58 protein-coding genes (1 of these 58 running past the window's edge) are annotated in these 55802 nt (G+C 62.0%); 28 read left to right on the top strand and 30 right to left on the bottom strand.

The window, feature by feature from the left end:
• Positions 1-71, top strand: the end of a protein-coding gene (locus ADU59_RS16510) for a septation protein A (RefSeq protein WP_068955247.1). It extends 562 nt beyond the left edge of the window; 71 of the gene's 633 nt are visible here — the last part of the coding sequence; the start codon falls outside the window, past its left edge; the stop codon is at positions 69-71.
• 5 nt (positions 72-76) lie between these two features.
• Positions 77-658, top strand: coding sequence for a DUF2585 domain-containing protein (locus ADU59_RS16505; protein ID WP_099050852.1), 582 nt, complete (start codon positions 77-79; stop codon positions 656-658).
• 152 nt (positions 659-810) lie between these two features.
• Here the strand turns inward: ADU59_RS16505 and ADU59_RS16500 are convergent, their stop codons facing one another.
• The 5 genes from ADU59_RS16500 to ccmA all read right to left on the bottom strand — a co-directional run bounded on the left by ADU59_RS16500 (position 811) and on the right by ccmA (position 3916).
• Positions 811-1422 carry a DsbE family thiol:disulfide interchange protein gene (locus ADU59_RS16500; RefSeq protein WP_068955245.1) on the bottom strand — a complete coding sequence of 204 codons (612 nt, stop codon included), beginning with the start codon at positions 1420-1422 and terminating at the stop codon, positions 811-813.
• Positions 1419-1589, bottom strand: coding sequence for a heme exporter protein CcmD (ccmD, locus tag ADU59_RS16495; RefSeq protein ID WP_193427087.1), 171 nt, complete (start codon positions 1587-1589; stop codon positions 1419-1421). Before ccmD ends, ADU59_RS16500 begins: the two co-directional genes overlap by 4 nt.
• A gap of 4 nt (positions 1590-1593) precedes the next feature.
• Positions 1594-2355, bottom strand: coding sequence for a heme ABC transporter permease (locus ADU59_RS16490; protein WP_068955243.1), 762 nt, complete (start codon positions 2353-2355; stop codon positions 1594-1596).
• A 60-nt stretch (positions 2356-2415) separates the two neighbouring features.
• Entirely contained in the window at positions 2416-3075 is a 660-nt protein-coding gene (gene ccmB / locus ADU59_RS16485; RefSeq protein WP_068955242.1) for a heme exporter protein CcmB, read from the bottom strand.
• Between the two features lie 211 nt (positions 3076-3286).
• Positions 3287-3916 (bottom strand): heme ABC exporter ATP-binding protein CcmA, encoded by a 630-nt coding sequence (gene ccmA / locus ADU59_RS16480; RefSeq protein ID WP_068955416.1) that lies wholly within the window; start codon positions 3914-3916, stop codon positions 3287-3289.
• 269 nt (positions 3917-4185) lie between these two features.
• Between ccmA and acnA the strand changes: the two genes are divergently transcribed.
• From acnA to ADU59_RS16465, 3 genes are all read left to right on the top strand, one after another.
• Positions 4186-6876 (top strand): aconitate hydratase AcnA, encoded by a 2691-nt coding sequence (gene acnA, locus ADU59_RS16475; RefSeq protein ID WP_068955241.1) that lies wholly within the window; start codon positions 4186-4188, stop codon positions 6874-6876.
• 203 nt (positions 6877-7079) lie between these two features.
• On the top strand, positions 7080-7799 hold the full coding sequence (locus ADU59_RS16470; RefSeq protein WP_099050851.1) for a DUF1223 domain-containing protein: 720 nt from the start codon (positions 7080-7082) through the stop codon (positions 7797-7799).
• 395 nt (positions 7800-8194) lie between these two features.
• Positions 8195-8602: a DUF2794 domain-containing protein gene (locus ADU59_RS16465; RefSeq protein ID WP_068955240.1), complete on the top strand. Its 408-nt coding sequence runs from the start codon at positions 8195-8197 to the stop codon at positions 8600-8602.
• Between the two features lies 1 nt (position 8603).
• Here the strand turns inward: ADU59_RS16465 and ADU59_RS16460 are convergent, their stop codons facing one another.
• From ADU59_RS16460 to ADU59_RS16445, 4 genes are all read right to left on the bottom strand, one after another.
• Positions 8604-9161, bottom strand: coding sequence for a GNAT family N-acetyltransferase (locus ADU59_RS16460; protein WP_068955239.1), 558 nt, complete (start codon positions 9159-9161; stop codon positions 8604-8606).
• Positions 9162-9300: 139 nt separating this feature from the next.
• Entirely contained in the window at positions 9301-10044 is a 744-nt protein-coding gene (locus tag ADU59_RS16455; RefSeq protein ID WP_068955238.1) for a Bax inhibitor-1/YccA family protein, read from the bottom strand.
• 224 nt (positions 10045-10268) lie between these two features.
• Entirely contained in the window at positions 10269-12821 is a 2553-nt protein-coding gene (locus ADU59_RS16450; RefSeq protein ID WP_068955237.1) for an ABC transporter permease, read from the bottom strand.
• Positions 12818-13543 (bottom strand): ABC transporter ATP-binding protein, encoded by a 726-nt coding sequence (locus ADU59_RS16445; RefSeq protein ID WP_068955236.1) that lies wholly within the window; start codon positions 13541-13543, stop codon positions 12818-12820. Before ADU59_RS16445 ends, ADU59_RS16450 begins: the two co-directional genes overlap by 4 nt.
• 126 nt (positions 13544-13669) lie before the next feature.
• On the opposite strand from ADU59_RS16445, the gene ADU59_RS16440 reads away from it, so the two are divergent.
• Together ADU59_RS16440 and thpR are read left to right on the top strand one after the other, a co-directional pair.
• Positions 13670-14257: an arylesterase gene (locus tag ADU59_RS16440; protein WP_244506451.1), complete on the top strand. Its 588-nt coding sequence runs from the start codon at positions 13670-13672 to the stop codon at positions 14255-14257.
• A 142-nt stretch (positions 14258-14399) separates the two neighbouring features.
• Positions 14400-14987, top strand: coding sequence for an RNA 2',3'-cyclic phosphodiesterase (thpR, locus tag ADU59_RS16435; protein WP_068955235.1), 588 nt, complete (start codon positions 14400-14402; stop codon positions 14985-14987).
• On the opposite strand, the gene ADU59_RS16430 is transcribed toward thpR, so the two are convergent.
• The gene (locus tag ADU59_RS16430) at positions 14927-15388 is read right to left on the bottom strand and encodes a low molecular weight protein-tyrosine-phosphatase (RefSeq protein ID WP_068955234.1); all 462 of its coding nucleotides are present in this window, start codon (positions 15386-15388) and stop codon (positions 14927-14929) included. The two genes, thpR and ADU59_RS16430, sit on opposite strands and share 61 nt — an antisense overlap.
• A gap of 118 nt (positions 15389-15506) precedes the next feature.
• Between ADU59_RS16430 and ADU59_RS16425 the strand changes: the two genes are divergently transcribed.
• Both ADU59_RS16425 and ADU59_RS16420 read left to right on the top strand, forming a co-directional pair.
• Positions 15507-15824 carry a 4a-hydroxytetrahydrobiopterin dehydratase gene (locus tag ADU59_RS16425; protein WP_068955413.1) on the top strand — a complete coding sequence of 106 codons (318 nt, stop codon included), beginning with the start codon at positions 15507-15509 and terminating at the stop codon, positions 15822-15824.
• Between the two features lie 62 nt (positions 15825-15886).
• Positions 15887-16273, top strand: coding sequence for a YkvA family protein (locus ADU59_RS16420; protein ID WP_068955412.1), 387 nt, complete (start codon positions 15887-15889; stop codon positions 16271-16273).
• Here the strand turns inward: ADU59_RS16420 and ADU59_RS16415 are convergent.
• Positions 16270-16842, bottom strand: a complete 573-nt coding sequence (locus ADU59_RS16415) for a sigma-70 family RNA polymerase sigma factor (RefSeq protein ID WP_068955233.1) — start codon at positions 16840-16842, stop codon at positions 16270-16272. The genes ADU59_RS16420 and ADU59_RS16415 overlap by 4 nt on opposite strands.
• A gap of 439 nt (positions 16843-17281) precedes the next feature.
• Between ADU59_RS16415 and ADU59_RS16410 the strand changes: the two genes are divergently transcribed.
• From ADU59_RS16410 to ADU59_RS16385, 6 genes are all read left to right on the top strand, one after another.
• The gene (locus ADU59_RS16410; protein ID WP_068955232.1) at positions 17282-17785 is read left to right on the top strand and encodes an invasion associated locus B family protein; all 504 of its coding nucleotides are present in this window, start codon (positions 17282-17284) and stop codon (positions 17783-17785) included.
• 328 nt (positions 17786-18113) lie between these two features.
• The gene (rlmN, locus tag ADU59_RS16405; protein WP_244506454.1) at positions 18114-19286 is read left to right on the top strand and encodes a dual-specificity RNA methyltransferase RlmN; all 1173 of its coding nucleotides are present in this window, start codon (positions 18114-18116) and stop codon (positions 19284-19286) included.
• A gap of 94 nt (positions 19287-19380) precedes the next feature.
• A complete protein-coding gene (locus tag ADU59_RS16400) occupies positions 19381-20334 on the top strand; it encodes an ABC transporter substrate-binding protein (RefSeq protein WP_068955230.1) in 954 nt (317 codons plus the stop codon).
• Between the two features lie 136 nt (positions 20335-20470).
• Positions 20471-21349 (top strand): ABC transporter permease, encoded by an 879-nt coding sequence (locus ADU59_RS16395; protein ID WP_068955229.1) that lies wholly within the window; start codon positions 20471-20473, stop codon positions 21347-21349.
• Entirely contained in the window at positions 21346-22140 is a 795-nt protein-coding gene (locus tag ADU59_RS16390; RefSeq protein WP_068955228.1) for an ABC transporter ATP-binding protein, read from the top strand. The genes ADU59_RS16395 and ADU59_RS16390 overlap by 4 nt, the downstream gene beginning before the upstream one ends.
• A gap of 70 nt (positions 22141-22210) precedes the next feature.
• Positions 22211-22837, top strand: a complete 627-nt coding sequence (locus ADU59_RS16385; protein ID WP_083198305.1) for a DUF1287 domain-containing protein — start codon at positions 22211-22213, stop codon at positions 22835-22837.
• Between the two features lie 6 nt (positions 22838-22843).
• On the opposite strand, the gene ADU59_RS16380 is transcribed toward ADU59_RS16385, so the two are convergent.
• A complete protein-coding gene (locus ADU59_RS16380; RefSeq protein ID WP_068955227.1) occupies positions 22844-23485 on the bottom strand; it encodes a LysE family translocator in 642 nt (213 codons plus the stop codon).
• A gap of 193 nt (positions 23486-23678) precedes the next feature.
• Between ADU59_RS16380 and ADU59_RS16375 the strand changes: the two genes are divergently transcribed.
• The 3 genes from ADU59_RS16375 (at position 23679) to gfa (ending at position 26386) form a co-directional block, all read left to right on the top strand.
• Positions 23679-24131: a BA14K family protein gene (locus tag ADU59_RS16375; protein ID WP_068955226.1), complete on the top strand. Its 453-nt coding sequence runs from the start codon at positions 23679-23681 to the stop codon at positions 24129-24131.
• 244 nt (positions 24132-24375) lie between these two features.
• The gene (locus ADU59_RS16370; protein WP_068955225.1) at positions 24376-25593 is read left to right on the top strand and encodes an argininosuccinate synthase; all 1218 of its coding nucleotides are present in this window, start codon (positions 24376-24378) and stop codon (positions 25591-25593) included.
• A gap of 217 nt (positions 25594-25810) precedes the next feature.
• Entirely contained in the window at positions 25811-26386 is a 576-nt protein-coding gene (gene gfa / locus ADU59_RS16365) for an S-(hydroxymethyl)glutathione synthase (RefSeq protein ID WP_068955224.1), read from the top strand.
• A gap of 78 nt (positions 26387-26464) precedes the next feature.
• Here gfa and typA read toward each other — a convergent pair whose 3' ends face one another.
• A complete protein-coding gene (typA, locus tag ADU59_RS16360; protein ID WP_068955223.1) occupies positions 26465-28294 on the bottom strand; it encodes a translational GTPase TypA in 1830 nt (609 codons plus the stop codon).
• Between the two features lie 137 nt (positions 28295-28431).
• Entirely contained in the window at positions 28432-29994 is a 1563-nt protein-coding gene (locus ADU59_RS16355) for an alkaline phosphatase D family protein (RefSeq protein ID WP_068955222.1), read from the bottom strand.
• A 198-nt stretch (positions 29995-30192) separates the two neighbouring features.
• Here ADU59_RS16355 and ADU59_RS16350 point away from each other — a divergent pair, with 198 nt between their 5' ends.
• Both ADU59_RS16350 and ADU59_RS16345 read left to right on the top strand, forming a co-directional pair.
• Positions 30193-30444: a ribbon-helix-helix domain-containing protein gene (locus ADU59_RS16350; RefSeq protein ID WP_068955221.1), complete on the top strand. Its 252-nt coding sequence runs from the start codon at positions 30193-30195 to the stop codon at positions 30442-30444.
• A gap of 1 nt (position 30445) precedes the next feature.
• Positions 30446-30802: a type II toxin-antitoxin system RelE/ParE family toxin gene (locus ADU59_RS16345; RefSeq protein WP_068955220.1), complete on the top strand. Its 357-nt coding sequence runs from the start codon at positions 30446-30448 to the stop codon at positions 30800-30802.
• A gap of 1 nt (position 30803) precedes the next feature.
• Here ADU59_RS16345 and ADU59_RS16340 read toward each other — a convergent pair whose 3' ends face one another.
• Together ADU59_RS16340 and ADU59_RS16335 are read right to left on the bottom strand one after the other, a co-directional pair.
• Positions 30804-32894 (bottom strand): M3 family metallopeptidase, encoded by a 2091-nt coding sequence (locus ADU59_RS16340; RefSeq protein ID WP_068955219.1) that lies wholly within the window; start codon positions 32892-32894, stop codon positions 30804-30806.
• Positions 32895-33007: 113 nt separating this feature from the next.
• Positions 33008-33649, bottom strand: coding sequence for a LysE family translocator (locus tag ADU59_RS16335; protein ID WP_068955218.1), 642 nt, complete (start codon positions 33647-33649; stop codon positions 33008-33010).
• 221 nt (positions 33650-33870) lie between these two features.
• Between ADU59_RS16335 and ADU59_RS16330 the strand changes: the two genes are divergently transcribed.
• Positions 33871-34350 carry a MarR family winged helix-turn-helix transcriptional regulator gene (locus ADU59_RS16330; RefSeq protein ID WP_068955217.1) on the top strand — a complete coding sequence of 160 codons (480 nt, stop codon included), beginning with the start codon at positions 33871-33873 and terminating at the stop codon, positions 34348-34350.
• Positions 34351-34358: 8 nt separating this feature from the next.
• Complete coding sequence (locus ADU59_RS16325) at positions 34359-35564, top strand: multidrug effflux MFS transporter (RefSeq protein ID WP_083198324.1); 1206 nt, start codon at positions 34359-34361, stop codon at positions 35562-35564.
• A gap of 59 nt (positions 35565-35623) precedes the next feature.
• Here ADU59_RS16325 and ADU59_RS16320 read toward each other — a convergent pair whose 3' ends face one another.
• From ADU59_RS16320 to ADU59_RS16295, 6 genes are all read right to left on the bottom strand, one after another.
• A complete protein-coding gene (locus tag ADU59_RS16320) occupies positions 35624-36193 on the bottom strand; it encodes a CarD family transcriptional regulator (RefSeq protein ID WP_068955215.1) in 570 nt (189 codons plus the stop codon).
• Positions 36194-36608: 415 nt separating this feature from the next.
• The gene (gene fdxA / locus ADU59_RS16315) at positions 36609-36947 is read right to left on the bottom strand and encodes a ferredoxin FdxA (RefSeq protein WP_068955214.1); all 339 of its coding nucleotides are present in this window, start codon (positions 36945-36947) and stop codon (positions 36609-36611) included.
• Between the two features lie 215 nt (positions 36948-37162).
• Positions 37163-37576: an RNA-binding S4 domain-containing protein gene (locus ADU59_RS16310; RefSeq protein ID WP_068955213.1), complete on the bottom strand. Its 414-nt coding sequence runs from the start codon at positions 37574-37576 to the stop codon at positions 37163-37165.
• A gap of 17 nt (positions 37577-37593) precedes the next feature.
• The gene (locus ADU59_RS16305; RefSeq protein ID WP_068955212.1) at positions 37594-40707 is read right to left on the bottom strand and encodes a helicase-related protein; all 3114 of its coding nucleotides are present in this window, start codon (positions 40705-40707) and stop codon (positions 37594-37596) included.
• Positions 40708-41622: 915 nt separating this feature from the next.
• The gene (gene phbB / locus ADU59_RS16300; protein WP_068955211.1) at positions 41623-42348 is read right to left on the bottom strand and encodes a beta-ketoacyl-ACP reductase; all 726 of its coding nucleotides are present in this window, start codon (positions 42346-42348) and stop codon (positions 41623-41625) included.
• A gap of 126 nt (positions 42349-42474) precedes the next feature.
• Positions 42475-43656: an acetyl-CoA C-acetyltransferase gene (locus ADU59_RS16295; RefSeq protein ID WP_068955210.1), complete on the bottom strand. Its 1182-nt coding sequence runs from the start codon at positions 43654-43656 to the stop codon at positions 42475-42477.
• A 224-nt stretch (positions 43657-43880) separates the two neighbouring features.
• Here ADU59_RS16295 and phaR point away from each other — a divergent pair, with 224 nt between their 5' ends.
• Positions 43881-44462 carry a polyhydroxyalkanoate synthesis repressor PhaR gene (gene phaR, locus ADU59_RS16290; RefSeq protein ID WP_068955209.1) on the top strand — a complete coding sequence of 194 codons (582 nt, stop codon included), beginning with the start codon at positions 43881-43883 and terminating at the stop codon, positions 44460-44462.
• An 84-nt stretch (positions 44463-44546) separates the two neighbouring features.
• Here phaR and ADU59_RS16285 read toward each other — a convergent pair whose 3' ends face one another.
• From ADU59_RS16285 to mtgA, 4 genes are all read right to left on the bottom strand, one after another.
• A complete protein-coding gene (locus ADU59_RS16285; protein ID WP_068955208.1) occupies positions 44547-44954 on the bottom strand; it encodes a hypothetical protein in 408 nt (135 codons plus the stop codon).
• Between the two features lie 194 nt (positions 44955-45148).
• Complete coding sequence (gene rpmF, locus ADU59_RS16280) at positions 45149-45334, bottom strand: 50S ribosomal protein L32 (protein WP_037097119.1); 186 nt, start codon at positions 45332-45334, stop codon at positions 45149-45151.
• A 159-nt stretch (positions 45335-45493) separates the two neighbouring features.
• The gene (locus ADU59_RS16275) at positions 45494-46141 is read right to left on the bottom strand and encodes a glutathione S-transferase family protein (RefSeq protein ID WP_068955207.1); all 648 of its coding nucleotides are present in this window, start codon (positions 46139-46141) and stop codon (positions 45494-45496) included.
• Positions 46142-46220: 79 nt separating this feature from the next.
• On the bottom strand, positions 46221-46904 hold the full coding sequence (gene mtgA, locus ADU59_RS16270) for a monofunctional biosynthetic peptidoglycan transglycosylase (RefSeq protein WP_068955410.1): 684 nt from the start codon (positions 46902-46904) through the stop codon (positions 46221-46223).
• Between the two features lie 222 nt (positions 46905-47126).
• Between mtgA and ADU59_RS16265 the strand changes: the two genes are divergently transcribed.
• Entirely contained in the window at positions 47127-48041 is a 915-nt protein-coding gene (locus tag ADU59_RS16265; RefSeq protein WP_068955206.1) for a polyprenyl synthetase family protein, read from the top strand.
• A gap of 158 nt (positions 48042-48199) precedes the next feature.
• Positions 48200-48838: a LysE family translocator gene (locus tag ADU59_RS16260; RefSeq protein ID WP_068955205.1), complete on the top strand. Its 639-nt coding sequence runs from the start codon at positions 48200-48202 to the stop codon at positions 48836-48838.
• Between the two features lies 1 nt (position 48839).
• Here ADU59_RS16260 and ispG read toward each other — a convergent pair whose 3' ends face one another.
• The 4 genes from ispG to ADU59_RS16240 form a co-directional block, all read right to left on the bottom strand.
• On the bottom strand, positions 48840-50093 hold the full coding sequence (ispG, locus tag ADU59_RS16255; protein ID WP_068955204.1) for a flavodoxin-dependent (E)-4-hydroxy-3-methylbut-2-enyl-diphosphate synthase: 1254 nt from the start codon (positions 50091-50093) through the stop codon (positions 48840-48842).
• Between the two features lie 276 nt (positions 50094-50369).
• Complete coding sequence (locus ADU59_RS16250; RefSeq protein WP_068955203.1) at positions 50370-51563, bottom strand: MFS transporter; 1194 nt, start codon at positions 51561-51563, stop codon at positions 50370-50372.
• Positions 51564-51594: 31 nt separating this feature from the next.
• Entirely contained in the window at positions 51595-51978 is a 384-nt protein-coding gene (locus ADU59_RS16245; RefSeq protein ID WP_068955202.1) for a VOC family protein, read from the bottom strand.
• Positions 51975-52757 (bottom strand): DeoR/GlpR family DNA-binding transcription regulator, encoded by a 783-nt coding sequence (locus ADU59_RS16240; RefSeq protein WP_068955201.1) that lies wholly within the window; start codon positions 52755-52757, stop codon positions 51975-51977. Before ADU59_RS16240 ends, ADU59_RS16245 begins: the two co-directional genes overlap by 4 nt.
• Before the next feature lie 294 nt (positions 52758-53051).
• Here ADU59_RS16240 and ADU59_RS16235 point away from each other — a divergent pair, with 294 nt between their 5' ends.
• The 3 genes from ADU59_RS16235 (at position 53052) to ADU59_RS16225 (ending at position 55583) form a co-directional block, all read left to right on the top strand.
• On the top strand, positions 53052-53828 hold the full coding sequence (locus ADU59_RS16235; protein WP_068955200.1) for an amino acid ABC transporter substrate-binding protein: 777 nt from the start codon (positions 53052-53054) through the stop codon (positions 53826-53828).
• Between the two features lie 316 nt (positions 53829-54144).
• A complete protein-coding gene (locus tag ADU59_RS16230) occupies positions 54145-54825 on the top strand; it encodes an amino acid ABC transporter permease (protein WP_068955199.1) in 681 nt (226 codons plus the stop codon).
• Positions 54822-55583, top strand: coding sequence for an amino acid ABC transporter ATP-binding protein (locus ADU59_RS16225; RefSeq protein ID WP_068955198.1), 762 nt, complete (start codon positions 54822-54824; stop codon positions 55581-55583). The genes ADU59_RS16230 and ADU59_RS16225 overlap by 4 nt, the downstream gene beginning before the upstream one ends.
• Positions 55584-55802 lie beyond the last annotated feature (219 nt).

Raw genomic sequence — 55802 nt, 5'->3', positions numbered from 1 at the left:
CTGTGCTGTTCACCCTCTCGCAGATGCCGATCATTATGAAACATTCGCTGGAACAGGATAACCCGAAGTGACGGCACTGGTCCCGGCCGAAAACCGTTCGCCGCAGACCGCCCTCTGGCTTGCCGCCTGCGCCGGCGTCCTCATTCTCCAGATCCTTATCGAATACGGGATGGGCCGCACGCCGATCTGCGAATGTGGATATATCAAGCTGTTCGAGCCCGTTGCCAACGGCCCCGGCAATTCGCAGCACATGGCCGACTGGTACACACCGTCGCACATCATCCACGGCTTCCTGTTCTACGGGCTTGCCCATCTCGTGCTGCGCCGCAAGCCGCTGGCCGCCAAACTGCTGCTGGCGCTGGTCATCGAATCCGGCTGGGAAATCCTCGAAAACTCACCCATCATCATCGACCGCTACCGCGCCGCGACCATCTCGCTCGATTATTACGGCGACAGCATCCTGAACTCCGTGATGGACACGATCTTCATGGCGCTCGGTTTCCTGCTTGCCTGGCGTGCGCCTGTCGCCGTCACGGTCGCCATAGCCATCGCCTTCGAGCTTTTCACCGGCTGGCTGATCCGTGATAACCTGACGCTCAACGTGCTGATGCTGGTCTACCCGCTGGAGGCGGTGAAGGCGTGGCAGGGTGGTCTTTAACATGTTCGTGAAAACTGAGGCGGACAACACACTCAAGCCATCCTCGGCCTTGAGCCGAGGATCCATACCGCCGCATTCGGATCCGGCCCCGTTGGCGAATGGATGCTCGGGTCAAGCCCGAGCATAACGGAGCCTGGAGGGCAAAGCCCTCCTCACATCTTCCCGGCCACAGCCTTTTCGATCGCCGGATAAAGCCCGTCCTTCAGGCTGCGTGCGTCGAACGGCCCGACCCGCTTGTAAACGATGGTTCCCGAAGCATCGACAAGATAGGTCTCGGGGATGCCGTAGACGCCCCAGTCGATCGCCGCCTTGCCGCGCGGATCGACGCCGACGGCGGCGAAGGGATTGCCGAGCTCGCCGAGAAACCGCAGCGCATTGTCGGTCTGGTCCTTGTAGTTGATGCCCACCACCGTCAGCCGCGGGTCCTTGGCCAGTTCGAGGATGATCGGGTTTTCCTCGCGGCAGGGAACGCACCACGACGCCCAGACATTGACCAGCGTCAGCTTGCCCGTGATGGCCGCGTCGGTCAGCGCCGGCATGGCGGCGCCCTTGAACGTCGCACCTTCCAGCGGCGGCATGGCGAGCGACGGCGCCTTGGTGCCGATCAGGGCGGACGGAATTTCGCTGATATCACGGCCCGAATCGAGCTGGCTCCAGAAGATCGCAGCCAGACCGGCGAAAATCGCCAGCGGCAGAACCGCAAAGACGATGCGCATCTTGCCCGGCCGGCTGTTGTCGGGCCCGACAGGTGTCTCAATGCTCATTGTGCGTCCCCGGCCGGCGCCGAGCGGCGGCGGATGCCGGCCTTGTCCAGCGCCTGCAGTTCGCGACGACGGGCGCGTCCATCGGCCCAGACCCAGAGAATGAGGGCGACGACGGTCAGTGCGGCGATACCGTAGCTGGCGACGACATAGGCGGTGTGGCTCATCATCGTCTCACACCTCCCGGCCAGCGCTGCGGGCGGCCTGACGGCGCATCGAGGTCACCCGGCGGCGCCAGATCTCGTTGCGCATCGCAGCGATATGCAGGGTGAAGAACAACAACGTAAAGGCAACCGCCATCACCAAGAGCGGCCGCAGAAACTCCGGATCGATCGCCGAGCCGCCGAGCCGGAGCACGCTTGCCGGCTGATGCAGCGTGTTCCACCATTCGACCGAGAACTTGATGATCGGGATATTGACGAAGCCGACGAGGATCAGAACGGCGGAAACCTTGGCCGCCTTGCCCGGCTCGTCCATCGCCCGGTTGAGCGCGATCAGCCCGAGATACATCAGGAACAGCACGAAGACCGAGGTCAGCCGCGCATCCCAGACCCACCACGTGCCCCACATCGGCTTGCCCCAGAGCGAACCGGTGACCAGCGCCAGAAAGGTGAAGCTGGCGCCGATGGGTGCCGCCGCCCGGGCGGCCACATCGGCCAGCGGATGGCGCCAGACCAGCGTGCCGAGCGCTGCGACCGCCATCACCGTGTAGCACATCATCGACAGCCAGGCTGATGGCACATGCACATACATGATGCGCACCGTTTCGCCCTGCTGATAATCGCCCTCGGTGGTGAAACAGAGGGTGAGCCCGATGGCAAACAGCAATGCCGTCAGCCCGGCAAGCCACGGCAGGACACGTTCCGCAAGGCCCAGGAACCGGGTGGGATTGGCAAGGTCGCTGATTTTGCGGATGGCCAGGCTGTTTTCGCTCATGATGGTTCTTTAACGCCGAAGGGCTTTCTCTTCAATGAGGGTGGTTCGATCACTTTTGTGTCAGTCAGACGTGGACCGCAGCGCCAATGCTGCCGCCAGCGGCCCGATGACCGCGAAGAACAGCGTGATCGCCACCAGGATCAGCAAGGGCGGCAAAAACGGTGCGGGGTCCTCGACCGCCGCATAGGCCGCGCTCACCCCGAAGATCAGCACCGGAATGGCCAGCGGCAGAACCAGGATCGACACCAGCAGCCCTCCGCGCGGCAGGGTCACGGCAACGGCGGCGCCGACCGCACCGATCAGGGTAATCGCCGGCGTCCCGACCAGCAGCGTCAGCATGGTCGCACCGATGGCGACCTCGCTCATGTTCATGAACAGCCCCAAAAGCGGCGACGCGATCACCAGCGGCAGTCCCGTCGCTGTCCAGTGCGCCAGGCACTTGACCAGCACGGTAAGCACCAGCGGCGTCTCCTGCATCAGCATCAGGTCCAGCGATCCATCCTCCCGCTCCGCCTGGAACAGCCGGTCGAGCCCGAGAAGGCAGGCGAGCAACGCCCCGATCCACAGGATCGCCGGGCCGATGCGCGACAGCAGATTGAGGTCGGGACCGACGGCAAACGGCACGACGGCAATCACCGTCATGAAGAACAGCACGCCGATCAGGGCGCCGCCCCCGGCACGCATGGACAGTTTGAGGTCGCGCAGGAAGAGGGAGATCATCGTGTGGCCTGCACAAACGGTGGACGGAAGAAAGACCCCTCCCCAACCCCTCCCCACAAGGGGGAGGGACTAATCCGAAGCAACGACCTCGCCAAATAACAACCTACGCTGATCGCATGAACCCAGAAATCTGAGCGAGAGGTTTCGGCGCGGAAGCCCCTCCCCCTTGTGGGGAGGGGTTGGGGAGGGGTCTTCATCAGGCAAAGCATATTCAAACCATCTCCCCCGCAAACCCCGTCATCCGCAATTCCCGTGCATCCACCCCCAGCGGCTGATGCGTTGCCGCAACGACAATGCCACCGGCGCCGAGGTGCCGCTCGACCAGCCCGGCAAACAGCCGGTCGGCACTGGCATCGAGTGCCGCCGTCGGCTCGTCGAGAATCCAGACCGGCCGGTGAGCGACCAGAAGCTTGGCCATCGCCATCCGCCGCTGCTGCCCGGCCGACAGATAGCCGAACGGCAGATGCGAAATGCCCCCGAGCCCGAGCGCTTCGGTGGCGGCCTCCACATCGATCCCGGATCCACCCGCCGAATCACCCATGAAGGATTTCCAGAAGGACAGGTTTTCCATGACCGTCAATTCGCGCTTCATCGCATTGCGGTGACCGAGATAGTGGCAAAGTTCGCGCGGATGACCGATATCCGGCGATGCGCCCTCCACCCGGACGCTGCCGGATTCGGCCACCAGAAGCCCTGCCAGAACGCGCAGCAATGTCGACTTTCCAGAACCGTTCGGCCCCGTCACCACAAGGGCTTCGCCCGCATCGAGAACGACGGAAATACCGTGGAAAATCAGGTCCTCACCGCGCTTTGCACTGAGGCCTTCGACACGCAGGCGGATCGGCATTCACATTCCTTTTACGACGTTCGTCGCAGCGCAAAAAAATTGTCTCAAATTGAGGACGGATGGTCTGGCACGTTCCGGAGAAATTATCTATAACCGCCCCAACACGCCAGCGGTCGGCGTGAATTTCATCCTAGCGCCGAACTTGGAATGACATTCCACGTACGGACAGCGGAAATGGCCGTACCCGCATCCCATATCGCGCTTTAAATGCGTTCGGGCGTTCGTACGTCAGGTTTTGGCGATCAAACGGAACGGGGTATCCAGTGTCCAAGTCCCTTGACAGTTTCAATTGTCGTTCGACGCTTTCGGTGAATGGCGTAGACTATGTCTATTACAGCCTGCCGAAGGCCGAAGAAAACGGCCTCACCGGCGTTTCTAAGCTGCCCTATTCGATGAAGGTGCTGCTTGAGAACCTGCTGCGCTTCGAAGATGGCCGCTCGGTGACCAAGGAAAACATCCTTGCCGTCGCCGAATGGCTCAACAACAAGGGCCGTGAAGAAAACGAGATCGCCTATCGCCCGGCGCGCGTGCTGATGCAGGACTTCACCGGCGTTCCCGCCGTCGTCGATCTGGCCGCGATGCGCGACGCGATGGTGTCGCTCGGTGGCGATCCGGAAAAGATCAACCCGCTGGTTCCCGTCGACCTCGTCATCGACCACTCGGTCATTGTCGACGAATTCGGCACCCCGACCGCCTTTGCCCGCAATGTCGAGCTCGAATACGAGCGCAACGGCGAGCGCTACCGCTTCCTGAAATGGGGCCAGCAGGCCTTCAAGAATTTCCGCGTCGTTCCTCCGGGCACCGGCATCTGTCACCAGGTCAATCTGGAATATCTTGGCCAGACCGTCTGGACCAAGGAAGAAGACGGCGAGATCACCGCCTATCCGGACACCTGCGTCGGCACCGACAGCCACACGACCATGATCAACGGTCTGGGCGTTCTCGGCTGGGGCGTCGGCGGCATCGAGGCGGAAGCGGCCATGCTCGGCCAGCCCGTCTCCATGCTCCTGCCGGAAGTCATCGGCTTCAAGCTGACCGGCAAGCTCAAGGAAGGCGTCACCGCCACCGACCTCGTGCTGATGGTCGTCCAGATGCTGCGCAAGAAGGGCGTCGTCTCCAAGTTCGTCGAATTCTTCGGTTCCGGTCTCGACAACATGACGCTGGCCGACCGCGCGACGATCGGCAACATGGGCCCGGAATATGGCGCGACCTGCGGCTTCTTCCCGGTCGACAGCGAAACCATCAACTACCTCACCATGTCCGGCCGCGAAGAACAGCGCATCGCGCTGGTCGAAGCCTATTCCAAGGCTCAAGGCATGTGGCGCGACAATGACGGCGCAGACCTCGTCTTCACCGACACGCTGGAACTCGATCTGGGTCAGGTTGTCCCCGCCATGGCCGGTCCGAAGCGTCCGGAAGGCCGCATCCCGCTGGAAAACATCGCCACCGGCTTCGCAGGCTCGCTTGAAAACGACTACAAGAAGCCGGGCCAGATCGACCTGCGCTATCCGGTCGAAGGCACGGATTACGACATCGGCCATGGCGACGTGGCGATTGCCGCCATCACCTCCTGCACCAACACGTCCAACCCCTCGGTTCTCATCGCTGCCGGCCTTCTCGCCCGCAACGCCGTTGCCAAGGGCCTGAAATCGGCTCCGTGGGTCAAGACCTCGCTGGCACCGGGATCCCAGGTTGTCGCTGAATATCTCGAGAAGTCCGGCCTGCAGGTCGATCTCGACAAGCTCGGTTTCAACCTCGTCGGCTTCGGCTGCACGACCTGCATCGGCAATTCCGGTCCACTGCAGGCGCCGATTTCCAAGACCATCAACGAGAAGGGCCTGATCATGTCCGGCGTTCTCTCGGGCAACCGCAACTTCGAAGGCCGCATCTCGCCGGACGTTCAGGCAAACTATCTCGCCTCGCCGCCGCTGGTCGTGGCCTATGCGTTGGCCGGCACCGTCCAGAAAGACCTGACCACCGAGCCGCTCGGTATCGGTAGCGATGGCCAGCCGGTGTTCCTCAAGGACATCTGGCCGACCTCGCAGGAAATTCAGGAATACATCCTGAAATACGTCACCCGCGCGCTCTATGCATCGAAATATGCCGACGTGTTCAAGGGCGATGCCAACTGGCAGGCGGTTCAGGTTCCGGCCGGCCAGACCTATGCCTGGGACGACAATTCGACCTATGTCCAGAACCCGCCCTACTTCGTCGGCATGGGCAAGACCGGCTCGGGCATTTCCGACATCAAGGGCGCCCGCGTGCTTGGCCTGTTCGGCGACAAGATCACCACCGACCACATTTCGCCGGCCGGCTCGATCAAGGCGGCGTCTCCGGCCGGTGCCTATCTCATCGGCCATGGCGTCGGCGTTGCCGACTTCAACCAGTACGGCACGCGCCGCGGCAACCATGAAGTGATGATGCGCGGCACCTTCGCCAATATCCGCATCCGCAACCACATGATGGGACCGAACGGCAAGGAAGGCGGCTACACGATCCACTATCCTTCGAAGGAAGAGATGTCGATCTATGACGCTGCCATGCAGTACAAGGCCGAAGGCGTTCCGCTGGTCATCTTCGCCGGTGTCGAATACGGCAACGGTTCGTCGCGCGACTGGGCGGCTAAGGGCACCAACCTGCTCGGCGTCAAGGCCGTGATCGCCCAGTCCTTCGAGCGCATCCACCGCTCCAACCTCGTCGGCATGGGCATCGTGCCCTTCGTCTTCGAGGAAGGCACGACCTGGGAATCGCTCGGCCTGAAGGGTGATGAAAGCGTCACGATCGACAATCTCGGCAATGTCCAGCCGCGTGAGAAGCGCGTGGCAAAGATCACCTATGCCGACGGCACGGTGAAGGACGTTCCGCTGATCTGCCGCATCGATACGCTCGATGAAGTCACCTACATGAACAATGGCGGCATCCTGCAGACGGTCTTACGCGATCTCGCCGCCTGATGCATTTCTGATGCTGGAATGAACGAAGCCGGGGCTTTCACGAGCCCCGGCTTTTTCGTGACCACCGAAGCCTCAAGCCTCACTCCAACGTGACTTTCTGTTGAAAGCCGGGCAGCGTATGTAAGATCACCGAATGACCGAAGCCGCCCATGCCTGTTGAAATGGAAATTCTGATGTCTGGATCAAGCACCGTTTACCGCATCATGCTCGCCTGTGGCTTCGGCCTGCTGGCGCTGCCGGTTGCGGCCGGTGAACCGCAGGGCGTCGTGGAACTGTTTACCAGCCAGGGCTGTTCGTCCTGCCCGCCGGCGGATGCGGCGCTGAAAACGCTGATCGACGACGGCAAGGTCGTGGCGCTGTCCTATCATGTCGACTACTGGAACTATCTCGGCTGGGCCGACACGCTGGCCTCCAAGGACAACACCGCCCGGCAATATGCCTATGCCAAGATGCTCGGCCGCAACGGCGTCTACACGCCGCAGGCCGTTCTCAACGGCCGCGACCATATCAATGGCGCCGATCTCGCCGGTATCAACCGGCGGCTGACGGAGATGACCGGCAAAGGCCAGGGGCTGGCCGTGCCGGTGAGCGCGACGGTACGCAAGGACGAAGTCGACATCAAGGTCGGCGCCGGCAGCGGCAAGGCCAATGTCGTCGTCGTCTATTTCGACCGCGAGCAGCAGGTGGAGGTCAAGAAGGGCGAAAACGGCGGCAAAAAGATCTCCTACTGGCATTCCGTCCGCGATATCCAGACCATCGGCATGTGGGATGGCACGCCGGCCAATTTCATCCTGCCCGCCTCCGTCCTCAACGAGGGCAAGAATGGCGGCTGCGCGGTCCTTTTGCAGAAGATGAAGGACAACGAAACGCCCGGCGCCATTCTGGGCGCGACCACCGTCATGGCGGACAAGACCGCCAACTGACGGTCCCATCGTTTCTGGTTCGGCCCGGCAGCATCGAGGGGCTGGGGCTGAGGGTTCGAAGATGCCGGACCGAACCGGCCATAACCCCGGCAACAGGCGCTGCCGGAAACATGGCATCCAGAGTGTCCGCGCCTGAACAGGCGCATTGGCCAGACACTCCAACAGCACCCCGTTCGAAAACAAATCACACTGTTCGACCGAAGATACCGGCCGGCACAAGGGAGAACGCCCTGTGCCGGCGAGCGCGAGTTTCCTTTCGAATTGGGGCGCGGTTTTGACTGAAATGCGGCGCACCGAAAAAAGTCTCCGGCAGCCCCATTCCGTTTGCGGCTTGCATTTCCGCCAAGCTGAGGCAAACTGTAACCGTCCTGTCACAATATAAGGCCGGAGTACCGATGACCGATCAGCCGGATTTGCCGCAAGGCGAGACCCGTTCCGAAAGGCAGCAAACGTCCAATGTGGTTGTCCATCTGCACGAATACCGAAGCGGCGCCCAGGACCCACTCCCCATCACCTTCCACCGCCGGGAACTCGACCTGATCCTGAAGGTCTATGGCCGCATGGTCGGCGAAGGCGAATGGCGCGACTATGCGATGGACCATCTGCGCGACAAGGCGGTTTTCTCGGTGTTCAAGCGCTCAGGGGAAATGCCGCTGTTCCGGATCGAGAAAAATCCGAAGCTGGCGGCCAAACAGGGTGCCTACAGCGTCGTCAACACGCATGGCATGATCCTGAAGCGCGGCCATGACCTGCAGCAGGTTCTGAAAGTGTTCGACAAGCTGCTGAAGGTGATCGAGACCTGATTCAGCTGCGATAGAGCGTATCGGGATAGGTGCCGGCTTGCGGATCGGTCGTCAGCCCCTCGCCGAGCGGCAGCTGCATGAGGATCGTATCGAGCCAGCGGCCGTGCTTGAAGCCGGTGCCCTTCATCAATCCGCCATGCTCGAAACCGGCGGCGCGATGCACCGCCACCGAAGCCGGATGCGCGCCACCGATGACCGCGACCATCTGGCGGAACCCGAGCGCCGTGCAACGCCTGATCAGTTCGGCCAGCAAGGCCTTGCCAACGCCCTGCCCGCGCGCCTCCGGCGCCAGATAGATCGAATCCTCGACCAGAAAACGATAGGCCGTGCGGGTGCGGAATGCCGAGGCATAGGCGTAACCGAGCAGGACGCCATCCGCACTGATGGCGGCGATATAGGGATAGCGGTTACCGGTGATCGCCGAGAAGCGCGATGCCATTTCCGCCTCCCCGGGCGGCGTCATCTCGTAGGAGGCGACGCCGTTGAGCACGGATTCCCGGTAGATCGCGGTGATGGCCGGAATGTCGGAGAGGGTCGCGTCGCGCAGCGTGAAGGACATCGCAAAAGCCTGAACAGGAATGATCGTCGCCAGTCCTCTGGCACATCGCAGCGGCGCGATCAAGCTGCCATGCTCTGTGGAATCCAGGCAACAAAAAAGGCGGCCGGAACCGCCTTTTTCAGATGTATTCCGGTTCGGACTATTCGCGGTTTCCGAGGAAACGCAGCATGAACAGGAACAGGTTGATGAAGTCGAGGTAGAGGGTCAGCGCGCCCATGATGGCCTTGCGGCCAGCGGCTTCGGCGCTGTCTGCTTCGAAGTACATTTCCTTGATCTTCTGGGTATCGTAGGCGGTGAGGCCTGCGAAAATCAGAACACCGATGGCCGAGATCGCAAAAGTCAGAGCCGACGAGGCCAGGAAGATATTGACGATCGAGGCGATGATCAGGCCGAACAGGCCCATGATCAGGAACGAGCCCATGCCCGACAGGCTACGCTTGGTGGTGTAGCCGTAGAGCGACAGACCGCCGAAGGCCGCCGCCGTGACGAAGAACGTCTGGGTGATGCTCTGGCCGGTATAGACCAAGAAGATCGACGACAGGGAGAGACCCATCAGGCCCGCATAGACCCAGAAGGTCGTCTGCGCGGCAGACACGCTCATCGAATTGATGCGGAAGCTCATGTAGAACACCAGAGCCAGCGGCGCCAGCATGACCACCCACTTCAGCGGGCTCACATAGATCGCCTGGCCGAAGGCCGTCAGCTCTCCGTTCGCGAAGGCGAGTTGAAATGCAGCAAAGGCGGCAATACCGGTGATCGCCAGACCGAGGGCCATCAGGTTGTACACCTTGAGCATATAGGTGCGCAGACCTTCATCGATTACGGCCCCCGCCTGTGCGCCGGCAGGCGACATTCGGGTTTGGTAGTTTCTAAGATCAGCCATTGTTTCCTCTTTATAAGCCCCGGTTGAATTTACGGTGTCGGGCTGCAAGGGCGCATCCTTGACGGTGCCAGCCACTTTACCCAGGCGCCGCTGCGGGGCTCCAGCATGCCTGCGTTGAATATGATGTCGAAATATGACTTACACAAGACCGGCGGGGCCGCGAATCGGACGAAAAGCGGCCCTGCAAGGCTTTCGCGCCGTAGCGTTAACGGTTAACTGCCCACTCAGAGTTCCCGCAGGACGGGTGCAGCCTTCTGTCCGAGCACGCGCCAGGTGCCGGCAAGACCGAAACCGACGGTGACGACAAGCGCGACCGCCATCGTGATCAGGGCGACATCCGGCAGGAAGGACGAGGGCAGGGACATGATCCTGCTGACCACGAACCAGGCCGCAACCCCGCCCGCAAACAGGGCGAAGATGGCAGTGGAAAGCCCGAGCATCGCATATTCGTAGCAGAAGGCGCGGATCAGCGTCGAGCGTGTCGCGCCCAGCGTTTTCAGCACGACGGCATCATGGGTGCGGGCCCTGTTGCCGGCTGCAAGCGCACCGGCAAGCACCAGCACGGACGCCACAAGCGCGACGGCGGCGGCGGCGCGGATGGCCGTCGCCAGCTGACCGAGAAGCACATTGATGATATCGAGCGCATCCTTGACCCGCACGCTGGTGATGGTCGGATAGCTGTTGGTGACGGCCTTCAGCGCCGCGGTCTCCTCGGCCGCCGTCGCCTGCGGATCGATCACCGTGGCAATCCAGGCATGCGGGGCACCGGCAAAGGTGTTGGGCGAGAACACCATGACGAAATTGATCGACAGGGATTCCCACTCCACCTTGCGGAAATTGGCGATGCGGGCGGTGATGTTGCGGCCGAGCACATTGACCGTGACGGTATCGCCGATCTTCAATCCGAGTTCGCCGGCCTCGTCGGCAGAAAACGACACCAGCGGTTCGCCGGCATAGTCCGGCGCCCACCAGCTTCCCTCCGTCAGCGACGAGTTCTCCGGTTTGTTCTTGGCATAGGTGATGCCCCGGTCGCCGCGCAGCACCCACTGGCCACCCGGCGGCACCTTCATCTTGGTCACGTCCTCGCCGTTGAACGCGAGGATGCGGCCGCGCAGCATCGGCACTTCGATGATCTTGCCTTCCGGCAGGTTTTTCTGCAGCAGCGCGCGGAACCCTTCGATCTGCGCGCCCTGGATATCGACGAAGAAGAAATTCGGCGCCCGTTCCGGCAGGTTGCCGGTCAGCTCGCGGCGCAGATTGCCGTCGATCAGCGCCAGCGTCACCAGAAGCGCAAGCCCGAGACCGAGCGACAGGACCACCGACGGCGTCAGCGCGCCCGGACGATGGATATTGCCGATGGCAAGCCGGAGCGCCGGCGAACGGACACGCGGCGCGCGGCGCGCAAGCATGGCCACGAGAATGGCAACGCCGCGCAGGACGATGAAGGAAAAGGCGATCGCGCCGAGGAACGTCAGCGAAATCCGCCGGTCATAGGCCGTCAGGATGGCCAGGCCGGCCAGCGCGGCAAGGCAAAGGGCGGCCGCGATGAGATAGGGCCAGGACGGCAGGCGCGCACGCTCGAAACCCTGTTCGCGAAACAGCGCCGTTGCCGGAACCTCGCGCGCCCGGCCGAGCGGCAGGATGGCGAAGGCCAGCGACGTCAGCAGACCGAACAGCGCGGCAAGACCGAGCGCACCCGGATAGAGCTGGAACGCGGTGGAAACCGGCAGCATGCCCGCCAGGAACTGCGCCGCGACGAAGGGAATGAGTGCCCCGAGCACAAGGCCGATACCGATGCCGAGCAGCGCGATCAGCAGGATCTGGATGAGGTAGATGGTGGTCACCATCGAGGCAGGCGCACCGACACACTTGAACGTCGCAATGACGCCGCGCTTGGAATCGAGGAAGGACCTGACCGCATTGGCAACGCCGACGCCGCCGACGATCAGCGCCGTGAGGCCGACAAGGGTGAGAAACTGCGAAAAGCGGGTGATATTGGCCGTCAGCGCCGGGGCTGCATTCTGGCTGCTGCGGATCGACCATCCGGCCTGCGGAAAGGTCTCCTCGGCCTGCTTGCGCACGGCCGGAATGGTGGTGGGATCGGCAACCTTCACCTTGTAGACATGGGCCACGAGGCTGCCTGTCTGCACCAGGCCGGATGCGGCAAGCGCGTCTGCGGACAACAGCAGGCGCGGCGCAAAACCGAACCCGTCCGACAGGGCATCCGGTTCGCGCGTGATCACGCCGGCGATCCGCAGGCGGGCATTGCCGAGCAGGAACTCGTCGCCGGTCTGGATGCCGAGGCGCTCCAGCAACAGCGGCGCCGCCAGCGCATTATAAACGCCGCCATGCTCGGCCAGAAGGTCACCGAGCGGTGCCGCCGGCTCGCTTTCGAGCCTGCCATAGAGCGGGTAGGCGCCATCGACGGCTTTCAGCTCGACCAGCGCCTGATTGGAGCCATCGGGCAGCCGGGCCATCGAGCGCAGGCTGGAAGACACGGCGACCGTGCCGAGACCGTCGATAAACGCCTTTTCCTCATCGGTCGCGACGCGATTGTTCAGCTCGAAGCGGATGTCGCCGGCCAGCAGTTCGCGGCCCTGGCTGGCGATCGACCCGGTGATCGACTGAGACAGCGAGTTGACACCCGCAATCGCCGCCGTTCCAAGCGCAACGCAGGCCAGGAAGATATAAAACCCCTTCAGGCCGCCGCGCATTTCACGCAGCGCCAGGCGAAAGGCAAGTCCGAGACGAAAGCCCTTGGCAGCATCCGCCCTCATGCGGAGGCAGCCTTCGACAGGGGAGCGGTAACCGGCGCATCATGGCCGGCGCCGGAGACGATCTCGCCGGAGCGGACCCGCACCTGGCGCGAGCAGCGGGCGGCAAGCGACGCGTCATGGGTCACCAGCACCAGCGTCATGTCACGCTCGGCCTGTTTGGAAAAGATCAGGTCGGCGACCTGGCGGCCGGTTTCGGCATCGAGATTGCCGGTCGGCTCGTCGGCGATCAAAAGCTTGGGGGATGGCGCCAGCGCACGGGCAATCGCCACGCGCTGCTGCTCGCCGCCGGACAGCTGGCCGGGATAATGCGACAGGCGCTCGCCGAGGCCGACGGAGACAAGCTCCTGCCGGGCGATCTCGAAAGCGTTGCGGACATTGGCAAGCTCGAGCGGCACGGCGACGTTTTCCAGCGCCGTCATATTGGGGATCAGATGGAAAGACTGGAAGACGATGCCGATGTTGCGGCCACGGAATTCCGCCACGCGGTCTTCGCTCAGGTCATGCAGCGGCGTGCCGTCGATGGTGATTTCACCGCTGTCGAGGCGCTCCAGACCGGCCAGAACCATCAGCAGCGTCGACTTGCCGGAGCCGGACGGACCGACGATCCCAACTGATTCTCCGGCATCGATCGTCAGATCCATACCCTTGAGCACATGAACGGACGCAGCGGCCTGGCCGAGGGTCAGATCCGCATTTTTCAGGTCGATCATGGTTTTTGCCAAAGGAAATTGCCCTATATGTACAATATGAAGGTGGCCGGAGCGGCTGACGTTCACCGATTTAAGGGTGCAGGCATGCAAATAAAAGCTTTTCGTGCGTTTTTGTTGGCGATCACGGCAATTGTGATCATGCCGTTACCGGGGCTGGCGGCGACGCTGAACCTCGTCGGCTTCGGCGACAGCCTGATGGCCGGCTACCAGTTGCCGCCGGAGGATGCCTTTCCCGCCCGTCTGGAAAAGGCCCTGCGCGACAAGGGTTTCGACGTGACGATCAGCAATGCGGGCGTTTCCGGAGACACCACCTCGGGCGGGCTGGCGCGGATCGACTGGTCGGTGCCGGATGGAACCAAGGGCGTCATCCTCGAACTGGGCGCCAACGATGCGCTGCGCGGCATCGCGCCGGAAGAAAGCCGCAAGAACCTTGTCGCGATGATCGAGAAGCTGAAATCGCGCGGCATCGCCGTCCTGCTGGTCGGCATGATAGCGCCGCCGAACATGGGCGGCGATTATGCCGCACGGTTCAATCCGATCTATCCGGAGCTGGCCAAAACCTTCGGCACCGAGTTCTACCCGTTCTTCCTCGACGGCGTGATCGAAGACGCCAAACTGAAGATCGAGGACGGCATGCATCCGAACGGCGACGGCATCGGCGTCATGGTCGAGCGCTTCCTGCCGGTGGCCGAACGCTTCATCCATTCCCTCCCGGCCGGAGGCTGAAAACAGGCGGATCGGGAAAATGGGGATCGTTCAGCCCCTGTTAATGCCATTGGACAAATATTGCAGGTGCGAAATTATAGTTGCTTACGGATGTCAGTCATGATTCGCTGACATTATCTGCAAGAGATTCGGGGAGCTCGTCATGCCGAGACTTTTCACCGCCCTCGAGATTCCGCGTAATGCCGCGATGAGCCTTTCATTGTTGCGTGGTGGACTTCCCGGTGCCCGTTGGATCGATGTGGAGAATTACCACATCACTCTTCGCTTCATCGGTGACGTCGACAATCGCACCGCCGACGAGATCGTCGACCGGCTCGATCGCATCGAACGCCCGGAATTCCAGCTGCAACTGACCGGTACCGGCGCCTTCGGCTCGAAGAAACCGCACTCCGTCTGGGCTGGCGTCAGCAATCCGCCGGAGCTTTATGCCCTGCAGGCCGAAATCGAACGGATCTGCCAGCGGCTCGGCCTGCCGGCCGATCCGCGCAAATTCACCCCGCATGTGACGCTCGGCCGGCTGCGGTCCTCGCGGGTCGAGGACGTCGTCGGCTATCTCTCGGGACGCGGCGGGTTCTACACCAACCCCTTCACCGTCTCGCGCTTCGTGCTTTTGTCCTCGCGCGATTCGATCGGCGGCGGTCCCTACATCACCGAAGAGGTCTTCCCACTCTATGAGCGCTCGTCGAGCCTGCCGATGAGCGACGAGCAGCCCTCCAAGAGCATGCTGTAAACGGCCTCGAACCCCTCTGGTCCCTCATAATAGGGATCGGGTACATCGCGCTCGACGCCCAGCGTATAGCTCGAAAAGAGATGCAGCTTATGCTGCGCAGCCGCCGGCGCCAGGGCGCGCAGATTGGCGAGATTGCTGCGGTCCATCGCGAAAATCAGATCGAATGCCTCGAAGTCCCGGGCGTGGACCTTGCGTCCGCGCTGGCCGGCAATATCGATCCCGTGGCCGCGCGCTACGGCAATGGAGCGGCGGTCGGGCTGATCGCCGATGTGCCAGCCGCCTGTACCGGCGGAATCGACATCGACCGGACGGGCCCCGGCAAGATGCCGCAGGATACCATCGGCCAGGGGCGAACGGCAGATATTGCCGAGACAGACAAAGAGAATTCTGACAGGTTTCATGCTATTCAACGGGACTTTTCCAACGCAACGGAGAAAAGGTTGAACCTATCCCCGGCTGCCGCGTTGTGAAACCAGAAACTGTCTCGCCGCCGTCAAGGAAGCTGGAGTGAACATCGCCATGAAGCAGGAAAAACTCACCGCGGAAGCCATTGCCGAAAACCTGCATAAGATGGAAGGCTGGGTGCTGTCGGAGGATGGCGTGTCGATCTGGAAGGCATTCCGGTTCAAGAGCTTCGTCGAAGCCTTCGGCTTCATGAGCGAAAGCGCGCTGGCAGCGGAGAAGTTCGGCCATCATCCCGAATGGTTCAATGTCTATAACAAGGTGGACGTGACGCTGACGACGCATGATTCCGGCGGTCTCACCGAGCTGGACTTCAAGCTCGCCGCCAGGATGGACCGGGCCGCCGCCGGACGGATGCCGGACCATCTGAAATGAGACCATTTGAAATCGCCGTAGCGCTCACCATATGATTTTCCATGACAGACAAGGCGAACACGATGGATGACGTCAAGATCGGCGAAATTTTGCTGCCTGGCGAGGAAAGCGAGCAGGAGGCCAAGGCCCGCAAGGTGCGGCGCCACTTCTGGCCGACCCTGAAGCGGGCCATGCGGCAGGTGCCGTTCAGCCGCGATGTCGTTGCCGCCTATTATTGCGCGATGGACCCGGCGACGCCGCTGCGCACGCGCGGCATCCTGCTCGGCGCGCTCGCCTATTTCGTCATGCCGTTCGATTTCATTCCGGATTTCCTGGCCGTGGTCGGCTTTTCCGATGATATCGCCGTTTTGACCGCCGCCTTTGCCGCCATCAGCGGCCAGATCAAGGAACAGCACTACATCAAGGCCGACGAGACGCTGCGCGGCGAAATTCCAGACAAGGCACATTAGCCGGAGCCATCCACGCCGCCTTCCTCGAGCAGCGCCCGCAATTTGCCGAAGGCAAGCCGGATACGGGACTTGACCGTTCCGAGCGGCAGGCCGGTGGCGGCGGAAATCTCCGAATGGGATTGCCCGAAGAAAAACGCCATCCGGATCAGGGTGACCTGCTCCACCGGCAGCTTTGCCAGCGCAGTCCGCACGATCTGCTCGCGATCGCCGTTTTCCACCAGATCATCCAGCGCCGGCGGGGCTGCCGGCAAAAGCAGCGGCTCGTGCGCATCGAGCGTGCCGGTGCGCTGCCTGCGGGCCGCATCGATGCGGCGATTGCGGGCAATCCGGAACAGCCAGGTCGAAAGCGAGGATTTTTCAGGATCGTAGAGATGGGCCTTCTGCCAGAGGATGACCATCACCTCCTGCACCACCTCTTCGGCCTCCATCACGCCGGCACTCTGCCGCATCAGGAAGGATTTCAACCGCGGGGCGAAAAAATCGAAGAGTTCCGAGAAGGCGCCCTGATCACGATTCCGTGCGACGGCCAGGACAAGCGCGGCGAAATGCTGTCGTGCATCAACATTCATTCCGCTTTTGATGGCCTCCCAGCCCTGTTTTCGCAGTATTTCACAACAGGTACAGCGCTTTTGTCAAAGGTCAAACTCTTGCCTGATTCTTTGTGACATAAACGCATGTCGAGTACGCGTCGGCTGATCGGGCGATTGAACCGCAAGTGAAGCGTGCGAGGCAGGCGGACATCGGCGTTTTGCCGCCGGAACCGTCTTCGGGGTTTCGCACAGCATGGATCAGACAAGCTTGCCAAGAATTCGGGCGCCTATCCGCAAGCCTGAAACTTGAGCGCCGTTTGCGTCGTAATCTGTTCCATATTAAAGCGAGTGGCATTAAGTTCAGGGAATGTTGACGGTTTGGTAACCTGAATTAAGTCAAAATAAATCAAATCGTGACCATGCGTTGCCCGGCTGATGCTGATCGGGCTTTGGGCGCTCAAGAAACCGGCAGGACAAGATGTTTGTAAGAAAGCTTAACCTCGCACTCGCACTCGTGCTGGCATTTGCCGGCGTTGCTTCGGCCCAGTCGCCGACCCGCATCCAGCAGTTCAATGCCTGGGGCGCCTACTCCTATCAGGCCGGTGCCGGCAAGGTTTGCTATGTGCTGTCCGTGCCGAAGGAAAAGAGCCCGGCAAACGTCGATCACGGCGATATCTTCTTCCTGGTGTCGCAGCGCCCCGGCCAGAACATCTCCTACGAGCCGCAGGCGATGATGGGTTATCCGCTGCAGGAAAACTCCAAGGTGACCGTCACCATCGACGCCAAGAACTTCGTGATGTTCACCAAGGGCAATTCCGCCTGGGTCGAGAACGCCGCCGAAGAACCGGCGCTCGTTGCCGCGATGAAGACCGGCAAGGCGATGTCTGTGGCCGCCAAGTCCCGCAAGGGCACGCCGACGGCCTATTCCTACTCGCTCTCGGGCATTTCGGCAGCGCTCAAGCAGATCGAGACCTGCAAGTAAGCTGCGGCCAACCGTAGAGTTTTTTCAAAAGGCCGGTACGTCCGGCCTTTTGACGTTCAGGTCTTTGCCTTTTTGCAGATCTGCCCTGACGCGCCGGAGGGTGACGCCGGGTGAAAACCGTGCTAAAGGCCGCGCAACGATGGCTGCGCGGATCGTTTGACGATCCCGATGCGCGGCAAACGAACTCTGATCTCAGCATTTTACGCATCGGCCGCAGGCAAAAGCGCTTGAACGGGTTTTGCGTATCGCACAATGGGAAATGGCGAGCATGGCCGCGACTGAAGCACTCAATCTGGACCGCCCCGTCAAGGCAGCGGTCCGCCCGGCCATGACGCCTGAAAAGCCGACACTGATCGGTCTCTCGCGCGAGGACATGGGCAAGGCGCTGGCCGAAATCGGCGTTCCGGCCAAGCAGGTCAAGATGCGCTCCAGCCAGCTCTGGCACTGGCTCTATGTGCGCGGCGTCTCCGATTTCGACCACATGACCAATGTGTCAAAGGACATGCGTGAACTGCTGAAGACGCATTTCACCATCGCCCGGCCGGAAATCGTCGAGGAGCAGATCTCCACCGACGGAACCCGCAAATGGCTGCTGCGCTTCCCGCCCCGCGGTGCCGGCCGTCCCGTCGAGATCGAGACCGTCTACATCCCCGAGGAAGGCCGCGGCACGCTCTGCGTATCGAGCCAGGTCGGCTGCACGCTCACCTGTTCCTTCTGTCATACCGGCACGCAGAAGCTGGTGCGCAACCTGACGGCCGAGGAAATCCTCTCGCAGCTGCTTCTGGCCCGCGACCGGCTGGGCGACTTTCCGGACCGCGACACGCCGGCCGGCGCCATCGTGCCGAACGAAGGCCGCAAGGTCACCAACATGGTGATGATGGGCATGGGCGAGCCGCTCTACAATTTCGAGAACGTCAAGACCGCACTTCTGATCGCCACCGACGGTGATGGCCTGTCGCTGTCCAAACGCCGCGTCACCCTGTCGACCTCGGGCATCGTTCCGGAAATCTTCCGCACCGGCGAGGAAATCGGCGTCATGCTGGCGATTTCGCTGCATGCGGTGAAGGACGACCTGCGCGACATGCTGGTGCCGATCAACAAGAAATATCCGCTGAAGGACCTGCTCGACGCCTGCCGCAACTATCCCGGCCTGTCGAATGCCCGCCGCATCACCTTCGAATATGTGATGCTCGAAGGCGTCAACGACACGCTGGAAGACGCCAAGGAACTGGTGCGCCTGCTGAAGGGCATTCCGGCCAAGATCAACCTGATCCCGTTCAACCCCTGGCCGGGCACCAACTACCAGTGTTCGAAATGGGAAGAGATCGAGAAATTCGCCGACTTCATCAATGCGGCCGGCTATGCCTCGCCGATCCGCACGCCGCGCGGTCGTGACATTCTCGCCGCCTGCGGCCAGCTGAAATCCGATTCCGAGCGCATGCGCAAGGTCGACCGGATGGCGTTTGAGGCGATGATGATCGCCAACCACGGCGAGGATTGATCAGCAATTTTGATGGATACCGGTCTGCAATTCGATTGATTTCAGCCTCAAGCCTTCCTAAGACTGCCTAAAAATCAGTCTTTGGAGGACACCCATGCGTTCACTTCTCATTGCCCTGGCGGCAACCGTCGCCCTCACTCTGCCCGCGCGGGCAGACGATGTCACGGTTGCGGTCACTGCCATCGTCGAACATCCGGCACTGGATGCCGTGCGCGACGGTGTCAAGGAAGCCCTGGCCGCTGCCGGCTACAAGGAAGGCGAGAACCTCAAGTTCCTCTACGAATCCGCGCAAGGAAACCCGGCAACGGCAGCCCAGATCGCCCGCCAGTTCGCCGGCGAAGCCCCGAACGTCATCGTTCCGATCTCGACGCCTTCGGCCCAGGCCGTCGTGTCCTCGACGCGAGATATTCCGGTGGTCTTCACCGCCGTTTCCGATCCGCTCGGCGCCCAGCTGATCAAGGACATGGACAAGCCCGGCGGCAACGTCACCGGCCTTTCCGACCTGTCGCCGGTTGCCGAGCATGTGGCACTGATCAAGGAAATCCTGCCGAACGTGAAATCGATCGGCTATCTCTACAATTCCGGCGAGGCGAACTCCGTGTCGCTGCTGGCCGTTTTGAAGACGGAAGCCGAGAAAGCCGGCCTGACGGTGGTTGAATCCGCCGCGACCAAGTCGGCCGAAGTCCAGGGCGCCGCCCGCGCCCTCGTCGGCCGCGCCGACGTGATCTACGTTCCGACCGACAACACGATCATCTCCGCGCTCGAAGGCGCCGTCGCCGTTGCCGCAGAAGCCAAGCTGCCGCTGTTCACCGCCGATACGGATTCCGTTTCGCGCGGCGCGGTTGCCGCTCTCGGCTTCAACTATCATGATGTTGGCAAGCAGACCGGCGACATCGTCGTGCGCATCCTCAAGGGCGAAAATCCGGGCGACATCGCGGTCAAGGTGGCGGCCGGCACCGATCTCGTCATCAACAAGTCTGCCGCCGCCAAGATGGGCGTAACCTTCCCGGAAAGCGTCACCAGCCGCGCCACCCGCATCATCGAATAAGCGCGCAACACGACAATCCGATTGATTTTGAACCGCCCTCGCATCATACGGGGGCGGTTCATCTGTAAAACAGGCCCGTTTCGCCTGCCGATAGGGCCAAAACGGGTTTGAAGACCAAGGAAGAGGACCGACAGCGGTGAGCCAAATTGCCTTCTGGGGAGCGGTGGAACTGGGGCTTGTTTACGCCTTCGTCGCCATCGGCGTGTTCCTTGCCTTCCGCGTGCTGGACTTTCCGGACCTCACCGTCGACGGCTCATTCCCGCTCGGTGCCGCCGTTGCCGCCGTGCTGATCATCGCCGGCGTCAATCCGTGGATCGCCAGCGGCGTTGCCATGGTCGCCGGTGCTGCCGCAGGCATCGTCACCGCCATCCTCAATGTCCGCTTCCGCATTCTCAATCTGCTCGCCTCGATCCTGACGATGATCGCGCTGTTCTCGGTCAACCTGCGCGTCATGGGCAAACCGAACGTGGCGCTGATCAATGCCGACACGATGCTGTCGCCCTTCTACGGCCTGGGCCTGCGCGATTTCTACGTCCGGCCGCTGTTTGTCGGGCTTCTGGTGCTTGTCGCCGTTCTCGCCGTCTGGCGCTTTCTGGAAAGCGATGCCGGGCTTGCGATGCGGGCAACCGGCGCCAATGCGCGCATGGCACGGGCGCAAGGGGTGGAGACCAGCCGCCAGATCTATCTCGGCATGGCGCTCTCCAACGCGCTGGTCGCGCTCGGGGGCGCGCTGTTTGCCCAGACCAACGGCTTTGCCGACGTCACCTCCGGCGTCGGCACCATCGTTGTCGGTCTCGCCGCCGTCATCATCGGCGAAACCCTGCTCGGCAGCCGTGGCATCCTGATTGCGCTTCTGGGCTGCGTGCTTGGCTCGATCCTCTACCGCATCGCCATCCAGCTGGCGCTCTCGAGCGATATGCTCGGCCTCAAGGCCTCCGACCTCAATTTCGTCACCGCAGCGCTCGTCACCGTCGCCCTCGTTCTTCCTCGCCTGCGCCGCGGAGGTGCCGCATGATCAAGCTCGACAATATCCAGGTCGTCTTCGGCAAGGGAACGCCGCTGCAGAAACAGGCGCTGAACGGCGTCAGCCTCACCATCGAGGAAGGCACCTTCGTCACCGTCATCGGCTCCAACGGCGCCGGCAAATCCACCGTGCTCGGCGTTCTCGCCGGCGACGTCATCCCCACGGCAGGCCAGGTCACGATCGGCAAGACGGACGTCACCCGCAAGGGCACCGCCGCCCGCGCCGGGCTGGTCGCCCGTGTGTTCCAGGACCCGCTGGCGGGCAGCTGCGGCGCCCTGTCGATCGAGGAAAATCTGGCGCTTGCCGCCAGGCGCGGCGAAAGCCGGGGCCTGACACCGGCGCTCGGCCCCAAGCGCCGCGAGCATTTTCGCGAGCGTATCGCCGAGCTCAATCTCGGCCTTGAAAACCGCATGAAGGACCGCATGGACCTGCTCTCGGGCGGCCAGCGGCAGGCGGTCTCGCTGGTCATGGCGACGCTGGCGGGCTCGGAAGTGCTGCTGCTCGACGAGCATACCGCAGCGCTCGACCCGGGCATGGCCGAATTCATCATGAACCTCACCCAGAAGATCGTCTCCGAGCGCAAGCTGACAGCATTGATGGTCACCCATTCGATGCGTCAGGCGCTCGATTTCGGCCACCGCACCATCATGCTGCATGCCGGCGAAGTCGTGCTCGATGTCTCCGGCGACAGCCGCAAGACGTTGCAGGTCGAAGACCTTATCGCCATGTTCCGCAAGATTCGCGGCCAGACACTGGACGACGATGCGCTGCTGATCGGCTGACGGCTGCGGCGCCGTCAATTTGCTCCAATCGCCCCTCAAGCATGTCGTGTCGTCGATTGGGGGAGGGACAATGCTTTCGCGTCGCAAGCTCATTGCCGGTGGCCTGTGCGCCGGCGCCGCCGGACTGGCTCTACCGAACCTGCGGCCACGCGCCGAAACCACACTCCCCGCTGAGGAATGGGCGAAAAAGCTGGTGACGGCGGCCCAGTCGCAGATTGGCGTCACGCTGCTGTATGATCCAAGCTATTCGAAAATCGCTTTCCCGGGTGGCGACGTACCGCGTTTCAAGGGCGTCTGCACCGATGTCATCGTCCGGGCCTATCGCGACGGCCTCAATCTCGATCTCCAGGCCCTGGTCAACGCCGACATGCGCAAGGCTTTCGATGCCTATCCGAAAAACTGGGGCCTGAAGGCCACGGACAGCAATATCGACCACCGCCGCGTGCCCAACCTGCAGACGTTTCTGAAGCGACAGAACACCGACATGCCCATCGCCACGGACGGGCTCGACTACGCTGCGGGCGACATTGTCACGCAGATGCTGCCCGGCAACAAGCCGCATATCGCCATTGTCAGCGATACGCTCAACAAGGACGGCTCGAGACCATTGCTGATCCACAATATCGGATGGGGGACGAAGATGGACGATATCCTCTTCGCCTTTTCCATCACCGGGCGTTATCGCTACCGCGGCTGACGCCGCTCACCGTGCCTGCGTGAACAGGATCTTGACGGCGAAGATCGAAAAGACCCCTGCAAACGTGTAGTCGATGCCGCGCATGACGCTTTTGCGGCGCTGCAGCCAGGCGGACAGCCAGTCGGCGGTCAGAATGACCAGGATATTGACCGGCATCGCCGCGACGATGAAGAAGAAGCCGAGGAACAAAAGCTTCTGCGTCACGGCCGGGTCATGGGCGGTGACGAACTGCGGCAGGAAGGTCATGAAGAAGATGATGACCTTCGGATTGAGCAGGTTGACCCAGAGCCCCGTCGAGACATTGGCCAGCGGCGACGCCCCGGTATCGTCGACCTTCTTGACCGTCAGGGTCGATCCATAGCGGATCGCCTGCACGGCGAGCCAAAAGAGATAGGCAGCACCGCCGGTTTTCAGGATCATGAAGGCCGTCGGCGATGCCGTGATCAACGCCGAAATGCCGAAGGCGACCAGAAGCGTGTGCACGACGCAGCCAAGGCTCGTTCCGACCACGATGAAGAACGCAGCCGCCTTGCCTTGGCTCAGCGCCCGGCTGATGGATAGCGTCATGTCCGGGCCCGGTGTCGCGGCCAGGAGCAGCGTTGCGGCGGTGAAGGCCAGTAGTGTCGGCAGGCTGGGCAGGAAATCCATCTTTGAAACCTATGGGACGTTTGGAGCCGTGCAGTCGGTCGATGCACGCCTATTGAATGTCCCAAATGGCGTTTGAAAGCAAATCGCATTTCCTCAGATAATGGATGCGGCCGATCGCCGGATAATAATGCGACCATAAGTGGAACAAAAGATCCGCTGAACCGTTTCCGTCCCACCAATGAGGAAACACTCCATGAGAAAAATAGCCGTACTTTTCATTTCAGCCGTAACAGCCCTGACCAGTTTTGCGCCGGCACAGGCCTTTCCGACCGCCCCGCTGAAGCCGCAAACCGCACAATCGGATATCGTCCAGGTGGGTGACCATGCCGGTCGGGCCTTCATCCGCAGACATCATCGCGGCCAGGGATGGGACCGCAACCGGCGCGACGACCGCCGTGGTTACTACAGAGACGATCGCCGCGGTTATTACAGAAACGACTATCGCCGGCACCATCGCCACAACAATGCGGGTGCAATCATCGGCGGCCTGGCTGCCGGGGCGATCATCGGCGGGGCGCTTGCATCGCAGCCGCGCTACTCCAATGGCAATTCCCATGTTCAGTCATGCTACGCGCGATATCGCTCCTATCGGGCATCCGACAACACCTACCAGCCGAATTACGGGCCACGCCGCCAGTGCAACTAGGCCAGTACAATTAGGGGATGGCCACTCAACGGCCATAAGATCGCAATCGAGCCTGCCGCCCCGAGGGACGGCGGGCTTTTTCAATTGCGGCCTCGCATTGCCGACCCCATAAACCTCCGTTGAGACGACAAGCTTGCTAATCCGGCCGCGAAAGGCTTGCGCGTCCCCGCAATCTCGCTAAAAGTGCCGCAGAATTTTCTTGGGCGCGATCCCGCGTCTTCCTGGACAAGACGGACAGACAAACATGGCAAAGCAAGTGAAAAAGGTCGTTCTCGCCTATTCCGGCGGTCTCGACACGTCGATCATCCTGAAATGGCTGCAGACCGAACTCGGTGCTGAAGTCGTCACCTTCACCGCCGATCTCGGCCAGGGTGAAGAACTCGAGCCGGCCCGCAAGAAGGCCGAGATGATGGGCATCAAGGATATCTATATCCGCGATGTGCGCGAGGAATTCGTCAAGGATTTCGTCTTCCCGATGTTCCGCGCCAACGCCGTCTATGAAGGCGTCTACCTGCTCGGCACCTCGATCGCCCGCCCGCTGATCTCCAAGCACCTGATCGACATCGCCCGCGAAACCGGTGCCGATGCCATTGCCCATGGCGCCACCGGCAAGGGCAACGACCAGGTTCGTTTCGAGCTTTCCGCCTATGCGCTGAACCCCGACATCAAGATCATTGCGCCCTGGCGCGACTGGTCGTTCAAGAGCCGCACCGACCTGCTCGAATTCGCCGAAAAGCACCAGATCCCGGTTGCCAAGGACAAGAAGGGCGAAGCGCCCTTCTCCGTCGACGCCAACCTGCTGCACTCCTCCTCCGAGGGCAAGGTTCTGGAAGATCCGGCGATCGAAGCCCCGAACTATGTCTACATGCGCACCATCTCGCCGGAAGAAGCGCCGGATGTGGCGACCACCGTCAAGATCGGCTTCCGCAAGGGTGATGCCGTTTCGATCGACGGCAAGGAAATGAGCCCGGCCTCTATCCTGACCGCGCTCAATGCGCTCGGCCGCGACAACGGCATCGGCCGCCTCGATCTCGTCGAAAACCGCTTCGTCGGCATGAAGTCGCGCGGCATCTACGAGACCCCCGGCGGCACGATCCTGCTCACCGCCCACCGCGCCATCGAATCGATCACGCTCGACCGGGGTGCAGCCCACCTCAAGGACGACATCATGCCGCGCTACGCGGAGCTGATCTATTACGGCTTCTGGTTTTCGCCGGAGCGCGAAATGCTGCAGGCGCTGATCGACAAGAGCCAGGAGCATGTCGAGGGCGAGGTGACGCTGAAGCTCTACAAGGGCAATGTCATGGTCACCGGCCGCGAGAGCAACAAGTCGCTCTATTCCGACAAGCTGGTCACCTTCGAGGACGACCAGGGCGCCTACGACCAGAAGGACGCCGCCGGCTTCATCAAGCTCAATGCGCTGCGTCTGCGCACACTGGCCGCCCGCAACCGCGACAAGTAAAAGCGACGCAGACTGCGATTTGAAAGCCCGTTTCCGGCCCCGGAAGCGGGCTTTTTTGTTGTCGCGACGCGTTGGACCGGAAAGGCTGAAAGAGCCTCTTCGTTGCGGCAAATGAACACCGGGATTCTTCCCGCCATCGTGATATGCTGATTGCCGAGGCGCCTCGTGCGGTCTGCCGGCGCGCAGACGCCATCATAACCGGCAGCGGGAGGAGAAAATGACAGCTACCGTTTCTCTACATCCATTGCTCGACAAGGGCATGCCCAAGGGCGCGTCCGGCTTCACCGGCGGCGTTCTGGTCTGCGCCTGCGCCGACAGGCCTGTACGGGTCAAGGTCGATGGCGACGTCGCCCATAATCATGCCTGCGGCTGTACGAAATGCTGGAAGCCGGATGGCGCAACATTTTCCATCGTCGCAGTCGTTCCCCACGACAAGATCGCCGTGCTTGAAAACGGCGACAAGCTTGCGGTGGTCGACACATCGGCGCTGATCCAGCGCCACGCCTGCAAAGGCTGCGGCGTCCATATGTACGGGCCCGTGGAGCGGGAACACCCCTTCCAGGGGCTGGACTTCATCCACCCCGAACGCTTCAACGCGGATAGCTGGTCGCCACCGGGCTTTGCCGCATTCGTCTCGTCCATCATCGAATCCGGCACCGATCCCGCCGATATGCCGGCCATCCGCGCGCGGTTGACGGAACTGGGGCTCACGCCATCCGATTGCCTGAACAACGCCCTGATGGACTATATCGCCACCTGGACGGCCAGGAAAAGCGGCGTGCTGAAATCCTGACGGCCATAAGGCACACATGAAAAAAGGCGCAGCGATCGATATCGCTGCGCCTTTGTCTATTCTACCCAAACGGTCTGCTTATGCAGCGCCGCGCGATTTTTCGAAACGCTTGCGGTCGTTCGAGTCGAGATACATCTTGCGCAGGCGGATGTTCTTCGGCGTCACTTCGACCAGTTCGTCGTCCTGGATCCAGGAGAGGGCGCGGTCGAGCGTCATGCGGATCGGCGGGGTCAGCTTGACGGCTTCGTCCTTGCCGGAGGCGCGCATGTTGGTGAGCTTCTTGCCCTTCAGCACGTTGACTTCGAGATCGTTGTCACGCGTGTGGATGCCGATGATCATGCCGGCATAGACCTTCTCGCCGACGTCGATGATCATCGGGCCGCGGTCTTCCAGGTTGAACATGGCGTAGGCAACGGATTCGCCGGCATCGTTGGAGAGCAGAACGCCCTGAACGCGGCCGCCGATATCGCCCTTGTAAGGCTGATATTCGTGGAACAGGCGGTTCATGATCGCCGTGCCGCGCGTGTCGGTCATCAGTTCCGACTGGTAGCCGATCAGGCCGCGGGTCGGCGCGAAGAACTTCAGGCGAACGCGGTTGCCGCCGGACGGACGCAGCTCGGCCATTTCAGCCTTGCGCTCGGACATCTTCTGGACGACGACGCCGGAATATTCCTCATCGACGTCGATGACGACTTCTTCCACCGGCTCCAGCATCTGGCCGGTTGCTTCGTCCTTGTGCATGACGACGCGCGGACGCGAGACTGCGAGTTCGAAGCCTTCGCGGCGCATGGTTTCGATGAGAACGGCCAACTGCAATTCGCCACGGCCGGAGACGTAGAACGAATCCTTGCCTTCGGCTTCCTCGATCTTCAGCGCGACGTTGCCTTCGGCTTCCTTGAGCAGACGGTCACGAATGACGCGCGAAGTAACCTTGTCGCCTTCGGTGCCGGCAAGCGGGCTGTCGTTGACGATGAAGGACATGGTGACGGTCGGCGGGTCGATCGGCTGGGCATGCAGCGCCTCGGTGACCGAAGCATCGCAGAACGTGTCGGCGACCGTGCCCTTGGACAGGCCGGCGATGGCGACGATGTCACCCGCATGCGCTTCGTCGATCGGTGTACGCTCGATGCCGCGGAAGGCGAGGATCTTGGAGATACGGCCGTTTTCGATCAGCTTGCCGTCCTGGCCGATAACCTTGACGGCCTGGTTCGGCTTGATCGAGCCGGAATGGATGCGGCCGGTGATGATGCGGCCGAGGAAGGGGTTGGCTTCCAGGATCGTGCCGATCATGCGGAACGCGCCGTCTTCGTCGCCGACGCTCGGCTCCGGAACGTGCTTGAGAACGAGGTCGAGAAGCGGCGCGAGGCCTTCTTCCTTCGGACCTTCCGGATTGAGGTTCATCCAGCCGTTGCGGCCCGAACCGTAGAGGATCGGGAAGTCGAGCTGTTCGTCGGTCGCGTCGAGATTGGCAAAGAGGTCGAAAACTTCGTTGATGACTTCTTCATGGCGGCCATCCGGACGGTCGATCTTGTTGATCGCGACGATCGGGCGAAGGCCGACCTTCAGGGCCTTCGAAACCACGAACTTGGTCTGCGGCATCGGGCCTTCCGAGCTGTCGACCAGAACGATCGCGCCATCCACCATCGACAGGATGCGCTCCACTTCACCGCCGAAGTCGGCGTGGCCGGGGGTGTCGACGATGTTGATGCGAACGCCCTTCCACTCGATCGAGGTGGCCTTCGCCAGAATGGTGATGCCGCGCTCTTTTTCGAGGTCGTTCGAATCCATCATGCGCTCGGTCGTGCGCTGGTTGTCGCGGAAAGAACCCGACTGCTTCAGAAGTTCGTCGACAAGCGTGGTTTTCCCATGGTCAACGTGTGCGATGATCGCGATGTTGCGCATTTTCATGTGTGAATACTCGGAGGTTTCGGGGCGTATGTGATGAACGCCGCATCTTCAATTGCGCGGCTCATACAGGTTTTTTTGCATTTGCGAAAGGGGGGCAGGCCGCAAAGTCTTGCAAGACGGTGAATCCAGTGATCGCCTCATACGGAATTTCCGGCGGGATCGAGCGTGATCTGCCAGAGTTCGCGGTCGTCCCGATCCATCAGGCGAACCGTCATCTGCTCGGTCTGGCCGTTGATATCGACAAGACCGAAGAACTGCAGCCCGGCCGACGGCGGCAGGTTCTGGTCGATGCCTTCGCCCGCAGCCTTGATGAAGCGCACGTCCGGGCCGAACGTCATATCCAGTTCCTTCGGCCCATAGGTGCCGGAATGCAGCGGGCCGGACACGAACTCCCAGAACGGCAGGAAGTCCTTGAAGGCGGCGCGGGCGGGATCGTAATGGTGGGCAGCGGTATAATGCACGTCGGCCGTCAGCCAGACGATGTTCTGAATGGCATTGTCACGGACGAAGCGCAGGATATCGGCAAATTCCGTCTCGCGTCCCGTCGGCGGGCCATTGTCGCCGTTGGCGATCGCATCGGAGCCGCGCTTGTGGGCAAAATCGTCCCAGACGACGAGGCCGATGGGCATGTCGCAGGCGATCACCTTCCAGGTGGCGCTGGAGGCCGCCAGTTCCCGCTTCAGCCAATCCGCCTGCCGCCAGCCGAACAGTTCGCCGCCTTCGCCCTGGTTGGCGTCGCGATAGGAGCGCAGGTCGACCATGAAGATGTCGAGCAGCCGCCCATAGGGGATCTTGCGGAAGATGCGGCCCGGCTGGGCGGCAATGGTGCGGATCGGCGTCATCTCCTGAAAAGCCCGCATGGCGCGGGCCGCATAGACCGAGACATCCTTTTCCGGGTAGCGCGGATCATCGCGCAGATCGGTCGATGGCGACCAGTTGTTCAGCACCTCATGATCGTCCCACTGATAGAAGGTCGGGCAGGCGGCATTCATGGCGCGGACATGATCGTCGAGCAGATTGTATTTCCACTGACCGCGATATTCATCCAGCGTTCGGGCAACCTCGCGCTTTTCCAGGGTGACGATGCGGTTTTTCCAGATGCTGCCGTCCCTGAGCGGTATTTCGTCGGGAATCGGGTTATCGGCATAGATCGTATCGCCGGAATGGATGAAGAAGTCCGGCTCGTGCAGTTGCATGGTCGCGTAGGTCTTCATGCCGGTATCGTCGATCCCCCAACCCTGGCCGGCCGTATCACCCGACCAGACGAAACGCACCGAGCGGCGGCGCAGGGGAGCGGTGCGAAAGCGGCCGGTGATCGGTTCGGAGACGCTGTTGCTGTCGTAGAGATCGGTGGCGGTGAAGCGATAGAAGATGTCCTGATCGGGCAGCAGACGGTCCAGCGCGCATTTCACCGTGAAATCGCTGCCCGGCAGCGCATCGATCGACGGCAGCCGCACCGGTGTAGAAAAACTTTCCGTCGTCGAATATTCGACGCCGATGCGGGATGGGCGATCGGTCCGCGTCCAGATCATCCCGGACTTCGTATCGACATCGCCGGACTGGACGCCATGGGTGAAGGATGGCCGCCCGAAGCTGCGCGCATAAAAGGGAGTGGCAAGAACGGATGTGGCCGCAAATCCGGCAACGCCTGCCGACAGCAGAAAGGAGCGGCGGGTCAACGTATCCTGAATATCGGCCAAATCTGCCTCCGGTATCGCCTCGGGAGTGACGGGTTTCCCGAGGCGGACCTTTGGCGACGCGGATGTCAGTTCGTTTACAGTTGGATGAATCTATTCCAACCGTTTGGCGACAGTTCCATGACGTGAAGACGAAGACGTGAAATTTATTGACAATAAACTTCACAGTACACATCATCCCTCATTCCCAGGGAGGCAGATATGGCGTCTGAAAGCATTCACGTCCGGGTCACAGGCCCATTGCAGGATCATGTACAGCAGCAGATCGGCCAGAACGGCCTTTACGAAAATGCCAGCGAATATATCCGCGCCTTGATCCGCCGTGATCTGCAAAGCCGGACGGAAGCCTGGGAATGGCTTCAAAAGAAGCTGGAACCCGGCTTGAGGGCTGACGAAAGCGAGTTTGTCACCGTCTCGGCCGAAGACGTCATTCGTCGCAACACAAGCCGATAGGATGGGCGGATATCTGTTCTATCCGCCGGCAAATGCCGCGCAGGATCGCATCTGGAAAGAGACAGTCGCTCAGTGGGGCGAAGACCAGGCGATCGCCTATATCACCGGCCTTCATGCTCATCTGCAGAAACTGTCGCGGACAAAGGCTCTCTGGCGCCGGCTGCCGGGCAATCTCGCAGCGCCGACAGACTTGAAAATTCAGGCCTACTTCAGCCGTTACGAACGCCACTACCTGTTCTTTCGGGAGCTCCCGGGCGGCAAGATCGGCGTCATGGCCATCCTTCACGACCGGATGGATATCCCCGTGCGGCTGCACGAGGATCTCATCGGTCTCGCTGATAAGCTCAAGGACGAGTAGATCAGGCGTCCGATCCAGCCAGTTCCTCCGTCACCGCCAGCCCCTTCTTGGCCAGCATCGCATCCGGGCTCGGAAGTTTGCCGCGGAAGGCCCTGTAGGCGTCTTCCGGGTCGATCGAGCCGCCGACGGAATAGATATTGTCCTTCAGCTTCTTTGCCGTGGCCGGATTGAAGGCATCGCCGGTTTCCTCGAAGGCGGCGAAGGCGTCGGCATCGAGCACCTCCGACCACATGTAGGAATAATAGCCGGCCGAGTAACCGTCGCCGGAAAACACGTGCTGGAAGTGCGGCGTGGCATGGCGCATGACGATCGAGGCCGGCATGCCGATTTTCGTCAGGACTTCGGTCTGTACCGCCATCGGGTCTTCGACAGCGCCACGGGTGTGGAACGCCATGTCCACCAATGCGGACGATGTGAATTCCACCGTGTTGAAGCCCGAATTGAACGTGCGGGCGGCCAGCACCTTGTCGAGCAGCGCCTGCGGCATCGGCTCGCCGGTCGCCTCATGCACAGCATATTGTTTCAGGATCGCAGGCACCGTCAGCCAATGTTCGTAGAGCTGCGACGGCAGTTCGACGAAATCGCGTGAAACGCTGGTGCCGGAGACCGATGGATAGGTCACATCTGACAGCATGCCGTGCAGCGCATGGCCGAATTCGTGGAACAGGGTGCGGGCGTCGTCGAGCGACAGCAGGGCAGGTTTGCCTTCCGCCGGCTTGGCGAAATTGCAGACATTGTAGATGATCGGCAATTCGCCCACCGTACCGTTTTTCAGCGGCAGCCGGTGCTGCGACTGGAACGAACTCATCCAGGCGCCGGAGCGCTTCGAGGCGCGGGCGAAATAGTCGCCAAGGAAAAGCGCCACCAGCTTTCCGCTGGAATCGCGGATATCGAAGACGCGCACGTCCGGATGATAGCCGGCAACCCCCTTCTTCTCGGTCGCCGTGATGCCGAACAGCCGGTGCGCGACGTCGAAGCAGGCATCGATGATCTTTTCGAGCTGCAGGTAGGGCTTCAGTTCGCTTTCGGAAAAATTGAATTTCTGCGCCCGCAGCTTTTCGGCATAGTGGCGCCAGTCCCAGGGCATGACCGGATGGTTGCGGCCCTCGGCGGCGATCAGCGCGGCGAGATCGGCTTCTTCCTCACGGGCCCGGACGACGGCCTTTTCCCAGACCTGGGTCAAAAGCCCGTTCACCGCCTCCGGCGTCTTTGCCATGGTATTGTCGAGCTTCAGCGCGGCGTAGTTTTCGTAGCCGAGCAGCTTGGCCTTTTCGGCGCGCAGCGCCAGTGTCTGGCGGATCGTGTCGCGGTTGTCGGTCTCGCCGCCATTTGCGCCGCGGGCGACCCAGGCCTTGAACGCCTGTTCGCGAAGGTCGCGGTTTTCCGAGAAGGTCAGGAACGGCTCGATGATCGAGCGCGACAGGGTCACCGCATATTTGCCGTCCTCGCCGCGATCGCGCGCGGCAGACGCCATGGAATCCTTCAGGAACTGCGGCAGGCCTGCAAGATCGGTCTCCTTGTCGAGGATGAGCGCCCAGCTCTTTTCGTCGGCGAGCACGTTCTGGCCGAACTGGGCACCGAGGCTTGCCAGCGTTTCGTTGATCGCAGCCAGCCTCTCCTGCTCGGCCTTCGGCAGCTTTGCGCCGGATTTGACGAAGCCCTTCCAGTGCCGCTCCAGCACGCGGGTTTGCTCCAGATCGAGCCCGAGCTTTTCGCGGCCCTCCCACAAGGCGTCGATGCGGGCAAAAAGCGCCACGTTCATGCCGATTTTCGAATAGTGCCGCGACATCTTCGGGGCGATATCACGCTCCAGCGCCTGGATGACATCGTTGGTATGGGCGCCGGCGCGGTTCCAGAACAGCGCGGAGACGCGCGACAGCGTATCGCCGGCAATTTCCAGCGCAACAATGGCATTCTGGAAAGTCGGGGCCTCGGAATTGTCGGCGATCGCCGCGATCTCCGTTTCATGCTCGGCCAAAGCCGCTTCGAAGGATGCCGCGAAATCGCCATCGCCGACCGCCTCGAAGCGGGGCAACCCGTCAGGGCCGTTCCAGTCGGTGACGGCGGGGTTGAGAGCAGGGCTCGAAGTCATGGGCAGTCCTTTCGCATTCCGATCAGTCCCGCAGAAGGCGGGCGCTGCCAAACGTTGTCGGCAGCGATTGTGGAGATATCAAGAGTGTCAGGTGGGCGCTCGGCCGCTCCGGATCAAGGCTTCCGCATTCCAAGAAGACCGGGTGCAGCATGCCAGATGGCCTGTACCGCAAACCCCATGAACAGCACGCCGGAAAGCCGGACGATGGCCAGCTCGTGGCGGCGGTAGAAACGCCGCACGACGGAGGCGCCGATGATGCCGATCAGAATGATGTCGGCGGCAAGGAACCCGAGGAACGAAACGGCGAGCAATGCCGGCAGGGCATGGAAATCCAGGGCATTCGACGAGCCGGCGAGCAGCGCCGTAAAGGTGGCGAGTGCCACCGGGTATCCCTTGGGATTGGTCAGTCCGAAGATCAGGCCGCGCCGATACGGCCGCTCGACGCTCATCAGCGGCTGGTTTTCGCCGCGCGGCTTGGCGCGCAATGCCGTCCAGCCGATCCACGCGAGATAGACGCCGCAGAGAAGGCCGAGAATATCGAAGATCGTGCTGCCGATCGTCTTGGCGCCGACGATCGCCACCAGCGCCAGCGTCGACCAGAGAATATCTCCGGCCAGATGCCCGCCCATGAACAGCGCCCCCGCCTTGCGGCCCTGCCCGGCGCCAATGCCGAGAAGGGCGAGAAAAGCGGGACCCGGAATGAGAACATAAAGAAGGGCGGCCAGAAAGGCGCCGAAAAACAGGGTCTGCGTCATGGAGGCTCCTTGCGAGGAAAGAGCCATTCGACCTTGCGCCGGTGATTCCGTCAAGATGCCGGCAGAGCCAATTGATGGTCCGTCGACACCCCACGCGAGCATGGATGCGCTGTTGTCGTGATCGGCCTATGCGGTGTTCGAAGGGATCCCGGCTGCCAAACTTGCCGCCTTTATCGCAAGATGCTAAGTAAAGCTTACGATATTCGACATTGCGAGTTGTCATGCCTGTCAGACTTGAAACCGATACGATCGGCATGCTGCTGACGGATGTTTCCCGGCTGCTGCGAGGCGCCTTCGACCGGCGCATCAGCGCCTCCGGCCTTGGCGTCACCCCGGGGGAAGCCCGGGCGCTGATCCAGGTGGCAGCGACCGAGGGCATCAAGCAGGCGGATATCGCCGTGAAGATGGGGATCGAGCCGATGACGCTGTCCACCTATCTCGATCGTCTGGAAGGACTGGGGCTTGTCGAACGGATTGCCGATCCCGGTGACCGGCGGGCCAAGAACGTGATCGTGACCGGGAAGGCGGATACGCTGCTTCTCGAGATTCGCAGAGAAGTCCGCGCGCTGATGGATCAGGTAACGCTGGGCCTCGATGCCGAGGGCCGCGAAGCGTTGCGGGCTAGCCTCAAGGGGCTGCGCGACAATCTGCACCAGCTGGACCGTTGCGGTTCCTCCGACAAGAAGAGTATCGCCGAATGAGCCTGCGGATGAGCGAACGGCGCACCAGCATGCTCGGTGCATTGCTGGCGACCCTTGGTCCGATTTCCATGTCGATCTATACCCCGGCCATGCCCGAGCTGGTGCAGGCGTTTGCCACCACCGAATCGATGATCAAGCTCACCCTGTCGGTTTACTTCGGCGGCTTTTCCGTCGCACAGCTTGTCGCCGGACCGATGTCCGATGCGTTCGGCCGGAAAAACGCGACCCTCGCCTTCGTCGGCATCAACCTTCTGGGCAGCCTGATCTGCGCCTTTGCGCCATCGGTCGAAGGGCTGCTGGCCGGCCGGCTGATTCAGGGCATCGGCGCATCCGTTGGCATCACCGTTGCCCGCGCCATCGTGCGGGACCAGTTCACGGGCGCCGAGGCATCGCGGATCATGAACCTGATCGGCATCATGCTGGCCATTGGCCCGGCCATGGCACCGACGCTGGGCGGGCTGGCGCTGGCCGCCTTCGGCTGGCAGGCGATCTTCTTTCTTCTGGTCGGGTTTGGCCTGCTCACCATCGTTTCCGTCACTGCCTTCATGCGCGAGACAGCAATGCCCGATCGCCGCCGCGCCCGGCCGGGACCGCTTCTGGCAGCCTATGGCGAGCTGATCCGCGATCCACGCTTCGTGGCCGCGGCCATCGTGCTCGGCGGCTCGGTCGGCGCGCTTTATGCGCAGTCGACCATGCTGTCCTTCATCCTGATCGACAAGGTGGGCCTGTCGCCAACGGCCTTCGGGCTCGGCATGCTGATGCAGTCCGGCTCCTATTTTTCAGGTTCGGTCTGTCTGCGGCTGACGGCGGCAAAACTCGGCGGCGAAGGCTCCGTTCGCGCCGGCCTTGCCTTCTGCACCATCGGCGCTCTGCTGATCGCGCTTTCGGTGCATTTCATCACCCCAAGCTACCTGTCGGTCATGCTGCCGGTCGCCTTCTCCAGCTTCGGCATCGCCTTCCTGACGCCGCATATGACGACGGCGGCGCTGCAATCCTTCCCGCATATTGCCGGCTCGGCATCGGCGATGATGGGTTTCATCCAGATGGCCGGCGGCTTTCTCGGCGGCCTCGCGGCAGCCCTCCTCGGCACACCCTTCATCGCCTTCGGACTGATCATTCCGGCGATGCTGCTGACGTCAGTCGCCAGCTATCTCTGGTTCCTGCAGGCGACCCGCCGTTCGGTCCTGGCCACTGACAGAGCTGTCGGAGAATAACAAAAGGCCCCGTCATCGCTGACAGGGCCTTTTGGATACAAGCGCCGTTTGACCGGTGCTTATGCAGCTTCTTCCTGCGTTTCGTCTTCTTCGACGGCCTTGCCGCGCTTCGGCCCCTTGTTCAGGTTGGCTTCCACGAGACGGACAGCTTCCGTTTCCGACATCTTGTTCACGGCTGCGATTTCGCGCGCCATGCGGTCAAGCGCAGCTTCATAAAGCTGACGTTCGGAATAGGACTGCTCCGGCTGGTTTTCAGCACGGTAAAGGTCGCGCACGACCTCGGCGATCGAGATCAGGTCACCGGAATTGATCTTGGCATCATATTCCTGCGCGCGGCGGGACCACATGGTCCGCTTGACGCGTGCCCTGCCCTGTACGACCTTCAATGCACGTTCGACGAAATCGGTCTCGGACAGCTTGCGCATGCCGATGGAGACGGCCTTTGCAACCGGCACCTTGAGACGCATCTTGTCCTTTTCGAAATCGATCACAAACAGTTCGAGCGACATGCCCGCAACCACCTGATCTTCGATTGCAACGATTTGTCCTACGCCATGTGCCGGGTAAACGATCGATTCACCGGTCTTGAATCCATGGCGTGTTGAAGGTTTTTTCTGCTGGGTCGTCATTCGTTTCAAAAACTCCCTGTTACGCTCCCGGCAACAAGCCGGGGCCGGGTCAGTCAGGCCCGGGATGGACGGGGGCACCGTCGGGTGACTCCATACTGTTCCGTGCCAACGGTCATCAAATCGATCTTCTGCGGGGCGATCACGCACAAGCAACAGACGTTGCGTATTTGGGGTCAGCCGCGCCGTGGGATTCTTTTGCTTTCGTGATGGTTTTCGGGCACACGCAAGTGCCACGATGTGGATCAGTATTTTGACCCTATCATAAAAAACTGCGGAAATCAATAATTTGCTTTACAACGGCCAACAAGGCCAGCCAGCCCGTCACGGACATGGTTAAGCCATGATTCCCCCATTTTCGCCATTTTTCACAGCCGGGAAAACAACCCTGTAACCCGCTGTCCGAAAATCCGGCCGGTCAGTCGCCCTGACCGGGATTCGGCGAAAAATATTTCTCGTACTTGCCTTCTTCGCCGTCCATCTCCTTGGCTTCCGGCATCTCATCACGCTTGACGGTGAGATTGGGCCATTGTGTGGCGAATTCGGCATTGACCTTCAGCCACTTGTCCAGACCCGGCTCGGTGTCCGGCTTGATGGCCCCTGCGGGACATTCCGGCTCGCAGACGCCACAGTCGATGCACTCGTCGGGATGAATGACCAGAAAGTTCTCGCCTTCATAGAAGCAGTCCACCGGGCACACTTCCACGCAATCGGTGTATTTGCAGCGTATGCAATTATCGGTCACGACATACGTCATGAGGTACTCCAGCGATTTCTCACATGTGATGGCAGACAGCAACCAGAGTGAAGCCCGCTTGTCCGCATCCGTTGGGGATATCAGCCCGCCAACGCCTTTGACGGCGCGACACGGCTGCTCATTTACCCCGTGAGGTAAAGGCTTTGCCGGGGCTTTGCAAGAATAATCCATGCGCCAAACCACCGGCCGGCGGGACAGTTTTCTAATCCTGTTTTCTAATCATCCTGCCAGCCGGACTTCAGCCGATCGACATCGCGGCGCTCCTTCTTGGTCGGCCGGCCGCTGCCGCGCTCGCGCATTGCCTGCTCGAAGGCATTCGGCTTTTCGCCGGGAACGGCGACAGGCGTCAGGTCCTCGTAGAGAAGGCGGGCTTCTTCATACGGGCCACGCCGGACACCGGCAAGCAAAACGCGAACGGTGGTGTCACGCCGGTCAAGGGAAACAACGACGATATCGCCGGCTTTCAGCGCATGCGACGGCTGGGTAATCCGGACATCGTTGACCCGGACATCACCGGACTCGATCGCCTTCTGGGCGATCGAGCGGGACTTCTGCAGGCGCGTGAAGAACAGCCATTTGTCGAGACGCTGGCGGAGAACCGGCAGGGACTGAGGCTGTTTTCCACTCATCCTTACACCCTGGGGCGTTACTTCTTCATCTGCTCCTTCAGGGCAGCCAGCTTGGCGAAGGGCGAATCCGGATCCATCGGCTTTTCCTTGCGCGGTGGGCGTGCCTCGAACTTGGCGGCCTGCGGCTTGGCACCACGGTCGTTGCGATCCGGACGATCCTGGCGCTCGCCCTTTCCGTGGCGCTGGTCACCCTGCGGCTTGCCGCCGTCACGGCCCCGGTTGCGATCCGGCCTGCCGCCACCACCCGGCTTGCGATTGTCATCGCGACCTTCGCGGCGGCCTTCACCTTCGCGGCGCGGTTCGCCGCCGTCACGGCGGGCTTCGCCCTGCGGTGCACGGTTGTTGCCGCCACGGCGATCGCCCTGCGGACGGCCACCCGAACGCTGGTTGTCGTTGCGGCCGCCGGGGCGCCACAGCAGCACCGGCTTGGCTTCGACAGCCTCTGCCGGCTCCTCACCCTGTTCGGTGGCTACGGCCTGTTCGACAGCTGCGGGCTGCTCGGCCTCTGCCGCCGGAACTTCGGCAACAGCAGGGGCGGCCTCAGCGGCCTGCTCCGCCGCCGGCTCGGCAGCATGCTGCTCTTCGCCCGCGGCATCCGCGTCGTCATGGTCTGCCGTTTCAACCGGCATGTCGGAGGCTGCGGCATCCGTTGCCGGCGCGGCAGAGCCGGCCTGCGTGGACAGGAAAGCAGCGGCCTCTTCAGCCTTCACGGCATCGGCGCGATAGCCGAGACCCTTGAGGATCTCTTCCATATCGTCGGGCGTCGCACCGAGGATCGAGAGCATTGCCGTCGTCGCGGTGAAGCGGCGGCCGTCATAGGCACCGTCCGGACGCGCCGTCGTGCCCGGCTTCCACTGCAGCAGCGGACGGATGAGGTCGGCGAGACGCTCGAGGATGTCGATGCGCACGGCACGCTTGCCGAGGAAACGGAAGCCGGCCAGCTTGTAGAAGGTACGCTCGAACGCCGGATCGGTGACAACAGACGTGCGGCCTGCGGCCAGAACCGGGATCAGATCGCCATAGCCGGGCTTGTCCAGGCCGTCGTTCTTCAGCGCCCAGAGCAGCGTGATGAGTTCCGCCGGAGCGGGCTTCAACAGCGCCGGCATGAAAATGTGATAGGCCCCGAAACGGATGCCGTGGCGGCGGATGGAGGCGCGCGCCTCCTGATCCAGCGACTTGACGTCGTCGGCGACATCGCGGCGGAACATCACACCGAGATTTTCGACCAGCTGGAAGGCCAGGCCCTTGGCGAGACCTTCCAGGTCTTCGGCACGCGACAGATCGTCGAGCGGTTTCAGCACCGTCGAGATGTGATGATTGACGAAGCGCTCGATGCGGGCGAGCACATGCTCGCGGGCATTGCCCTGAAGCTGTTCGTCGGCCAGCAAAAGCACGCGCGGACGCATGACGTGATCGCTGGCGGCAAGCCGCGCCACGGGATCGCCGAGCCAGCGCACCAGACCATCGGACGCCAATGCGAGATCCGCATTGCCCGCCGCATGCAGCCTTGCAGCCCGCGCTTCGAATTCGAGTGCCAGCGCCTTTTGCGCAGCACCCTGCGCTGCGCGCGCATCAAGACCATCGGCCACTGTCGCCAGTGTGAAACGGAACCCGGCCAATTGTCCCACATGATGACCTTCAACGAAGACATCGCCATTTACACTGATTTCAGCTTCCAACATCGCATTCTCTCTCAGGCGCTTCATGAGCACAGATGTCCTGCGATCAACAAAGCGTTTCGTCAACCTTTCATGTAACGCGTCAGACAATCGATCCTCGATTTCCCGCGTCTTTTCTTGCCAGTGTGTCGGATCGGCAAGCCATCCCGGACGGTTGGACACATAGGTCCATGTCCTGATTTGTGCAATTCTCGCGGACAATGTGTCGATTTCACCATCCGTATGGTCCGCGCGGCGAACCTGTTCGGCCATGAAATCTTCGTTCACTGTGCCACGCCGGACGAGATCGGCATAGATCGTCGAAATCAGATCGGCGTGTTGCGCCGGTGTTATACGACGGTAGTCGGGAAGCGCACAGGCCTCCCAGAGTGTCTCTACACGCTCCGGTGTGGTCGCGACACTGGTAACTTCCGGATAGCGTGAAAGATAATCCAGCGCCTGCTGATCGACGGCCGGCAATGCCCGTGTGAGCCCGTTCACGACCGGTGCCGCGTCGAGGCTTTTCTTCAGCGCCTGTATCGACGCGTAGTTGAGCGACTTCGACCGCCACTGCAGCACCCGCACCGGATCGAACTGATGCGATTCGATGCGGTGAACCAGTTCGTTGTCGAACGGCTCGACCCGCGAGGTGACGCCGAAGGTGCCATCGCGCAGATGGCGCCCGGCACGCCCGGCAATCTGCGCCAACTCGCCAGGATTGAGATTGCGGAACTGGTAGCCGTCATATTTGCGGTCCTGCGCGAAGGCCACATGGTCGACATCGAGGTTGAGCCCCATGCCGATCGCGTCCGTCGCCACCAGATATTCGACATCGCCCGCCTGATAGAGCGCGACCTGCGCATTGCGCGTGCGCGGCGACAGGGCACCGAGCACGACGGCGGCACCGCCCCGCTGGCGGCGGATCAGTTCGGCGATCGCATAGACCTCCTCGGCGGAGAAGGCGACGATCGCGGTGCGCTGCGGCAGGCGGGTGATCTTCTTCGAGCCGGCATAGAGAAGCTGCGACAGCCGCGGGCGCTCGACAACGGTGATACCGGGCAGAAGATGTTCGAGGATCGGCCGCATGGTCGCAGCCCCCAGGAGCAGCGTCTCGACGCGGCCGCGCAGGTGCATCAGGCGATCGGTGAAGATATGGCCGCGCTCCAGATCGCCGGCGAGCTGAACCTCGTCGATCGCCACGAAAGCGGCCTTGGTGTCGCGCGGCATGGCTTCGACGGTGCAGACCGAGAAGCGCGCCATATGCGGCGTGATCTTTTCCTCGCCGGTGATCAGCGCGACATTGTGGGCGCCGACCTTTTCGACGACGCGGGTATAGACCTCGCGCGCCAAGAGCCTGAGCGGCAGGCCGATGACGCCGCTCTCGTGCGCGACCATGCGCTCGATCGCATAATGCGTCTTGCCGGTATTGGTGGGGCCGAGCACCGCGATCACGCCGCGGCCGCTCAAGATCATCGGTTGGTCAGGCACTGTATCGATCCTGCGCACTTTCAGTCTGCGAAGTCCACTCACGGCGGGCAAGCCGTTTCAACCGGCGCAGCCACACATGCCCACGCAGACGCGCAAACGCAAGGGTGCGCGGGCAGGAAACGTGCAAATCAGCCATCCGGCCTGCATTTCCCGCCCTGTTTTCCGGCAAGGGAACAGCGGCAGAACGGATCAGCGACGAATCGCTGATTCCAACGGCTTCAGGGTCCGTTTGCCGCTAGATATTGATTCCCTGAGCCGGATTCGCATCACATGCTGACTCACGGGTTTCCAATCGAAATCGCTGTGGCCACGGACATGATCAACCGGCAGGGCACGTCACCCAACCGGAGATTCAGAATCCAAATATCTGAATATTCAGGAAAAATTAACCATAACCGCTTCAGCGGCCGGACTGCTCAAGCCTCCGTCCGGGTTCGCAGGCCAAAGGCGGAACGAATCGGCGACGAATCGCGATACCGCCGTCTTCTCGATTTGTTCCCTACCAGATATGGTAGGAAAACCGGAAATCACACCATAGGAAAAAGCGGTCCTTCGCCAGATTCGAATCTTGGCCGATGCGAAAAATTTATCTTTGCAGAGCCTCAGCAAGATCGTCCGCGCCAGCGGCGGCGCGCGAGTCGCCACAACCGTCTTAACTGGTTTTGCGCCGGCACGTTAAGATTTCAACCAAAACGGGAACGAACCGGAGACGAATCACAGACGCATCTTGTTTCCCGGTTTGTTCACCGCGATATCTTGTATGAAATCAAATCGTTAACCATAGGAAACAGTGGATAACCCACAACCGGACACGACAGGAAAGAGGCCGTGTTAACCATTCCCGTGGAATGCAGAACGGCGCCGATGATGGCGCCGTTGGCAATGGGAATGATCGCCCGATCAGGCGAAAAACTGGCCGCCATTGGCAGAAATGGTCGAACCGGTGATGAAGCCGGCATCGTCGGAGGCCAGGAACACCGCAATACGGGCAATCTCGTCGGGTTCGCCGAGACGGCCGACCGGGATCTGCGGAATGATCCGCTCGTTCAGCACCTTCTCCGGGATCGCCCGCACCATTTCCGTGCCGATATAGCCGGGGCAGATGGCGTTGACGGTAATGCCCTTGGCAGCCCCCTCCTGCGCCAAAGCCTTGGTAAAGCCGAGATCGCCGGCCTTGGATGCCGAATAATTGACCTGGCCCATCTGGCCCTTCTGGCCGTTGATCGAGGAGATGTTGATCACCCGGCCGAAATTGCGGTCGCGCATGCCGGTCCAGACTGGGTGTGTCATGTTGAACAGGCCGGTGAGATTGGTGTCGATGACGGCGCCCCACTGTTCCGGCGTCATCTTGTGAAACATGGTGTCGCGGGTGATGCCGGCATTGTTGACCAGCACGTCCACCGGGCCCAGTTCATCCACGACCCGGGCAATTCCCTTGGTGCATTCGGTGTAATCCGAAACGTCCCATTTGTAGGTCGGGATGCCGGTGGATTCGGTGAAGGCCTGCGCCTTCTCATCATTGCCGGCGTAATTTGCCGCCACCCGGTATCCCGCCGCCTTCAAGGCGATGGAGATCGCCGCGCCGATACCGCGTGACCCGCCGGTGACCAATGCTACCCTGCTCATCCGTCTCTCCCCTTTTTACCATTCTTGTTTCGATGCCTGCGCCGGAAGCGCAAAACCGTTCTTCCGGCTCTTGCCGTGAAGTTTGCCGGCCCCGCGGGGCCGGAGCAATGGACTAGCGGGTGATTGTCACAGCCGTTCGACACACATGGCGACACCCATGCCGCCACCGATGCACAATGTCGCCAGGCCCTTGGACACGCCACGGCGCTTCATTTCGAACAGAAGCGTGTTGAGGACACGCGCACCGGAGGCGCCGATCGGATGACCGATGGCGATGGCCCCGCCATTGACGTTGACGATCGCCGGATCCCAGCCGAGATCCTTGTTGACGGCGCAGGCCTGCGCCGCGAAGGCCTCGTTGGCTTCGACAAGCTCGAGATCGGTGATCGACCAGCCGGCCTTTTCCAGCGCCTTGCGCGAGGCCGGGATCGGGCCGGTGCCCATGATCTGCGGGTCGACGCCGGCGGTTGCCCAGGAGACGATGCGGGCCAGCGGCTGGATGCCACGGCGTTCCGCTTCGGCCTCGCTCATCAGCAGGACAGCCGCCGCACCGTCGTTGAGCCCGGACGCATTGGCCGCCGTCACGGTGCCTTCCTTGTCGAAGGCCGGACGCAGTTTCGCCATCGAGTCCAGCGTCGCGCCATGGCGGATATACTCGTCCTGGTCGACGGTGACGTCGCCCTTGCGGCCCTTGACGATGAAGGGGATGATTTCGTCGGCGAAACGTCCGGCCTTCTGGGCGGCTTCCGCCTTGTTCTGCGAACCGAGCGCGAACACGTCCTGGTCCTCGCGCGACAGCAGCCACTTCTTGGCGACGTTCTCAGCCGTCGTCCCCATGTGATAGCCGTAGAACGCGTCGGTCAGGCCATCCTTGATCATGGTGTCGATCATCTTGAAGTCGCCCATCTTGACGCCGCCGCGCAAATGCGCGCAATGCGGCGCCATCGACATCGATTCCATGCCGCCGGCGACGATGATCTTCGCATCGCCGGTTGCAATCTGCTGCATACCGAGCGCGACGGCGCGCAGACCCGAACCGCAAAGCTGGTTCATGCCCCAGGCCGTGGCTTCCTGCGGAATACCGGCCTTGATCGCCGCCTGGCGGGCCGGGTTCTGGCCCTCGCCGGCCGACAGCACCTGACCGAGGATCACCTCGTCGACATCGGCTGCGTCAACGCCTGCGCGCTCGAGCACGCCCTTGATCACGGCGGCGCCCAGTTCATGCGCCGGCGTATTGGCGAAAGAGCCGTTGAACGACCCGACGGCGGTGCGGCCCGCGCTGGCGATGACGATAGAGGGAGTGCTCATCAGATGTTTCCTCGTTCTTTTTTTCGCAACTGCTAAAGACTGGCAAAGGTCACCGCGCAAGTCAAATGCCATATGCGGCCTTCGCCATTTCGGCTCTGCGCCTCCCGCAGGAGACGAAATTTCGCACCTGCGTCACCGCATTGCACAAAGAGATTGTCAGAACCCGTTTTTTACGGGTACTCTGAAAAACACAACAAAGACGGGAACATGGGGAGGAGACCCAGATGGCAAAGCACGACGGTCAGATCGTAATTAAAAAATACGCCAACCGAAGGCTCTACAATACCGGCACGAGCACATATGTCACGCTCGACGATCTCGCGGTGATGGTGAAAAAGGGAGAGGAATTCACCGTCCAGGACGCGAAATCGGGCGAGGACATCACCCACTCGGTGCTGACGCAGATCATTTTCGAACAGGAATCCAAGACCGGCAACACGCTTTTGCCGATCTCCTTCCTGCGCCAGCTGATCTCGTTCTACGGCGACCAGATGCAGCTGGTGGTGCCGAGCTATCTCGAGCATTCGATGCAGGCCTTTACCGACCAGCAGGTGACGATGCGCGAGCAGATCAACAAGGCGTTCGGCGATACGCCGCTCGGCAAGAACCTGGCGGTTCCGCTGCAACTGGTGGAGGAACAGGTTAAGCGCAACACCGATCTCTTCCATCAGGCCATGCAGATGTTTTCGCCCTTCATGGCGGCAACGCCAGCAGCCAAGGAACCACGCAAGGCGGAAGCCAAGGACATCGACGAACTGAAGGAACAGCTGCGCGCGCTGCAGACGAAGCTGGAAAATCTGGGCTGACACGCCGCGTGCCGCGCCGCCGTTTTCCAACGGCCCGCGGCACCGCCGCCCGCAGGCATCAAAGCCCGCCCGCTTACAGGCGCATCAAAGCCCGATCGACACATCCCGCGAAGCCGTGCGCATCGACACGGAGAAGCCGGCAATGACGTCGATGAAGCTGATCGTCATCAGGATGAAGAAGACATGCGTCGCGGCGTTGGCGACCAGCAGGAATTCCACCAGGAAGACGATGAACAGCACCATCGACAGCAGGTGATCCATCAGCGCCTTGGAACTGACGCGCGTTGCCTTGAGAATTTCCACGAACAGAAGAACAAGCGCGATGACGATCAGCAGATCGCCGACATTCATCGTCCAGACCGCACCCGACAGCATCGTCAGCGCCATGACCGTATTGTCAAAAACCGGGACGCCGCCGCTTCCCAGCACGCCTGTCATGCCCAGATTGTAAAGCACGAAGGGCAGAATCAACAACGGAATGGCGGCAATCATCGGCAGGCGCTCCCAATTTCTCGCGCCGGCCTTTCGGGCCTGGCGTCGATCGATCCTTGCTTACAGCAGCATTGCGGTCAAGAAAATGACCGCCTCCGCCTGAGAGCGCAAACAGCCCCCCGGTCAACGGCAGACAACAGAAAAGGGCCGGCAAAAAGCCAGCCCTTCAAAATCAAGCCTGTCGGCGACGCTGATTAAGCGGAAGCCTTCGGGGTCAGAACCTGGCGGCCGCGGTACATGCCTGTCTTCAGGTCGATGTGGTGCGGACGGCGCAGTTCGCCGGAGTTCTTGTCTTCGATGTAGGTCGGCGTCTTCAGCGCATCAGCGGAGCGGCGCATGCCACGCTTGGACGGGCTTGTTTTTCTTTTAGGTACAGCCATTTCATACTCCACTTATCGGGCAAAACTCTGTTTCGCGGCCAGACCGTTGGCCGGGAAAAACAGATGTCAATCTCGGAATTTGCCGGGCTTATACATGCCCCACAGGCGTTTGACCAGTCCCTTCAGCCATTTTTTCGCGATGGCCGGCCGGCAAACCGGTCAGGCCTCGTCCTCCGGCACGATCCAGCTTTCCTTCAGCGCCGCTTCCTGCCATTTGGCAAAGGCCGGATGGGTCTTGACCGCATCCATATAGGCGAGCGAGCCGGGATTGCGGGTGAGGTCGTAGACCTCGAAGCGATTGACCACCGGGGCGAACATGGCATCGGCGGCGGTGAAGCGGCCAAACAGGAACGGACCGCCGGAGCGGGCAACAGCCTCGCGCCAGATCGTCTCGATCCGCTCGACGTCGGCCATCACGCCTTCAGGCAGATCAATCGCGCGCTTCTCGCGGCGGATGTTCATCGGGCAGGCGCCGCGCAAGGCCGTGAACCCGGAGAGCATTTCCATCGAGTAGCTGCGCGCGACCGCCCGCTCAGTGGGATCGTCCGGCCAGAGCCCCGCCTGCGGGAAAAGCTCAGCGGCATATTCGATGATCGCCAGCGATTCCCAGACGCGCACATCGCCATGGTGCAGGACGGGGACGCGGCCGGTCGGCGAGATTTCCTTGAATTTGGGGTGTCCATTGGCAAAATCGAAGGGGATGACGACATCCTCGAACGGCACGCCGCAGGCTTCCAGCGCCAGCCACGGCCGCAGCGACCAGGACGAATAGTTCTTGTTGCCGACATAGAGCGTGAGCTTGGTCACCGGTCTTCTCCGATCCTTGTGAAACGAGGCTCTGCTATAGATGACGCGGCAACCTCACAGCCAATGAAAAGGCCTGATCTCACTCATAAAGACATTTGATATATTCGCCGGAGCGGCCCGCGCGGCGCTCGATCAACGACGCCAGCTGGCGCAGGCCACGGCCGGGTTTTCCCGCATTGCGCTCGAACGGATTGGGCAGCGATACGGCCAGAAGGGCCGCCTGCCGCCGCGTCAGCTTTGCCGCCGGGACGCCGAAATGGTGCCGGGCGGCAGCTTCCGCCCCATAGATCCCCGGCCCCCATTCGGCAACGTTGAGATAGAGCTCCATCATCCGCCGCTTGCTCCAGACGAAGTCGGCGGCGAGCGCCAAGGGCAGTTCCATGCCCTTGCGGATGAAGGAACGGCCATTCCAGAGAAACAGGTTCTTGGCCGTCTGCATCGGGATGGTGCTGGCGCCGCGGGTGGCAGCGCCTTCCAGCGCATCGTTGACAACGCCGCGCATCTGCACCCAGTCGACACCGCCGTGGATGCAGAACTGGCCGTCTTCCGACATCATCACCGATTGCACGAGATTGGGCGAAATATCCTCGAAGGCGACCCATTGGCGGTCATAGCCGCGCAGAAGCACGAGATCGCGCAGCATCAGCGTCGAAATCGGATGAACGAAGCCCGGCGCATAAAGCACGATCAGAACATAGGGCAGACCGACGATCGCCGCTGCGATCAGCAGCAACTGGCGCCGGCGCCGGCGCAAGGCCTGCATCCATCCCCGCGAACGGCTGGAAGACACGTCCTGCTCCTCCCGACTTTCCGGTACGATGTCCACCCCTGAAACGCCCGCCTCATAATCCATCCAATTTTCATAGAACAAGAGCGGATAAAATTGAACGGTTTTCTCGGGAACGCACAGCAAGCCGGGCTGGCGCCCGCCGATATGGTAAAATCCCGTTGCCAGCGGCAGCGCAGTCATGCCAAAGAGCGCCGCATGAGCGAGAACTCCGCATCCTTCGAAGCCCGCCTGAAGGCCAGCGCCGCAGCCGTCGAGACCTGCCTTGCCGGCATTCTTACCGACCGGACGCAGGCCGATGAAATCGCCCGGCCCGCGCCGCTGCTGTCGGCCATGCGCCATGGCGTGCTCAACGGCGGCAAGCGCCTGCGCCCGTTTTTGGTGATGGAGAGCGCCGCCTTTTTCGGTGGCGATCGGCAAGCGGCCCTGCGCATCGGCGCGGCACTCGAATGTGTCCACAGCTATTCTCTGGTTCATGACGATCTTCCCGCCATGGACGATGACGATCTCCGGCGCGGCCAGCCGACCGTGCATATCGCCTATGGCGAGGCCAACGCGATATTGGCGGGCGACAGCCTGCTGACACTGGCCTTCGACATCATTGCAGCGCCCGAAACGAACCTGACCGACCGGCAGAAAACCGAACTGGTGCTCACACTGGCACGCGCCTCCGGCATCGGCGGCATGGCCGGCGGCCAGGCGCTGGATCTGGCAGCCGAGACATCGGCACCGGACGAGGCAGCCATCGTGACGCTGCAGGCGATGAAGACCGGCGCGCTCATCCGCTTTGCCTGCGAGGCAGGCGCGATCATCGCCGGCAGCAGCGCGGACGAACGGCGGCTGATGCGGTCCTATGGCGAGACGATCGGCCTTGCCTTCCAGCTGGCCGACGATCTGCTCGACCTGACGGCCGATGCCAAGACGATGGGCAAGGCGACCGGCAAGGACGCCGCCCGGGGCAAGGGCACGCTCGTTTCGCTGCGGGGCCAGGATTGGGCGGAAACCCGGCTGGCAACGCTGGTGGAGGAAGCGGCCGCTCTGCTTGAACCGTTCGGCGCACGGGCGGATATTCTCAACGAGACTGCCCGCTTCATCGCCAACCGCAGCCATTGACACCGAAAGAACCGATGAGGCACGGAGCAGATGTCCTGCAAGCCGTCCGTCCTTCAAGGCGAAGTTGTCACCGCAACAAGATTGCACATTCTCTTTGCCGGTTTTCTCAGCATGATGACGCCCTGCCACGCGAGACGCGGGCCCGGAGAGCTTTTCGCATGTCCACCCTTCTGCCCTACCTGCCGCAGCTGATGGTCGCCTGGGGCGCCTATATCATCGCCACCGCTTCGCCGGGGCCTGCGGTGGTCGCCATCATCTCCACGGCCATCAGCCGCGGCCGCAATGCCGGCCTGGCGCTGGCCTTCGGCGTTCTGACGGGCTCCTACACCTGGGCGATGCTGGCTGCCGCTGGGCTTTCGGCGCTGATCCGCAGCTACGGCAACGCACTGTTCATCCTGAAGATTGCCGGCGGGCTCTATCTGCTCTGGCTGGCGTTCAAGGCACTGAAGGCAGCGATGCGCAAGGAGACGGAAAACGCGTTGCCGCTCGAAAAACAGCCACCCACGCTGCGCCGTCTCTACTTCAAGGGCCTCGGCATCCATTTGACCAACCCGAAGGCGATCTTCTCCTGGCTGACGCTGGTTTCGCTCGGCACGCCGCAGGACGCGCCGCATGTCATGCCCATCCTGATCGGCGGCTGCATGGTGCTCGGCGTCATCATTTTCATGGGCTTTGCGCTGCTGTTCTCGGTCGAGCCCGTGCACCGTGGCTACAAGAGGGCACGCCGCTGGATCGAAGGCGCCATGGCCGGCTTCTTCGCCTTTGCCGGCCTGCGGCTGCTGACGGCCAAGCTATAGCCTATTCGGCCGCCGCCTGCCCCTGACCGAAACGCTTCTCGATATATTCGCCGACAAGGGTCTCGAAATCGCCGGCAATGTTGGTGCCGCGAATGGTCATCGCCTTCTTGCCGTCGATATAGACCGGGGCTGCCGGAAGCTCGCCGGTGCCGGGCAGCGAAATGCCGATATCGGCATGTTTGCTTTCACCCGGGCCATTGACGATGCAGCCCATGACCGCAACCTTCAGGCCTTCGACACCCGGATATTTCTCGCGCCAGACCGGCATGTTGCGGCGGATATCGCCCTCGATCTTCTGGGCCAGTTCCTGAAACACCGTCGAGGTGGTGCGTCCGCATCCCGGACAGGCGGCAACGACCGGGATGAACTGACGAAAACCCATCACCTGCAGCAGCTCCTGCGCCACCTGCACCTCGCGGGTGCGGTCGCCGCCGGGCTCGGGGGTCAGCGAAATGCGGATCGTATCGCCGATGCCCTGCTGCATCAGGATGCCGAGCGAGGCGGCGGACGAGACGATACCCTTCGAGCCCATCCCGGCTTCGGTCAGGCCCAGATGCAGGGCATGGTTGGAGCGGGAAGACAGCATCGAATAGCAGGCGATCAGGTCCTGCACGTTGGAGACCTTGGCCGACAGGATGATCCGGTTGCGCGGCAGGCCGGCTTCTTCGGCAAGCTCCGCCGAAATCAGCGCCGACTGGACGATGGTTTCGCGCATCACCTGCTGCGCCGTCAGCGGAAAGCCCTTGGCCTGATTGTCATCCATCAGCCGCGTCAAAAGCTCCTGGTCGAGCGAGCCCCAGTTGACGCCGATGCGCACCGGCTTGTCGAACTGGATGGCGCGTTCGATGATCTCGACGAACTGCTTGTCCTTCTTGGCCTTGAAACCGACATTGCCGGGATTGATGCGGTATTTCGCCAGCGCCTCGGCGCAGGCCGGATGATCGGCCAGCAGCTTGTGGCCGATATAATGGAAATCGCCGATCAGCGGCACATCGAGGCCGAGACGCTCGAGACGTTCGCGGATCTTCGGCACGGCGGCGGCACTTTCGTCCCGGTCCACCGTGATGCGCACCAGCTCGGAGCCCGCCCGGTGGAGGGCAGCGACCTGCGCGACCGTCGCGTCGACATCGGCCGTATCGGTATTGGTCATCGACTGGACGACCACGGGCGCCGATCCCCCGACGATCACGCCACCGACATCGACGGCAACGGAGGCCCTGCGGGGTTGCGGTTCGTAATCGAAAGCGGACGTCATGAAAGCCCCTTGCACGTCAGGTTTTGGCGATTTCCCCTGAGGTGGATGAGGAGAGCCGCCTTGTCAACGGCAACATCATGGTTTGACGGCGAATTGATGGCTGCCACCGCCGATCGACTCATCCGCCAAGGCCCCTCATCCGGCCTGTCGGCCACCTTCTCCCCGTTTTGACGGGGAGAAGGACCAAGCGGCAAACTCTGTCATCCCCTCTCCCCGCCCGCGGGGAGAGGGTTAGGGTGAGGGGCCTTTGCAAAGGGCAATCTGCACATGGAAAGTTCAGTCATGCCCCTTCGGATCCGCATGAACCGCGTGACGCGACAGCGCGAGAACGACGATGAACAGGATCGGCACGCTGGTGAAGATGATGGCAAAGCCGGTATGCTCGGCAACGAAACCGATCAGCGACGGCGCAAACAGCATGCCCGAATAGCCCATGAAGGTGGCGACCGACAGCCCGATGCCCGGCGCCAGTCCCGGCATGTTGCCGGCCGCCGAAAAGGCGATCGGCACCATGTTGGAAATGCCGACACCGGCAAGCGCAAAGCCGAGGATGGCAAGCGGCGCGTTCGGCGCAAGCCCCGCCAGCACGAGGCCGACAAGTGCCGTCAAGGTGCAGACGCGCAGGGTCTTCACGCCGCCGAACCGGTCGCGCACGTGATCGCCGGCAAAGCGCATGATCGCCATGGTCGCCGAGAACGCGGCAAAGCCGAAGCCGGACAGGGCAACCGAGGCGCCGAGCTCGTTGCGCAGATAAAGCGCGCCCCAATCGAGCACCGTGCCTTCCGGCACCATCGAAAACAGCGCCACGAGACCGATCAGCCAGGGCAACGGCGTCATCGGCAGCCGCAGCTTCTGCTTGGCGGTATCGGGATGCGGCTGGTCGGCCAGCAACATCGGCCAGGCCACGGCGAGGACACCGAGACAGACCAGGGTGACGAGAATGGCATGCGGCAGCACGCCGAAATGCGCCATGACCAGACCGCCGCTGGCAGCCCCGATCAGGCCGCCGAGGCTCCAGTAGGCATGGCAGGACGACATGATCGCCCGGCGCATGGATTTCTCCACCTCGACCGCATTGGCGTTCATCGCCACGTCCATGGCGCCGACGAAGCCGCCGAGCAGGAACATGCCGATGACGGCCGTCCAGACATTCGGCAGCAGCGTCAACAGCAGAAGCAGCGGCGACAGCAGGACGGCCGTGACCTTGACCACCTTCTGCGATCCCATCCGGGCGATGAAACCGCCGGCGATCGGCATCAGCACCAGCGAACCGACGCCAAAGGCAAGGATCAACAGCCCGAGCACGCCTTCGCTGATGCCCAGCCTGTCCTTGAATTCCGGAATCTTCGGCGCCCAGCTGCCGGTGACGAAGCCGTTCATCAGGAACAGCAGCGAGACGGCCAGCCGGGTCTTCGGCATGTAGCGCGAACGGGCAACGCCGTGCGGCGGGATGATGGTATGTTGGTCCATGGTCTTTGTCCTGTACGATCGGCTGCCGGATTCACGCTGTAATTTCGATAGGGTTGCCGTCGGGGTCCCTGAGAACCGCCTCGTAGAAGCCGTCGCCGGTCATCCGTGCCGGTGAAACGAGCGTGCCCGAAGCCGCGGCCCGCGCCGCCATCGCATCGACCGCCGTGCGGCTGCCGAGCGACAGCGCCAGATGCGCATATCCCTGGCGCTCGCCCGGCTCGTCTCCCGGCGCGATCCAGGGGCCTTGCATGATCTCGATCGACGGGCCGTCCTTCAGGTACAGAAACCGCGAGGAAAACCCGGGCCGCCGGGCGCTTTCATAGAGATCTCCGACGATCGCGCCGAACGTTTCCGCCCAGAAGCGGCAGAGACGGTCGAGATCGGCGGTCCACAGCGCGATATGGGCGATCCTCATGGCTTAACCTCCCGGGCATGCACGACCGAGATGCCCGCTCCGCCGTAGAGTTGGGCGGCATCGTCCGGCGCGTCATGTTCGACGACAAGCGTCGTGCATTCCCGCACGGCGATGACCCTATGCGGCGCAGATGTGCCGAGCTTGTCGTTGGTGGCGGCGGCCAAGACGGCAGCGCTGTTGCGGGCGACGAGCCGCTTGAACGCCGCGTCCTCATAGTCGAAAGCCGTCAGCCCGGCACCGATATCGACGCCGCAGGCTCCCAAAATGCACAGATCCGGCCGCAGCACCTCGACATCGCGCTGCGCCTTGGCGCCGATCGCAGCCCCGATCTGCCGGTCGATCTTGCCGCCGATCAGGATGAGGTCGACATCCGGCTTGTCCATCAGGACGGCTGCGATCAACGGCGTGTTGGTCACCGCCGTCAGTTCCAGCCCCGCCGGCAGCGCCTGGGCAATGGCCAGATTGGTGGACGCGACATCGAAGAAGACGGTCATGCCCGGCTTGATGAAGGCAATGGCGGCGGCAGCAAGGGCCGCCTTGCGCTCGGACGCCTGGCCGACGCGCTCGACAAGGGTCGTGCCGCCGGGCGCAACCGGCAGGGCGCCGCCATAGACCCGCTCGCAAAGGCCGGCGGCCGCAAGTTCGCGCAAATCCCGGCGGATCGTATCCTCGGAGACGTTGAATTCCTGCGCCAGATCGATTGCCAGCACGCGGCCGGACAGCCGCAGGCGGTCCTGAATGAGACTTTGTCTCTGTCGCAAAAGAAGGTCGGCCTGCATGAAACTCTCAATCGTGCATGAATGCGCTTAAATCGGCACAAACATGCATATCGGTCTTTTTTCCGGAATTCAATCGATTTATCCGGCGCAGCGCAAAAACATGCCGCAAAAACCGGCACCCCGCCTTGATTTTAGACGGCACTGGCCAAATTTGCGTTGAAACGGTTCGAAATGGAGAAAAACCTTCGCCCTTGCGCCGCAGAATTGAAGTTTTGTGCGCTGTCATGCATCGGGCCGTATGCGATTGTCCCTTCACACCGGCAGACGGGCCGGACCAAAAAGATGGAAAAAACAATGAAATGGGTTCCCACACTTCTCGCCGCCGCCGCCTTCGCCCAGCTGGTTTCGCTGAGCCCCGCCCTTGCCGGTGAAAACCTCGCGGCCGTCAAGTCGGCCGGCGCGCTGAAGATCGGCACGGAAGGCACCTATGCGCCCTTCACCTATCATGACGAAAGCGGCAAGCTCGTCGGCTTCGACGTCGAGATCGGCGAAGCCGTCGCCAGCAAGCTGGGCGTCAAGGCCGAGTTCCTCGAAGGCAAGTGGGACGGCCTGATCGCCGGGCTCGACGCCAACCGCTACGACGCCGTGATCAACCAGGTCGGCATCACCGAAGCGCGCAAGCAGAAGTATGATTTCTCCGAGCCCTACATCGCCTCGAAGGCCGTGCTGATCGTCAAGACCGACAATGCCGACATCAAGGACTTCCCGGACCTGAAGGGCAAGAAATCAGCGCAGTCGCTGACGAGCAACTTCGGCAAGCTGGCGGAGGCTTCGGGCGCCGAGCTCGTCGGCACCGACGGCTTCGACCAGTCGATCCAGCTGGTGCTCACCGGCCGCGCGGATGCGACGATCAACGACAGCCTGTCCTTCCTCGACTTCAAGAAGAAGAAGCCCGACGCGCCGGTCAAGATCGCCGCCGAACAGGCCAATGCCGACTATTCCGGCATCATCGTGCGCAAGGGCGAACCGGAGCTTCTCGAGGCCATCAACAAGGCGCTCACCGAGATCAAGGCGGATGGCACCTATGATGCGATCTCGCAGAAATATTTCGGCGCAGACGTTTCGAAGTAAGCCGGTTTCTGACCCTTCACGTTACCGTTGCCTGCCCCTCATCCGCCCTTCGGGCACCTTCTCCCCGTCATGACGGGGAGAAGGACGAGGGGACAAACTCCGCACAAGTTCCCTCTCCCCGCGAGCAGGGAGAGGGCTAGGGTGAGGGGCGTTTTCAAAGTGAAGACGGCGGTTGATTGTGAAGCCGCCAACCCGAAATTCGGCAACATCGTTTCAACTGCCCGTTCATACGGTTTCGCACTTTTTCTATCTGAACTATAAGGCATGATCCGTCCCGGCTTTCCGGGGCGGATCATGCCGTTTGAAAGGCCCGCCCATGCCCCCCTGGCTTCAGCTCATGCTCGATTCGCTCCTGCCGCTCCTGCGGGCCGGGCTGATCTTTACGATTCCGCTGACCCTGCTCTCCTTTTCGCTCGGCCTGGCGCTCGGTCTTCTGACCGCCGTCGTGCGGTTGTTCGGGCCGAAGCCGCTGGTCGCCGTGGCGCGGTTCTATGTCTGGGTCATTCGCGGCACGCCGCTGCTGGTGCAGCTGTTCGTGATCTTCTACGGCCTGCCGAGCCTGGGCATCCTGCTCGATGCCTTCCCGGCGGCCCTGATCGGCTTCACGCTCAATATCGGCGCCTATACGTCCGAGATCATCCGCGCGGTGATCTCCTCGGTGCCGCGCGGCCAGTGGGAAGCGGCCTATTCGATCGGCATGAGCTGGAGCCAGGCGATGCGCCGCACCATCCTGCCGCAGGCGGCGCGCGTCGCCGTGCCGCCCTTGTCGAACACCTTCATTTCGCTGGTGAAGGATACGTCGCTTGCCGCCGCCATCACCGTGCCGGAACTGTTCCAGACCGCACAGCGCATCGTCGCCACCACCTATGAGCCGCTGATCCTCTATATCGAGGCGGCGCTGCTCTATCTGGCGCTGAGCTCCGTTCTCTCATCGCTACAGGTGCGGCTGGAAAAACGCTTCGCCCGCTATGGCGGCTTCCTGGAGGCGCGCACATGATCGAGCTCACCCATATCGAAAAACGCTTCGGCGACAATGTCGTGCTGAAGGATATCAGCGTCACCATCGCCGAAGGCACGGTGACCGCGCTGGTCGGCCCCTCCGGCGGCGGCAAGAGCACGCTCTTGCGCTGCGTCAACCTGCTCGAAATCCCCACGGCCGGCACGATCAGGCTGGGCGAGGAAGAGATCGTCTTTGCGCCGGACAAGAAGACCGGCTGGGACGCCATCCAGCGCCTGCGCCGCCAGACCGGCATGGTGTTCCAGAGTTTCCAGCTGTTTCCGCACCAGACGGCCATCGAAAATGTCATGGAAGGGCTGGTCACCGTCCTGAAATGGCCAAAGGCAAAGGCGAGGGAACGCGCCCTTGCCCTGCTGGAAAAGGTCGGCATGGCCCACAAGGCCGATGCCTGGCCGGCAACGCTCTCCGGCGGCCAGCAGCAGCGCGTCGCCATCGCCCGCGCCCTTGCGCCCTCGCCCCGCGTGCTCCTCTGCGACGAGCCGACATCGGCGCTCGATCCGGAACTGGCCGAAGAGGTCGTCGAGGTGCTGAACCGGCTTGCCGCCGAAGGCACAACGATGATCATGGCAACCCACGACCTGCGGCTCGCCTCGAAAGTCGCCGACCAGGTGCTGTTCCTCGACGGTGGCCTGATCGTCGAGAGCGGAGCACCGCGCACCATCTTCCAGACCCCGGAACGGGAACGGACGAAAAAGTTCATCTCGTCGCTGAGTGCTGGAAACAACTACGACATCTGAGGCGGCTCCTTTGTAACCGCCCGGCACGCAGCGCCCTGACCTTGACGGCATGTTGCGCGGGTCTTCACCCTCCCCTCGAGGGGGAGGGTCGGAGCAAAGCTCCGGGGTGGGGTGATCTTCGGCATACGCAATGGACTGTGGCGTGCGCGGTGGTCACCCCCACCCGCCGTTTTGCAGTCTTGCCCCCCCCCCACCCCCCCCACAAGGGGGAGGGAGCAG

The organism is Pararhizobium polonicum (genome assembly GCF_001687365.1).
Taxonomy (GTDB): Bacteria; Pseudomonadota; Alphaproteobacteria; order Rhizobiales; family Rhizobiaceae; genus Pararhizobium; species Pararhizobium polonicum.
The sequence above is the reverse complement of the archived record's forward strand: the minus strand, read 5'-3'. Positions and strand labels throughout refer to the sequence as shown.

What these genes read in the sequence shown, in the direction of transcription:
- ADU59_RS16450 (WP_068955237.1), bottom strand. Translation starts at nt 12,821, where the DNA reads ATGAGGGCGGATGCTGCCAAGGGCTTTCGTCTCGGACTTGCCTTTCGC.
- gfa (WP_068955224.1), top strand. Translation starts at nt 25,811, where the DNA reads ATGACAGCTACCGTTTCTCTACATCCATTGCTCGACAAGGGCATGCCC.
- ccmB (WP_068955242.1), bottom strand. Translation starts at nt 3,075, where the DNA reads ATGATCTCCCTCTTCCTGCGCGACCTCAAACTGTCCATGCGTGCCGGG.
- ADU59_RS16465 (WP_068955240.1), top strand. Translation starts at nt 8,195, where the DNA reads ATGACCGATCAGCCGGATTTGCCGCAAGGCGAGACCCGTTCCGAAAGG.
- ADU59_RS16385 (WP_083198305.1), top strand. Translation starts at nt 22,211, where the DNA reads ATGCTTTCGCGTCGCAAGCTCATTGCCGGTGGCCTGTGCGCCGGCGCC.
- ADU59_RS16345 (WP_068955220.1), top strand. Translation starts at nt 30,446, where the DNA reads ATGGGCGGATATCTGTTCTATCCGCCGGCAAATGCCGCGCAGGATCGC.
- ADU59_RS16375 (WP_068955226.1), top strand. Translation starts at nt 23,679, where the DNA reads ATGAGAAAAATAGCCGTACTTTTCATTTCAGCCGTAACAGCCCTGACC.
- ADU59_RS16225 (WP_068955198.1), top strand. Translation starts at nt 54,822, where the DNA reads ATGATCGAGCTCACCCATATCGAAAAACGCTTCGGCGACAATGTCGTG.
- ADU59_RS16305 (WP_068955212.1), bottom strand. Translation starts at nt 40,707, where the DNA reads ATGATCTTGAGCGGCCGCGGCGTGATCGCGGTGCTCGGCCCCACCAAT.
- ADU59_RS16250 (WP_068955203.1), bottom strand. Translation starts at nt 51,563, where the DNA reads ATGGACCAACATACCATCATCCCGCCGCACGGCGTTGCCCGTTCGCGC.
- fdxA (WP_068955214.1), bottom strand. Translation starts at nt 36,947, where the DNA reads ATGACGTATGTCGTGACCGATAATTGCATACGCTGCAAATACACCGAT.
- ADU59_RS16490 (WP_068955243.1), bottom strand. Translation starts at nt 2,355, where the DNA reads ATGAGCGAAAACAGCCTGGCCATCCGCAAAATCAGCGACCTTGCCAAT.
- ispG (WP_068955204.1), bottom strand. Translation starts at nt 50,093, where the DNA reads ATGACGTCCGCTTTCGATTACGAACCGCAACCCCGCAGGGCCTCCGTT.
- ADU59_RS16415 (WP_068955233.1), bottom strand. Translation starts at nt 16,842, where the DNA reads ATGAATGTTGATGCACGACAGCATTTCGCCGCGCTTGTCCTGGCCGTC.
- ADU59_RS16425 (WP_068955413.1), top strand. Translation starts at nt 15,507, where the DNA reads ATGAAGCAGGAAAAACTCACCGCGGAAGCCATTGCCGAAAACCTGCAT.
- ADU59_RS16235 (WP_068955200.1), top strand. Translation starts at nt 53,052, where the DNA reads ATGAAATGGGTTCCCACACTTCTCGCCGCCGCCGCCTTCGCCCAGCTG.
- ADU59_RS16310 (WP_068955213.1), bottom strand. Translation starts at nt 37,576, where the DNA reads ATGAGTGGAAAACAGCCTCAGTCCCTGCCGGTTCTCCGCCAGCGTCTC.
- ADU59_RS16230 (WP_068955199.1), top strand. Translation starts at nt 54,145, where the DNA reads ATGCCCCCCTGGCTTCAGCTCATGCTCGATTCGCTCCTGCCGCTCCTG.
- ADU59_RS16410 (WP_068955232.1), top strand. Translation starts at nt 17,282, where the DNA reads ATGTTTGTAAGAAAGCTTAACCTCGCACTCGCACTCGTGCTGGCATTT.
- mtgA (WP_068955410.1), bottom strand. Translation starts at nt 46,904, where the DNA reads ATGCAGGCCTTGCGCCGGCGCCGGCGCCAGTTGCTGCTGATCGCAGCG.
- ADU59_RS16430 (WP_068955234.1), bottom strand. Translation starts at nt 15,388, where the DNA reads ATGAAACCTGTCAGAATTCTCTTTGTCTGTCTCGGCAATATCTGCCGT.
- ADU59_RS16380 (WP_068955227.1), bottom strand. Translation starts at nt 23,485, where the DNA reads ATGGATTTCCTGCCCAGCCTGCCGACACTACTGGCCTTCACCGCCGCA.
- ADU59_RS16240 (WP_068955201.1), bottom strand. Translation starts at nt 52,757, where the DNA reads ATGCAGGCCGACCTTCTTTTGCGACAGAGACAAAGTCTCATTCAGGAC.
- ADU59_RS16245 (WP_068955202.1), bottom strand. Translation starts at nt 51,978, where the DNA reads ATGAGGATCGCCCATATCGCGCTGTGGACCGCCGATCTCGACCGTCTC.
- ADU59_RS16400 (WP_068955230.1), top strand. Translation starts at nt 19,381, where the DNA reads ATGCGTTCACTTCTCATTGCCCTGGCGGCAACCGTCGCCCTCACTCTG.
- ADU59_RS16440 (WP_244506451.1), top strand. Translation starts at nt 13,670, where the DNA reads ATGCCGTTACCGGGGCTGGCGGCGACGCTGAACCTCGTCGGCTTCGGC.
- typA (WP_068955223.1), bottom strand. Translation starts at nt 28,294, where the DNA reads ATGAAAATGCGCAACATCGCGATCATCGCACACGTTGACCATGGGAAA.
- ADU59_RS16350 (WP_068955221.1), top strand. Translation starts at nt 30,193, where the DNA reads ATGGCGTCTGAAAGCATTCACGTCCGGGTCACAGGCCCATTGCAGGAT.
- ADU59_RS16330 (WP_068955217.1), top strand. Translation starts at nt 33,871, where the DNA reads ATGCCTGTCAGACTTGAAACCGATACGATCGGCATGCTGCTGACGGAT.
- rpmF (WP_037097119.1), bottom strand. Translation starts at nt 45,334, where the DNA reads ATGGCTGTACCTAAAAGAAAAACAAGCCCGTCCAAGCGTGGCATGCGC.
- ADU59_RS16320 (WP_068955215.1), bottom strand. Translation starts at nt 36,193, where the DNA reads ATGACGACCCAGCAGAAAAAACCTTCAACACGCCATGGATTCAAGACC.
- ADU59_RS16470 (WP_099050851.1), top strand. Translation starts at nt 7,080, where the DNA reads ATGCTCGCCTGTGGCTTCGGCCTGCTGGCGCTGCCGGTTGCGGCCGGT.
- ADU59_RS16420 (WP_068955412.1), top strand. Translation starts at nt 15,887, where the DNA reads ATGGATGACGTCAAGATCGGCGAAATTTTGCTGCCTGGCGAGGAAAGC.
- rlmN (WP_244506454.1), top strand. Translation starts at nt 18,114, where the DNA reads ATGACGCCTGAAAAGCCGACACTGATCGGTCTCTCGCGCGAGGACATG.
- ADU59_RS16460 (WP_068955239.1), bottom strand. Translation starts at nt 9,161, where the DNA reads ATGTCCTTCACGCTGCGCGACGCGACCCTCTCCGACATTCCGGCCATC.
- ADU59_RS16500 (WP_068955245.1), bottom strand. Translation starts at nt 1,422, where the DNA reads ATGAGCATTGAGACACCTGTCGGGCCCGACAACAGCCGGCCGGGCAAG.
- ADU59_RS16455 (WP_068955238.1), bottom strand. Translation starts at nt 10,044, where the DNA reads ATGGCTGATCTTAGAAACTACCAAACCCGAATGTCGCCTGCCGGCGCA.
- ADU59_RS16295 (WP_068955210.1), bottom strand. Translation starts at nt 43,656, where the DNA reads ATGAGCACTCCCTCTATCGTCATCGCCAGCGCGGGCCGCACCGCCGTC.
- thpR (WP_068955235.1), top strand. Translation starts at nt 14,400, where the DNA reads ATGCCGAGACTTTTCACCGCCCTCGAGATTCCGCGTAATGCCGCGATG.
- ADU59_RS16285 (WP_068955208.1), bottom strand. Translation starts at nt 44,954, where the DNA reads ATGATTGCCGCCATTCCGTTGTTGATTCTGCCCTTCGTGCTTTACAAT.
- phaR (WP_068955209.1), top strand. Translation starts at nt 43,881, where the DNA reads ATGGCAAAGCACGACGGTCAGATCGTAATTAAAAAATACGCCAACCGA.
- ADU59_RS16260 (WP_068955205.1), top strand. Translation starts at nt 48,200, where the DNA reads ATGTCCACCCTTCTGCCCTACCTGCCGCAGCTGATGGTCGCCTGGGGC.
- ADU59_RS16370 (WP_068955225.1), top strand. Translation starts at nt 24,376, where the DNA reads ATGGCAAAGCAAGTGAAAAAGGTCGTTCTCGCCTATTCCGGCGGTCTC.
- ADU59_RS16335 (WP_068955218.1), bottom strand. Translation starts at nt 33,649, where the DNA reads ATGACGCAGACCCTGTTTTTCGGCGCCTTTCTGGCCGCCCTTCTTTAT.
- ADU59_RS16325 (WP_083198324.1), top strand. Translation starts at nt 34,359, where the DNA reads ATGAGCGAACGGCGCACCAGCATGCTCGGTGCATTGCTGGCGACCCTT.
- ADU59_RS16340 (WP_068955219.1), bottom strand. Translation starts at nt 32,894, where the DNA reads ATGACTTCGAGCCCTGCTCTCAACCCCGCCGTCACCGACTGGAACGGC.
- phbB (WP_068955211.1), bottom strand. Translation starts at nt 42,348, where the DNA reads ATGAGCAGGGTAGCATTGGTCACCGGCGGGTCACGCGGTATCGGCGCG.
- ADU59_RS16265 (WP_068955206.1), top strand. Translation starts at nt 47,127, where the DNA reads ATGAGCGAGAACTCCGCATCCTTCGAAGCCCGCCTGAAGGCCAGCGCC.
- ADU59_RS16390 (WP_068955228.1), top strand. Translation starts at nt 21,346, where the DNA reads ATGATCAAGCTCGACAATATCCAGGTCGTCTTCGGCAAGGGAACGCCG.
- ccmD (WP_193427087.1), bottom strand. Translation starts at nt 1,589, where the DNA reads ATGATGAGCCACACCGCCTATGTCGTCGCCAGCTACGGTATCGCCGCA.